Here is a 57671-nt window from a genome sequence, read left to right on the forward strand (position 1 = left end):
TGGCAGAGCTTGTTCGTTTGGGGGCATTTGGCCAAGTGACGAGCCATTCCTTGCTTGGCGCTTTCGGCAAGACGGTAGAGCGGGCTTCATGGAAGCTGTGTGAAGCGGGCCTCATTCATCTTGTGTCCTCTGATGCGCATCATGTGGAGCGCAGAGGATTTAGGTTGAAGGAAGCTTATGACCGGATACAGAAAGTTATGGGCACGGAGTGGTCGGACTATTTTCAGCAAAATGCTGCTTCGCTGTTAAGGGGCGATGCTCTTGCTGATGCACCAGAGTGGCAAGGCGGGGCAGTGGCAAACCGCTGGCAAGCTTTGAAAGCTTTTTTCAAGAAATAAGCGGAATTTCGTTTATCCATATCAAATGAGCCTTTTGAACTAATCATTCAATTTAATGAGTAAACCAATCAATTGTACGGTATTCGTACAGATGATTGGTTTTTTTTCACTCATATCACATTTAAATCAACATTTTTGGTTATAAAAGCTAACATTCTCCTAGGAAAACGGTTCAAATGTATGTTAATATACTTTACATACAAGAAAATTAAGGAAGGGCATAGGGGGAGTGCGTATGTTTGATTGGCTAGGTACAAGGACGGGGTTTCCACTGTGGGTATCATGGAAGCTCAATTCTGGCATTAAGGAAGATGTCGAGCACATTTTCGAAGGTGTTGCAGATACTCGCAAAGAGCTGCTGCTGCAATGGGCGGATGAGTATTGGGGGCATATGGAGCGCCTGTCGAATCAATTATCGGATGGCCTATCCGCATTGCAAGCTGCTGCGTTCTCTAAGGAACAGCAGAAGTGGATAGCTCCTTTGCTCGAACGATCCTATGCGAGGGGTATGGATTTTACGGAGCTGTTCCTCCTAGACAACCACAATCATGTAGCTCACTCCACCTATCCCACACATATAGGCACACATTATGGAGAGGGCAGCGCGCTGTCTCCGGGCATGCAGTTTTCCCAAAAAGGCGATTCAGCAGGCAAACGCTGTTTTTTTGGTCCTTACGAAGACGGAATTACACTCAAGCTAGGGGCCCGAACCTCCTCTTTTCACGACAAAATGACGATTATGTTTATGCAGCCGCTGCTTGTGAATGGCAGACGGGTCGGAACGTTATGCGGGAGAGTGCCTAATGATGTGCTGGGCGATTTGATCCAGCGCGAGTCAGGACATGTATATCCAGATTCGGGCGATAATTATTTGTTTATGGCCGAGCCTAGTTTGCAGCGTAATATCGTACCCGGTACAGCGTTGTCCCGCAGCCGCTTTGAGGACCGTACGTTCACCCATGGCGAAAATTTAAAGGATGGCGTAACGACAGACTGGGGTACCGTGTCGATTAAGGAGCATACCGAGTTGGAAATTGTTTTTACCGATCCAGCAACGGGAGAGCTGCATCCTGGCGTCGCAGGAACCATTCGCAATGGCAGCAATTTGTTCGTTCAGTTTCCTGGCTACTCGGACTATCGCCATATTGCCGTCATCGGCAAAGGCGTCACCTTCCGAATGCCGCATTGCCCTGATCTATGGGGGATGATGTGCGAGGGCGATCTGGAAGAGGTGTATCGGCTGCGCAGTATTGGCTGGCGGCAGCGCAAGCTGCAAATGTATGCAGCGCTGCTGCAAAGCGTTCTAACGTTTCTGCTTGCTTCTCTAGTCATCGGTTATATGCCGCTATGGGGAGCAGCAGCTGTGCTTGGCGGATTTAATTTGCTGTTCGGTGTTTTGTTTGCGATGTCGGTGCAGCGCAAGGAATCGCAGCGGGTAACTGGGCATCTAGAGCGGATCAACCGATTTATTCGCATTAATGCCGAGGGGAAAGGTGATTTGACCCAGCGGCTGTCGACGAAAGAGTTCGATTGCGACGAGACGCAGGAGCTGGCAAAATGGATTAACAATATGATCGATTCACTCGAAGGCATTATGCTGCAGGTGAAGCTCACCGCTGCCGAGGTGCTGAGCAGCCAGTCCGTCATGAATGAGTCGTCTGCCCATACCGCCTTGTCAACGGAGCGTGTAGGCAGCAAGGTGGGCCATATGATTGGCAGCATTCGTCACCAGTTGAAGGATATCGACAAGGCAAAAAATGCTGCGGGTGAAATGCGCGATACGCTATCTGTACTGGAGCGCCAAGCGGCAGAGCAAATTGCGGTGGCGCAAAGCGAGGTTGGCCGCATTGGGGAGAAGATGCAGCATATTTCCACCAAGGTAGAAGATACGAACGGTACGATTCGCAAGTTCATGAAGACGGTTGAAGAAATTCGCGATGTGCTTCAAGTGATTGAGGAGATATCGTCGCAAACCAATTTGCTGGCACTTAATGCTTCTATTGAAGCGGCGCGTGTTGGTGAGCAGGGCCGAGGCTTCGCGGTCGTTGCTTCCGAAATCCGCAAGCTGGCGGAGTTGACGAAGAAATCGACAGAGGAAGTGCACGGCATTACGCGGCAAATTTATTCAGAAGCCGAGCAGGCTTATCATTCAATGGACGAGGGTACGAAGGTTGTAGAAGAGGGTACTGATCTCGTTGCTGCAGCAGCCCGCACACTTCAATCGGCGCAGGCGGACGATCAGCGCAAAACGCAGGTTGTAGAGGAAGTGGTAAAACTGATGGAGCAAATTGCCGAAGTCAGCTTGCAAAACCGCTCGGTTTCCTCTGATGTGGAAGGACAAGTGCAGGAGTTGATTGTGGAGATGGACAACGTTCGCCATACCTCAACGAATGTCGAATCTATTACAATGCTGCTTCAACAGCTCGTGGGCCAATTCAAATTAACAGAGTCTAGAGTCAGATAGTGGCCCAGAGCGTCCCAATAACAGAATAGTAGAGTGGAAAAAGGCTTGCGAATCGCGGTTTCCAGCGGTTTGGCAGGCCTTTTTGCTAGGGGTGCACCTAAAACTCCATCATAGACGGTAGTGGGAGCATTTGTTATAATTGTAACTATTATTAGATTAGAAAAGCAGCAAAATTCAACCCTTTTTCATCGGATAGTTGAAGGTGACGCCAAAGGGACGATAACGCCAGGTTAAGCAGGCATGCATTGGCGAGGCAAATCCCTTTTTTTACAAGGACCGACGCTTATGATTAGCTCGGTCCTTTTGTGTTAAACTTAGGAGAGGGAGAGTGCGGTTCATTGTTTAATGGATGGTTTACGGCAGAAACAACCGCGTTCTTCCTTTATTCGGCCCTTGTTGTGACGGGCTCTATCATTATGATTCATGCCAGAATGCTGCCTAGGCTGGCTCTGGGCGTAGTGTTGACGATTATTGGAAATTCAGGGCTGCTCGTCCGGCTGGATGCCGGTCTGATTGCGCTTTTTCAGGCACTTCTATATGTGGGAACAATGGGAATTTTGCTAGGGTCAGAAATTAGGAGGCATTCGGAAATAGGCCGGCATAACCGGTCGATTGGAATCGCTTCCCGGGAAATGGCAGCTGCTGCAGGCATTCCGTTTTTGCTCGCTATTCTGATGTGTGTCATTGTTAAGATGCCCTATTCTGGCGAAGAAATGCCGCTGCTCCCTGCCCATTTGATGACGGCGGCGACGCTGATGGCTATTGGTGTGTACGGGGCAATTGTCAAAAGAAATTCATTGGTGGCCTTGTTGTGTGTAAGTATCATTTTATGCGGAGCCCAGTTGAACATTGCTGCTTTAAGCTTATATGTGCAAGGAATAGCAGAAGGGCTTCGAACGCTTCCTTTGGTAGTTTTTTTCGCGCAGGCTTCAATTGGAGCGGCCGTATTAATTGTATTATACAAACGAGACTCCACCACCTCTAATCATGAATAATAGTTAAACAGGAGGTGATCGTAGCAGATGCAAATGTATGCTGAGGCTGCTTTTCTTATTCCGCTGCTGCCGCTAGCTTCTTTTTTGATCCTGCTGGCGCTTGGCCGAGGGTCTCATTCTGCTGGCGCCTGGGTTGGAACAGGAGGCGCTGCTGCCTCGCTGCTGTTGTCGCTTCTGGTATGGATTGAGCGATTCCGCTATAGGGCAGTCGATTATAATGATAGCTTTAACTGGATTTCGATAGATCGCCTTACGCTGCGAATTGGATTTGAGGTTACCAGTATGAGCGCACTGCTGCTGGTAGGTGTCAGCTTGCTGAGCGTATTGGTTCATATTTATGCCGCTGGTTATATGAAGAAGGATGAACGCTTGACGGTGTTCTACAGTTATATGTCCTTATTCACCTTCTCGCTGCTGGCACTAACTCTCGCAGATAACGTACTGGCGTTTTATTTGTTCTGGGAGCTTGCCTCCGTTAGTCTATTTTTATTGTTTGGTTTCTGGTACGCGAAGAGCGCGGCGCGTGCGGCTGCCAAGAAAGCTTTTATAATGATGCGTTTAGCGAGTGCGGGATTGCTGCTTGCAACGCTGATGCTGTTCTGGTTTATGCCGGAGCATGCGCTTGATTTTGCTGCTATACATAACGTATTTGAAGGGCAATCTGGTGCGATTGCGAAAAATATAACGGCATTGATCGCAAGCTTGCTGCTGCTTGCGGCGGCAGGAATGGCTGCGCAGTTTCCGCTCTACGCTTGGCTGAGCAGTGCTGAGCAGGCTCCTGCTCCAGCGAGCGCGCTGCTGCAAGGAGCAGGCATGATGACAGGAGCGCTGCTTCTGTCCAAAACGACAGAAATCTTCCAATCGGCTCCAGCCGTAACGGACGCAGCGCTCTATATTGGCGCTGCGACAGCGCTCTATGCTGCTGCAAGGGCGCTAATGGAGCGGAATGTGAAGAAAATATTGATCTATTCGACGATCAGCCAGCTAGGTATCGTTCAGCTTTCGCTCGCCCTAGGGGCCGCCACAAGCAGCATGCTTTATGTGCTGGTCCATGCAATTTGCAAAACGCTGCTTGTACTGGCAGCAGGTCAACTATTGAAGGCAGTTGGAACAGCGGATATAGGGAGCATGGGTGGTTTGCGCAAGCAAATGCCGCTTGCAGCGTGGACGTTTTTCATTGGCGGCCTGGCTTTATGCGGCATTCCCCCGCTCACGGGCTTTTGGCTGCAGCAGTCGATTTGGGCGGAAGCATCAGAGCGGCATCTATTGTGGCTGGCTGCGATGATGCTTGTACTGCTTTTGACCGCGGCTTACATGTCCCGCATGTATTTTCTTATATTTGAAGGGAAGCCGCGTTCAACTGCAACGGCCGTGCTTGATCAAGGCCATAAGCGTTCGCGCCTTATGAGCTATTCGGTAATTGCGCTTGCCGCGATCGTTGTCCTTTCAAGCTTCTTTCAATTGGTCTGGGGCAGCTTGCCTGAACGATGGCTCGATGGGGAAGCGGTTGGCGCGCAAGGCAATATGTCCTTAGGATTAATGCTGGCCGCTACTGCAATCCTTATAGGCGGCGCTTGGCTCGGATGGCTGAAAAACAAACGTGAGGCGAGCGCGATGCGCTCTGACCCAAATCAGCTGAAGGATGCTTCTGCTGGATGGGCAGCAGGCAAAGCGAGTGCGATCAAGCAGCCGTTTGCCGCTGCTGGTGAGGCATTAGCGGCGATTGAACATGCGATGGGCATGCCGCTCCAGCTGGCGGCTCGACTGTTGTATGCGATGGGGAGGCTGGCTGTTAGCTGGAGCCTTCGCAGTACGATTCGAGGAATGGGACTAGCGATCATTTTTGGACTGGTCATCACGATCATCATCATGGCTGCAAAGGGGGAGTGGTAAAATGGCATTTTTGACAGAGCTGCCGCTTTTGTCTTTAATGTGGCTGGCCCCTGCTGCCGGCATGCTGCTTATCCTGCTCACGCCATCCGGTCAAGGAAGAGCGATGCAGACGCTTGCCGTGCTTGCGGCACTGCTTCCGCTGCTTTTCGCCGCTTTTTTATATGCGACATTTAATCAACAGCAAGGGGGCGGCGCTTATACGGAGCAGTATCCGTGGATTGAGGTCCCGCTCCCTTTTGCTTCAACTGTGGGACAAGTATATAGCGAAGCAAAATTATCCTTTTCCTACACGGTTGCGGTAGACGGGCTCTCGCTGCCGTTGCTGCTTGCCGCCGCGCTGGTGACGGGGCTCGCTGCTGTAACTGCTGTTCAGCTTAGGAAGCGGCGCAAAGCGTTTTATTTTTGGCTGCTGTGGCTGGAAGCTTCACTGCTGGGGCTTTTTATCGCCAGGGATGTTTTGCTGTTTATCGTATTTTTACAGGCCGCGCTGGTCGCGCTTTATTTTCTGCTGGGCATATGGGGCAATCCGGACGGTGAGCGGACGGCGAATCGGCTATTGGCTGGGGCAGGGCTAGGTTCTGTGCTGCTGCTTGTCATATTTCTCATTTTGACCTGTACGGCGGGCCTTCGTGTTGAAAAGGCTGGCGAGCAGCTCCAGGCGGTATACAGCGGAGGATACGGCGGAATCGCCCGTGGACTGCTTGCAGGAGAGACGGCAATGAGCCAAGAGGTGCCGGATGTGAGAGCGGCTGCCGCAGCGCCATTGTCCGAAGGTGGGAAGATTGCGCTGTTTATTTTGCAGCTCATCGGCTTCGGGTTGTTTATGCCGCTTCTGCCATTTCATACATGGCTGATGAAAGCGCAGGCCAGCGCACCAATACCGGTCGTGATGATTATTTCGGGTCTGCTTCCGGCTGCCGGGGCGTATGGACTGCTGCGCTATGGCGTATTTTTGTTTCCAGAGCAAGCGGAGAAAATGGCCCCGGCTCTCGCTGTTCTCGGTATTATTCAGCTTCTGTACGGAGCTTTGCTGGCTCTGCGCCAGACGGATATGAGGCAGCTGCTTGCTTATGCCTCGCTTAGCCAAATGGGATTCATTTGGCTTGGCATTGCCGCCTTTAACGAGACAGGGCTGCAGGGGACGATCTTTCAGCTCATGGCGGGCAGCTTATGCTTTGCCCTGATATGGCTCGTTGTCGGCAGCTTGCAGGAGCGAGCTAAAACAACGGCAATTTCCGAGCTTGGCGGCTTGGCCCGCTCGCTTCCGTTTATTTGCGGCATTTTCATGGCCGCGGGGTTGTCGCTTATCGGCATTCCCGGCTTGGCTGGCTTTCCCGGGATTTTACTGTCGCTGCTCGGCTTATTCGATTCGCTGCCATGGCTCGCTGCTGCCGCAATACCGGGAATCGTACTCACTGCCGCTTATATGCTGCGAGGCCTGCTGAGCGTAAGCTTCGGGCCGATTGATGAGCGGCATGCGGCTTTCAAGGATGCCCGCCTTATTGAGGCGGCACCGATGATTATATTGCTTGCTTTTATCGTGCTGCTCGGCTGCTTCCCGTCATTTTTGACCGATACGGTGCAGCAAAGCATTACGGGGCTTTATAGTCAATTGCTGGCAGGCAGGATGGAGGGATGAGCTCATGACAAATAGAGAAGCGCTGGGATCGCAGTTTTGGTTAGGTACGGTGCAGCTAATTCCTGAGCTGCTCCTCCTTTTGCTGCTGATTACACTTGCTGCTGGCCTCCGGTTTCGCTTGTGGCACCAAGCGGGATTGGCGTCAGGCTGGTTGACACTGCCATGGCTGGTCGTCGTATTTACAGCGGCCTTATGGCGGATGGCAGCGAACGGCACAGAAGCGGCGATAGCGATTGCCAAGGGCAGACAGTCAGGCGGAGTCGCGGGAATCCCCTATCTGGGCTTGAATGCGGAAAGCTTCATGTTTTTGCTGGCAATTGCGGGAGCTATCGTAGTGGTGCTGCTCAGTCTGGGAGAAGAGCGGGAGCAGCGTATTAACGATTATTTATATATTCCTGCTGCGCTGCTTGGCATACGTTTGCTGCTTGCGCCTTCCAATCTTATTACGCTCTATATGGGAATTGAGCTATTTAGTTTGGCGGCATTGAGCCTGGTTTTGACTACGTTGAACAAGCGGCATAAGCATTTGTCTCGGCCTGAGCGCCCGGCAGTGCGCTTCTCGGCCCGTTCTGGCGTTGGAACTGCCCTGCTGCTGTTCGGCATGTCTTATATTTATGGCTTGACTGGCGATATGGACTTAGCTGCTATTCGGGCATCCATTTCTGATATGCAGTCGTATGCTTCGCTTGTATACTTGGCCATTTTGCTAATGGCATGCGGTTTGGGCGTAAAAGTGGCGGCTCTGCCATTTAGCATTTGGATGTCCAACGAGAATGGTAAAAACACGGGCTTTCCTTATACGGCTGGCGCGATGTTTCTGGTGGTAGCAGGCCAAGGCGCAGCCGCGGCTGCATTGTATCATCTGCTCCATGAAACGGAGATAGTCCAGCTATTGGGTTTAAACAGCACCTATATCGGCTTGCAGGCGATTGCGGCCTGCCAAATTGCTTGGGGCACAGTCGCGATGCTGAGGCAAAAGCAGGCTGCTAACCTATTAGGCTGGGTGAGCGTCATCAACAGCGGCTATTTGCTTGTTCCGGTCGCACTTAGTCTTGCACCCGCTCATAGCAGTTTATTCGCACCGCTCGGCTATCAATTCGCTGTGTATATGCTGGCGATGTTTGGAGCTGCAGCTATTTTGGCAGCTGTTCGGGAAGCGACAGGGCATGGAAAGCTCAGCGGACTGGCTGGTTTGTATCATCGGTCGCCTTGGCTTGCGGCAGCGATGGCTGTTTTCGTGCTGTCGCTTGCAGGCCTGCTGCTAACGGGTGGTTTTTTTGCCAAAGTGTATATATGGCTGGGCAGCGCTGCGGCAGAGGCCTATTGGCTGCTGGGCGTCATGGCCGCATGCAGCCTCGTTGCCGCGTATGCTTATTTTGGCTTCATCCGGCAAATGTTCATGAGAACGGGCAGCGACGAGCGTGCGCTTTCGCTTCCGCTTGCTGCATCTTTAGGCATTGCTATTTGCGCCGTCGGACTTGTCGTGTTGGGCTTGTTCCCAGGCTTGCTGATGAAGTAAACACCACCCTGATTGGAAGGAACCCAATAGGGTAAGAAAACAATATGGAATCAGAAAGCTGGGCCTTTGGTCGCTATCTTATGCCGGAACAAGGACAAGCCTGCTCCAAGCGCGAAAGTTAATGGGAGAGTTAGCAGATACAACGGTATGCGAATGAGAGAGTTAGCAGATACAATGGCAAGCGACAGAATAAGGTACGAGGGAATATAAGCCAAGTGATGATGTAGGTAGGGATAAGTAAACGGAATTAAGTACGAATGTAAGTGCGGAAGTTAAGTGCGGATGTAAATGCGAGAATTACACGAATGGTAATTACGAATGCCAAGTGCGGATGATAAGGTACGAATGTTAAGTACGAATGCCAAGTGCAGATGATAAGGTACAAATGTTAAGTACGAATGCCAAGTGCAGATGATAAGGTACAAATGTTAAGTACGAATGTAAAGCAAGAATAAAAAGCGCTAGAAAAATACGAATGCAAAGGCAGAATAAATAACATGAAGTTTAATCATGGTAGGTTCCGCAGTTTGCGCCGCCAGCTTGCTGCGCTGCTGGCGGTTATGTTGCTCTGCGGCGTTGTATCCGCCGCAGAGCCTTGGGCGGCGGAGCGCATTGACGCCGCCTCAAGTGCAAAAGAGGAGCCGCCGCAAAGCTGGCTCCTCAAATGGAGCGACCCCGCGCAAGCAGCTGAGCTGCGCGGGACACTCGTGATCCGCCGCCAGGCTGAGGCGGCGGTCGACGTCGTACGTCCGGCCGAAGCATCGGCGGACGTCGAAGCATGGCTGCTCCGGCTGCGAAGCACGCCGGGCGTCGAATACGTGTACCCGAATGGACGGGTACACGCCTTAGAGCTGTCCGCCGCACAGCAGGCGGACGACAGCCCTCCAGCCGAGGCTGCCTACGGCGAGGCCTCAGCCCTCACAGCCGCCGCCGCGAAGGCAGCGGCGGCCAGCGATCCCGAGCTTGCGAAGCAAAGCTATCTCAAGCAGATCGGCGCGCTAGCCGCTTGGAAAACCGTGCGCGAGCAAACCGCGCTGACGATCGCGATTGTCGATACGGGCATCGATCTCGACCATCCCGATCTCAAAAAAAATCTAGTCCCCGGCATCAACTTAATCGACACGGATACGCCGCCTGAGGACAATAACGGCCACGGGACAAGCGTGGCCGGAGTAATTGCCGCTTCCGGCAACAATGGCATTGGCGTATCCGGCATTTTGTGGAAGGCGAAGCTGATGCCGATTAAAGCGCTTGATCATAATGGCGATGGGACAGAGCAGGATTTGGGCGAAGCGATTTTGTACGCGGTGCGCAAGCAGGCCAAGATCGTCGTGCTCTCTGTGGGATTATATCGTTATTCTCCTTATATGCAGGACATTGTAAATTATGCAGAGAGCAAAGGGGTGCTGCTGGTAGCAGCAGCGGGCAATGATGGACAGACGCTCGGAAGTATGGCAGCTGTAAAATACCCCGCCGCCTATTCGACGGTGCTGGCAGTTGGCGGCGTAAAAGCGGACAGTTCGCCAGATTTGCGTTCGAATCCCGGTACGGAGCTGGATTTGTCAGCAGCTTGGAACGTTTATACGACAGCGCTAGGCGGTAGCTACAAGAAGGAAGAGGGCACGTCGATGGCCGCACCTCAGGTAGCAGCAGCGGCGGCACTCATCTGGGCCCGTTATCCGAAGCTCAAAACGTATCAAGTCAGGGAGCTGCTGCGCCAAACGACGCGCAACATTGGCGAGTCGGGCTTCGATAATCGCACAGGCTATGGGCTGCTGCAAATCGATAAAGCGCTGAGCACACCTCTTATAGCAGATGGTTTTGAGCCGAATGATACGAGGGGCACAGCTGCCTTTCTCCCCTTGAATAAGCAAATATCTGCCGTACTCAATACGGGCAAGGATATCGACTGGTATACCGTGGAGGCGCCATATGACGGCAAGCTCACGATGAAGTACCAATCACTGACTGAATCAGGGGCTGCAATTCCCCCTATTCGGCTGCTGCATTATGTGAACGGTGTCCAGAAAAATACTTATACGACGAAGCTTGCCAGCGGCAATGCCGAGTTCACGGTAAAGAAAGGGACGCAAAAAATAGGCGTCCAGTTCATGAACAGCGATAACGGGACCCGTCAGCCCTATTTGCTGGACTCCTCTTTTATTATGAAACCTGATGCTTATGAATCGAATAACCAGACATACGAAGCGTTCGCTTTGTCGCCGCGCAGCCAGACGGTAGTGGGCAATTTCCATCAGAAGGCGGATCGCGACTGGTATGCGATTACCTTCAAGCAAAGCGGCACGCTGCGGCTTGCCTTGGAGGGGAATACGGCGCGAATCGACCCGGGCCTTGCCGTTCAGCGGGCCGGACAGTCGCTTCGAACCTATGATGAGGAGTCGGAGGGCCAGGCAGAAATATCGCCAACATTGACAGTAACACCCGGGAAATATTATATTCGTGTGCATAATGCTATTTCGTCTGAGGCCAGCCCCGTCATTGGGCAATATACGCTGAAAATCAATTATGTGCCGAAATACGATGATCCCAATGAGCCGAATAATCAATATTACGAAGGCTTGAGCATACGCAGCGGCACAGAATATGTAGGGGTCATTGACAGCAGCACCGATGTCGATTGGTTCCAGCTGCGCCTCACCCGAGCGAGCCAAATTGATTTGCAAGTGTTTAATGTTCCTTCAGGAAAGGTAATGCAAGTCATAGCATACGATAAAAAGCAGCAGCAGCTTTTTTCACAGAAAACAGGCAGCACAGGTAAGCTGGATGTGAAAAACAAGCGGCTTCCTGCGGGTGTTTATTATTTTAAACTGACAGCCAATGAGCCCTTCGACAAGCAATATTACCGTTTCAAGGTAACGGTCAAAACGGCCTTTGCCAGCGCTCCTGGGATTGCAGAGCAACAGCTTCCGGCCAGCGAAGCGGGAGGCAATGAAGCACGCCGCATGTTTAAAGTGGAGGACCCTGCCGTGGAAAGCAGTGGAGAGCCATTTGCAAAAGAGCGGCTGCTCGTGCAATAGCTGAGTAAATGAGTAATCAAGCGGCATACCGGAACTTAAGGCGAAAAAAAGGAGGCAGCTGGAGCACAGATGGGTTTGACTCAGGATATGTTGAACAACATGCAGACAGCCACAGGAGTAACGGGGCTGTTCTCCATCGTTGTAACGCTCGTAAGCATTGTACTTATATGGTTTATTATGCAGGAGATAAAATGGGAAGCGTTTTTTGCGTTTCCCCGCAGCCCCAAGGCTCGCATGTTTCAGGCGGTTATTGCGATCATATTGGGGCACGCTTTTGCCAGCTTCATTTTGGATTACTGGTCTTGGACGACAATGCTGAAGAGTTTTGTCGAATAACGAGAGCGGAATATGTTAACAATGGGTAGTACATGACGGACTTAAAATCCCGCCTGTTTCCGAACGCTATACAAGTGCGGGAATTTTGTTCCAGTATCAGGCAGGGCAACACCTAAAAGCATCGTTCAGCATAGGATGTTAGGGTCAGGATCGGGCTGCTTTAAATGCTGCGGTTACATGGAAATTTAAAGCTTGTCGATTAGTGTAGATAAGTGTTAATATGGAGTTTGGATTAAGACGGGAATTTTTCACTTTTAAACAATAATTTTAAAGCGAGAGACAGAAATTCAGTTCGCGGAGGGAACCATAAGATGACCAAAATTATCGTCCGCGGAGGCAAGCGTTTATCGGGAACGGTACGTGTCAGCGGTGCAAAAAATGCAGTACTCCCCATTCTAGCAGCCTCTTTACTTGCGACGGAAGGAGACAGCGTCATCTGTGACGTTCCCCTCCTCGACGATGTCATGACTATACAGAAGGTATTGGCATCATTAGGCGCAACGATATCGTATCAAGATACAACAATGAGAATTTCGGCGGGAACGATTGCTTCTTACGAGGCGCCTTATGAGCTGATTCGCAAAATGCGTGCTTCCTTCCTTGTTATGGGACCACTGCTTGCACGGATTGGCAAGGTGCGTATTTCGCTTCCGGGCGGCTGCGCGATTGGAACACGTCCGATTGATCAGCATTTGAAAGGCTTCGAAGCGATGGGAGCGGAAATTACGCTCGGACACGGCTTCATTGAAGCAAGCACAAGCACGCGTCTCAAGGGCGCAAAAATATATCTCGATGTAGCAAGCGTAGGCGCTACTGAGAACATTATGATGGCTGCTGCACTCGCAGAAGGCACAACACTGCTTGAAAATGCTGCAAAGGAACCGGAAATCGTCGACCTCGCTAATTATTTGAATGCGATGGGCGCGAAGGTTCGCGGCGCAGGCACAGGCCTCATTCGCATCGAAGGCGTTGAAAGCTTGCACGGTGTGACGCATCATGTTATTCCTGACCGTGTAGAAGCGGGCACTTATATGATTGCTGCAGCGATTACAGGCGGCGACGTGTTTGTAGAAGGAGCAATTGGCGATCATTTGACACCGGTCATTTCCAAGCTGCAAGAGATGGGCGTGGAGGTGCTGGAGTCGGATAACGGCATTCGGGTTAAAGCGGACCATCCGCTGAAATCGGTAGACGTGAAGACGTTGCCGCACCCGGGCTTCCCGACGGATATGCAATCGCAAATGATGGCGCTGCTGCTCGTATCCGAGGGTACGTCGGTCGTAACCGAAACGGTATTTGAGAATCGCTTCATGCATGTGGAAGAATTCCAGAAGATGAATGCACATATTAAGATCGAAGGCCGTTCCGCTATCGTTAGCGGAAATATGCCGCTAACTGGCGCGAAAGTATGTGCGACGGACCTGCGTGCAGGAGCAGCCTTGATCTGTGCAGCATTGCGTGCTGATGGCGAGACGGAAGTAACGGGTATCCACCACGTAGATCGCGGTTATGTAGATATTACAGGCAAACTGGCTTCGCTTGGAGCGCTTATTCACCGCGTTGAAGCGGAGGAGGAAGAGAAGCAGGCGGCTGTTGTGGAAAATGTACTTCAAGCTAAAGTGGTCGCTGCTGTAGAACAAGCGAAGGAAACGGCCGCTGTTATCGCAGCAGTTGAGCTGGATTCGGCTTCAAGCTTCAAGCGTGAGAAGGAAGCAACGGTTTTGAAGGTTCAGCCTACTTGGGCGTAACCATTTTAATAAGCATAAGAGCAGAGCTGTTTGCAGACGCGCCGGATGGGGCGATGTGAACGGCTCTTTTTTTGAAATTAAAGCCTTATAAGCTGCTCTTTTGTACCCGCGTTTCTATTTTCTCCGTTATACGAGCGTTGCCATCCATAACGGGCAGCGCCGTTTGCATTTTAAATATAAAGATTGTTTTCGTGTGGTATGATGAAAGCATAATTTGTAAGCGTATAACTTTCTGGATAATGAGAAGGAGATTTTATGGCTACTATTCATGATGTCGCGAAGAAGGCGAAAGTATCGGTTACGACGGTCTCCCGCGTATTAAACAACAGGGGGTATATTAGCGAGACGACTCGCAATAAGGTGTTCCAGACGATGAAGGAGCTGAATTATCAGCCGAACGAGCTGGCGCGTTCTTTGCTGCGCAAGCAGTCCAATGTGATCGGGCTCATTATTCCAAATGTGGCGCATCCTTTCTTCGCTGAGCTGGCCAGCTATGTTGAACGTTATGCCTACGAGAACGGCTATAAAATTATGCTCTGCAACTCGCATCTTGATCCTGTGAAGGAGAAGGAATACATCGATATGCTCAAGCGCAACCGGGTAGACGGCATTATTATGGGCAGCCATACGCTTGAGGTTAAGGAGTACAAGGAGCTGCATTCCCCGATTGTGACGATAGACCGGCAGATTAGCGAGGAAATCCCGTTTATTTCATCGGACAATTACGAGGGTGGCAGGCTCGCGGCACAGCTGCTTGTAGACAAAGGGTGCAGAAAAATTGCGCATATTTGCGGGAATTTAGAGCTTCAGCTGCTGGCGAACCAGCGAACGGCTGCCTTTCGTGACGTGATGGCGGAAAATGAGATTGAGCCAATTATCATCCAGACGGATATGAACGTATTCGACGAGCAGCAGTACGAGCAGATTATGAGCCGTCTGTTCGCGGAGCATCCTGATATCGATGGTTTGTTTGCGACAAGCGATATTATCGCTTCCTTCGCGGTGAAGGAATGCCGCAAGGCGGACAAGTCTATTCCGGAGCAGATCAAAATAGTAGGCTATGATGATGTGAGCGCGGCCAATTGGATAACGCCGGCGCTAACGACGATTCGCCAGCCGATTGCCGAAATCGGACGGATCGCGGTTGATTCAATCATCCGGCAAATGAACGATGAGCCGCTGGAGCACCGGTATGTTTTGGATGTCGAGCTGGTGGAGCGCCTGACGACTTAGGAACAGCTGAAATCCCTTATACAGCAAGGGATTTTTATTTTTATTATTGAATGTCAATCGTTTGACATGTCAAACGATTGACATATTTTTTGACACCGACTATAATACGTTATGAAAGCGGTTTATAAATCGGTTCCAGCATAGAATATTTATCATTTAGAATCGGGGGACGAACGAATGAAATCTTGGAAAAGCTTGCAGGCTCTGCTCGTATCTTTAGTGATGGTTATGGTCGTAACAGCGTGCGGAGGAAATGCCGGCTCAACACCTGCAGATTCATCCACAGCTGAAGGCAGCGCAAATAGTGGAAGTGCTTCAGGAGAGGTGAAAATTACGCTGCTGAATTCCAAAGGGGAAATTCAAACGCAGCTTGAAGATGCAGCGAAAGCGTTTAAAGAGGATTATCCGAATATTACGCTGGAAATCATTCCGGTTCCGGCAGGACAGTCGCCATTCGAGAAAGCATCCGCGCTGTATGCGGCGAACAGCCCGTCGACGATTACGATGCTGGATACAGGGGATGTCGAGAAGTTCAAAGATCGCCTCCTCGATCTGAGCGGGGAAAAATGGATGTCCGACAAGGTCGACGGCAGCACGGATCTGACAACCTTCGATGGCAAAAACTATGCGTTCCCGCTTTCAATTGAAGGCTACGGTTTTATTTACAACAAAGCGGTCGTAGACAAAGCGGTTGGTGGCAGCTTCGATCCGGCAACCATTACGACGACACAAGCACTGGAAGATTTGTTTAAAAAGATCGAAGCCTCCGGTACTGGCGCGCTCATCGTCTCGCCAATGGATTGGTCGCTTGCAGCCCACTACCTTCCGCTCGCTTATGCTGGACAATCAGCAGATAAAGCGGTGGTAAACCAGTTTATTACTGATCTGAAGGCTGGCAGCGTAGATCTTTCGTCCAACAGCGTATTTAACGGCCTCATGGATACGTTCGACATCATGAAGGAGCATAACATCGATAAAGCTTCGCCGCTCGCAGGCACCTATGAGAAGGGTCCTGAGGTGCTGGGCAAAGGCGAGGTTGGCATCTGGTTCCAGGGCAACTGGGCTTGGCCGCAAATCAGCAGCTTTGATACGGCGAGCGGCGCATATGGCTTCCTGCCAGTGCCGATCAGCAATAACCCGGATGATTTCGGCAATACGCAAATTTCCGCAGCTGTCTCGAAACGCCTTGTTCTAGACAAAGAGAAAAGCACGCCAGAGCAGCAGTCGGCAGCAAAAACGTTCCTGGAGTGGATGGTCTACAAAGAGAAAGGCCAAGACTTCCTGATCAATAAAGCGAACATCGTGCCTGCGTTCAAAAACATTACACTGGAGCCGCAAGACCCGCTCGCTAAGTCGATTGGGGCCTATATCACTGGAGGTAAAATCGAGGAATCGATGAGTGCGCTCCCAGCAGATCACTGGAGCAAGGTAGGCGCTTCGATGCAAAAATATTTGGCTGGAGCAGCTGACCGCGCCACGCTTGCCAAGGAAATTCAGGAATACTGGACAACTGTAAAGTAGCGTGAACTAGACGACAAACAACAGCTTAGAAGAGGATGCGATGGACAGGCCTGCATGACTTGTCCATCGCTTCGCTTCCATGAAACGTTAGTGAGGGATTACGATGATATCGGAAAAAGGACTTTGGAGCCGTCTTCGGCTGCGGCTATTGTTCACCGGGCCTACTCTGTTTGCTTTTGCCACCGTCATGATAGTACCGTTTTTGTACGGGATTTATTTAACCTTTACGAATTGGGATGGCATTTCCACGACGAGTACGATGGTCGGTTTCGAAAACTATGCCTACGTATGGAAAGACGCGGTATTTTGGAAGTCATTTTATTTGACGCTTAAATATGTGTTTATAAGTGTGGCGCTCGTCAATGTGGTGGCCTTTTTGCTAGCCTATTTTTTATCAAGCGGCTTGAAGGGCCAGAGCTTTTTTCGGGCCGGATTTTTCATTCCAAATTTGGTCGGCGGCATTGTGCTTGGATTTGTATGGCAATTTATTTTCTCGAACGTACTCGTATCGATTGGACAAAAAGCAGGCATCTCCGTATTCGGCACGTCCTGGCTCGCTGATCCGGATAAAGCATTTTTGGCGCTTATAATTGTAACGGTGTGGCAATATGCTGGTTATATGATGGTTATTTATGTGGCGGGTCTCATGAATGTGCCGAAGGATATTATGGAGGCGGCCAGCATTGATGGGGCAACGGCATTCCGCAAGCTGCGGACGATGATTTTGCCGCTGATGGTGCCATCTTTTATCGTATGTGTATTTTTATCGCTGCAGCGCACGTTTATGGTTTACGATTTGAACCTGACGCTGACGAAGGGCGGACCGTTCAAAAGCACGGAAATGGTCTCGATGCATGTGTATGAGAAAGCGTTCCTCTCAAGAGATTATGGGGTAGGGCAGGCGGAAGCGCTTGTACTGTTCCTGCTCGTAGCGGGCATTACGCTATTGCAAGTGTATTTCAGCAAGAAGCTGGAGGTGGAGGCCTGATGAAGCGCTGGAAAGCCTCTATGGAATGGAGCAAGTTTATTGTTTTGCTGGTTGGCCTTGTGGCCTTCGTCTTTCCATTTATTTTGCTAATCGTCAATTCCTTTAAGGAAAATAAAGCGATCACCGCTTCGCCGCTTTCTCTGCCTGACAGCTTCAATCTGGCGAATTACGAGTCGGCGTTTACGAAAATGAATTATGTATCCGCGTTTACGAACACGGTTATCATTACGGTGCTGAGCGTATTGCTTATCTCGGTGCTTGCGGCCATGACAGCCCATTTCTTTGTGCGAAACCAAAGCAAATTTAATCAATATACGTTTTTCCTGATGGTAGCAGCGATGATTATCCCGTTCCAGGCGATTATGATTCCGCTTGTGAAGGTGTATGGCAATCTGCATTTGCTGGATAACAAGTGGACGCTGATTTATATGTATCTCGGCTTTGGAAGCCCGCTTGCGGTGTTCATTTATCATGGTTTTGTGAAAAGCATTCCGGCGGAGCTGGAGGAGGCCGCAATGATTGATGGCTGCACGCGGACACAGACGTTTTTCCGCATTGTGTTCCCTGTACTCGCACCAACGTCGGTGACAATTGCGATTTTGAATGTATTATGGATCTGGAACGACTTCCTGCTTCCATCGCTTGTGCTGACCTCTTCGGAGCAGCGTACGCTGCCGCTCTCGACCTTTTATTTCTATGGCACTTATACCGTCGATTACGGGCCGCTGATGGCAGGACTGCTGCTAACTATTTTACCGATACTCGTCGTCTATTTGTTCGCACAGAAATTTATTATTCAAGGCGTCATGCAAGGCTCCATTAAATAAACGCGTAAGAATAGGATGATTGATCATGTTGTATACGCTCGACAATGCCGAGCAGTTTGTGGCGGAAAGAAAGCATCTGCTGCGGCCGCAGTACCGTCTTGGCTATCATTTAATGGCGGAGTTTGGCTGGATGAACGACCCGAACGGCTTTATTTTTCACAATGGGCATTATCATTTGTTTTATCAATATTATCCGTATCAGCCGGTATGGGGACCGATGCATTGGGGCCATGCCATCAGCCGTGATTTGGTTTCGTGGGAGTATGCTCCGGTTGCGCTCGCTCCAGACCAGCCGTATGACAGTGGGGGCTGCTTCTCTGGAAGCGCGATTGTCCATGAAGGCAAGCTTCATCTTATGTATACGGGGCATGTCGTGACAGGCCCGAATGGGGATACGGACTATTATCAGACGCAAAATATAGCGGTATCAGATGATGGCCGGGCATTCGCTAAGCTGGCGAGCAATCCGGTGCTGGGGCTGGAGCAAATTCCGGCTGGAGCGAGCCGCAAAGATTTTCGTGATCCGAAGGTGTTTGAGCGTGACGGCTCCTATTATACAGTCATCGGCTCGAATGATGGTGCAGGGCATGGCTTGATTTTGCTCTATCGTTCACAGAATCTCGTGAATTGGACCTTTGTTGGCGAGATGGCGCGCAGCGATGGACAGATGGGCGACAATTGGGAATGCCCGGATTTGTTCCCGCTAGGGGACTATGATGTACTGATGATGTCGCCGCAGCGGATGCCAGCACAAGGCGACAACTATCGTAATTTGCATTCCACCACTTATATGGTAGGAAAATTAAATACGGAGACAGGGTTATTCTCGTATGACGGCTATGAGCCGATTGATTACGGCTTTGATTTTTATGCGCCGCAGACAGCGCTGGACTCGCAAGGACGGCGCATTGTCATCGGCTGGATGGAAACGTGGGAGCAGGAAATTCCGACCCAGCTCGGACATTATTGGGCCGGGGCGATGACGCTGCCGCGTGAAGCTGTGCTGCGCAGCAGCGATAGAAAGCTGCTGTTTCAGCCGCTGGAAGAGCTGAAGGCGTACCGCCGTGACGGTTTTGAGCTGAGGGAGTTGGAGCTTGCGGGGGAGCAGCTGCTCGCTGTCCGGGGAGATTGCTATGAGCTTGAAGTGGTGCTCCGTATCGGCAGCGCCCGTGAGCTTGGCTTGAAGCTGCGGACGAATGGGGCGGGAGAAGAGACTGTACTTGCTTATCATGCGGAAGAAGGGCTGTTCCGCTTCAATCGGGATTGTTCCGGTATCGGGCAAGGCGGCGAAAGAAGGACGGCCATTGCACTTGCGGAAGGCGGCGAGCTTTCGCTGCGCATTTTCGTCGATCAGTCGTCGGTGGAGGTGTTTCTCCAAGGCGGGGAAAAAGTGATGACCGGACGTATTTACCCGGGCGAAGCCTCGACAGGCATTGCCGCCTTCGCCTCGGGCGGAACGGGTACACTCGTTTCATTTAAAAAATGGGATATTGAACGCCAGCTTTAATGCGGCTTCAATGCCGCTTCCTTATAAGCGAGGGTAACATCGCGGCTAGTTTAGAGCGGCGCTGGAAACGTGAGCGTGACTGGCGCATGCCAGGTTTGAGAACAGGACAGAGGTTGTGTCCTGTTCTCTTTTTTATTTTCAGCAGCAGAAACGATGAATGTTCTTGCAGCGCGGTACTAGCTAGGGCTGATCCTCGGTCAGGCTTGTTCATTCTCCGTTCATTTTTTCATGCTATATTCGTCACGAATATGTCAGTCGGAGGGTGGAATACAGTCGATGAAAAAGTGGAAGCTATGGCTTGGTATTATCCTTGTAGTAGGCGCGGCCGGTGGAGGCGGTGCCTATTATTATTTGAAGATGGGGCAGCCGGCGACGGTGCAGGCAGCAACCTCACAAACGGTGAAAGCGACGCGGGGCAATATTGAGCTGAAAATAAGCGCGACAGGCAGTGTAGAAGCCAACTCTCGCGAAACCGTAACGTCCGGCGTATCCGGTACGATTGCAAAGCTGAACTTCAAAGTCGGCGATAAGGTGAAGGCAGGCCAAGTGCTGGCAACGTTTGAATCCGAGAAGGACTACGATAGCCAGATTGAGCAGACGGAGCTTTCGATTAAGAAGCAGCAAGTGCAGATGGAGCAATATCAGACCAAATATAAGGAAGCTGCGGGCACGGAGGATGAACTGGCGACCCAGCAAAGCATCAAAACGGATATGGAAATGCTGGCGCTTGAAATCAAGCAAAACCAAGACAGCCTGACCACGATGAGGGAAGATCAACTGAAGGTGACTGAGGTTGTGGCGACGATTGATGGCGAGGTGACGGAAAGCGAGGTTTCCGTTGGTGACGAGGTTGTAGCGAATACGGTTATTGCGTCTATCGTCAATTACGATTTGCTTGATTTTGTTGTGCAGGTCGATGAGCTGGATATTCCATCGGTCAAAGTAGGCCAAGTGGTGCAAGTTTATTTGAGCGCCCTGACGGACAAGACAATCGAAGGCAAAGTAGCCAGCTTGGCTCGTGAGGGTACGGCATCGAATGGCGTATCCGCTTATGAGGTGACGATTTCGCTTGATACGATTGATGGCGTGATGACGGGCATGTCGGGGGAAGCGGACATTATTTTGGAGTCCAGAAATGATGTCGTCGTTGTACCGGTAGACGCTGTTATTGAACGTGGCGGCAAATCCTTCGTTCGCGTGCCAACGGGCACGCAAAGTGCGAGCGGGACACAAGGTACAAGCGGGGCAGCAGGGGCACAAGGAAATGCTGGAGCGTCAGGTGGACAAGGCACGGATGGAGCTGCAGGAGCTCAAGGCTCGAACGGTGCGCAAGGTGCTACGGGCACACAAGGTCAAGGCGCACCAGGAGCTCAAGGTGCCGGCGAGACACAAGGCGCTGCCGGTGCTCAAGGTACGAGTGGTGCACAGGGAGCGGCAGGCGCTCAAGGTACAAACGATGCTCAAGGCGGCACGAGTGCACAAGGAACACGCGGAGCACAAGGTGGAATCGGTGGCCAAGCTGCGGGCGGAGCTGTCCAAGGTACAGCTGGCACCCAGGGAACACGTGGAACACAAGGCGCAGCGGGTACTCAAGGTACTGGAGCAGCAGGTACGGGCGGAACGGCGCAAGGCACAACAAACATGCAGCGCGGCGGCGCTCAGATGGAAGGGCAGTTAGTCGAAGTAGAAGCGGGAATCAGCGATGAAACGTATGTGGAAATTATTTCGGGGCTGAATGAAGGCGACTCCGTGCTCATTCCAACGCCGCAGGGCACAGTGGGCATGACAACAACGACGACCCAGCAAAATCAAGCGACTATGGGAGGCGGCATGATGCAAGGTGGCTTCGGCGGTGGAGGTGGCGGATTCGGCGGCGGTGGAGGCGGATTCACTGGCGGCGGCGGAGCAGGCGGTGGTCGCCCATGAGGAACGAGGGCAGCGGCATTCTAATCGACATTAACCATCTCGTCAAAAATTACGTGATGGGCCGGGAAACTGTGACGATTCTTAAAGGCGTATCCTTTCAGGTGGAAAAAGGCGATTTTGTCGCCATTGTCGGGCCTTCCGGCTCGGGAAAATCAACGATGATGAATGTCATCGGCTGTCTGGATACGCCGACCGACGGCAGCTACAAGCTGGACGGCATTGAGGTGCGAGGAATGAGCGAGAATAAGCTGGCGGATATTCGCAACAAGAAGATCGGGTTTATTTTTCAGGGCTTTCACTTGCTGCCACGGCTTACCGCGCTTGAAAATTGCGAGCTGCCGCTCATTTATCGAGGGCTTCCTGCGAAGCAGCGCCGGGCTATGGCGATGAAGGCACTGGAGCAGGTCGGCCTTGGAGAGCGGGTGCATCACCGTCCGAGCGAGCTGTCGGGCGGACAGCAGCAGCGGGTTGCCATCGCTCGGGCGCTGGCGACAAACCCGCCGATTTTGCTGGCGGATGAGCCGACTGGAGCACTCGATATGAAGACGGGGCAGGAAGTGCTGCAGCTCATGGAAGACTTGAATCGGCAGGGCCACACGATTGTGCTGATTACGCATGATATGGAGGTCGCTCATCGGGCAAGCCGTACGGTTATTATGCGGGACGGCGTGCTGACCGAGGAAAGGAGGGAAAGGGATGAAGCTGACGCAAGGGTTCAGGATGGCGATCAAGAGCGTCTTGTCAAGCAAGCTTAGAACAGCCCTCTCCATGCTGGGCATATTGATCGGCGTAGCTACAGTTATCGCGCTAGTCGGTATGGGGCAAGGCTCGACGAAGCAAGTGGAGGAGCAGGTTGCCAGCCTTGGCACCAACTCCTTGTCGGTGACCATAACAGGCCGCGGAACGGCAACCTCCCTTTCACTCGACGATGCCATGGCTTTGGCTGATATTCCGAATGTAGAGGGCGTATCTCCGACGGTCAGTGGCAGTGCAACGGTGAAATATGCGAAAAATAGTACGAGCGTGACGGTAGAGGGCATTACGCCGGATTACGAGCAGGTGAGCGATTTCAGCGTGCAGTCCGGCAGATACATCGCTTCGATGGATGTGAAAAACACCCAAAAGGTTGCATTAATTGGGGTTGATACGGCCACGGAGCTATTTGAAGAAGAGGACCCGATTGGCAAAACGATTCAAGTGAACGGCAGCCACTTTACGATCGTCGGGCTTTTGGAGGCGAAAGGCAGCTCGCTCACCGGCTCCAACGATGAAAAAATTGCGATTCCAATTACGACGGCGCAAAAGCTTTTTGATAGTGTCGGCGTTCGTACAGTCGCTCTCAAGGTGACCGATCTTGATCTGATGGATATAACCGTTGCAGCGCTTGAGGCCAAGCTGCTGGAAAAATTCAGGGGCGATGACAGCAGCTACCGGGTGTTCAACCAGCAGGATGCGGTAGAGACGCTTAATTCGGTCAACGAGACGATGAATACGATGCTGCTTTATGTGGCAGCTATTACGCTGCTTGTCGGCGGCATTGGAGTCATGAATATTATGCTGGTGTCCGTTACGGAGCGGACGCGGGAAATCGGCATTCGCAAGTCGCTGGGTGCAAAGCGCAGAGATATTTTGTTCCAGTTTCTTGTGGAGGCCGTTGTCATTAGCGGCATGGGCGGCGCGCTTGGCATCGGGTTCGGTTATTTGGGCTCCTATGTCATTGGGGTGGTGAATGGGACGGATACTTCGGTTCCGTTTAATACGGTCATTTTGTCGTTTGCCTTCTCTGCTTTTGTCGGAATCGTGTTCGGCATTTTCCCGGCCAATAAAGCTTCGAGGCTGAAGCCAGTCGACGCGCTGCGCCACGATTAGCTCTCTTTTCTGTTCTACCCTATTAAATCCGCTCATAGAATGGACTATCCAGTTAAGCAGGATGGCATTGCTATAATAAGGTAGCGGAAGGAGCAGGGATGAGACGAAGGAGAATCGAACACAGAGTGTCAGAAGCGCTGCAGCGCTTGAAGAGCAGCCGCTGGGTGCCTATTTTTTCAATAGGTCTATTGCTTGGCATTACCGTAGCTTTAATGAAAGTTTCCCTCGGAGGTATACCGGCCCGCATGCCCGCGACTCTAGCGAATGCACAGCCAGGAGGGGCAGTGGAGACAGTCTTAGAGCAGCCCGGCACGGGCAGCGGCAGCGGGGCGAATAAAGTCGAAGCGGGCAGCGCTGTTATCGCGCAGCATATGGGCGGGCTGTTGCCCAAAACGACAGGCGCGCTTAACGGGCTCATCGTACGCACTTATATGATGAAGGAACAGCGTACGGAAAGCTTGCCGCTGGAGGAATATGTGCGCGGCGTTATCGCGGCGGAAATGCCAGCCGATTTTGAGCTGGAAGCGCTCAAGGCGCAGGCGATAGCTGCACGCACCTATATCGTACGCCGCCTCGCTTCCGGGGATGACAGCGGCGTGGAAAATATAGAGGCAGATGTAACGGATACGATTGCCCATCAAGCCTATTTGCCGCTCGCGCAGCTGAAGCAGCATTGGCAAGGAGCCAAGCAGACGGCTAATATGAAAAAGCTGAATGAAGCGGTGAAGCAGACGGAGGGACTAATCGTCACGTATAATGGCGAGCCGATCCAAGCCGCTTTCTTTTCCACAAGCAGCGGATATACGGAAAATTCCGAAGACTATTGGTCGGGTGAGATTCCTTATTTGCGCAGCGTCGCGAGTCCATGGGACATCGAGCTGTCGCCGCGATACAAAGAAAGCGTGGAGCTGACGCTGGCGCAATTTTATGAGAAGCTTGGCCTTCAGGGGGAGAGCAGGGTTCAGCCTTCCATTCGGGTATTAGCTGCAACAGCAGGAAAAAGCATCAGCAAAATCGAAATCGCCGGAACGGTATTTACTGGCCGCGAGGTGCGCGAACGATTGGGACTAGCCTCAGCCGCTTTTACATGGCAAATGAACGATAAGGCCATTTCCATTACAACTTATGGGTATGGACATGGCGTCGGCATGAGCCAATGGGGAGCGAACGGAATGGCAAAGCTAGGCTATTCGGCGAAAGATATATTAACCTATTACTATACGGGTGCAAAGGTAGAGCAGGCTTCCAAGTTCTCGGCAGCGCTGCTTGGGCACTCCTAGCGCAGGTAAACACAGGCTTTTTCGAAATCTTAAAGTCTCTATATTTTTATCCATCATTCCATCTACCCTCACGTATAAACCTAGCGAATCTGGCAACAATGGCTAGTGAGGTGATAGAAATGAACAATCAAAACAAACCAAAGCAAGGCTCAGAGGAAACTCCCAAAAATGGACTGGGAGCATCATCTGCCGCGGGTTCAGGCAATGGATTTAAAAGGCTGCTGGCACGCAAATGGGTATCGCCAGCAATATTTATGGCCGCGGCAGCAATTATCGTAACCTTAATGTGGGTCTACCAGGGAGCGGATGACAGCAAGCAAACGACAGCCTCAGAACATCCGGACCAAACGGAAGCCACAGTAGGCGAGGGTACGGTAACACAACCGGAGGGCGCAGTTGATGAAGTCATTCGCGAAGGCGAGCAATTGCAATGGCCGGTTGTGAACAAGGACGCGCTGCAAATCGAGACACCTTTCTATGATGCTAACGCCAGCAGCGATGAGCGGCAGGCAGCTATGGTGCAGATGGGAAATACTTTCTCGCCGCACATGGGTATCGATCTTGTAGACCCGAATGACCAGCCGTTTGATGTGGTAGCCGCTATGTCGGGCAAAGTGAGCCTCGTGCTCAATCATCCGACGAATGGCAGCATTATCGAAATCAACCATGGCGACGGTCTTGTGACCACTTACCAAAGCCTTAGCGACGTGAACGTGGCGGTAGGCGATGAAGTGAAGCAGGGAACGATTATTGCCAAAGCGGCTCGCAACGAGCAGGAAAAGGATTTGGGCGTCCATCTGCACTTTGAAGTGCGTGAAAACGGAAAAGCCGTCAATCCAAGCACCGTAGTCGGCGCGCAATAAACGCTGGCAAAATAGGTCTTCAGGCCTTGCAGGCAGGGGAATATCCCCTGCCTGTTTTGTATTTTTATGAAAATTTTATGACAAACTGGCTTGTCAGGCTTGGCCATAAAGAATATATACCCGCGCCCCTCATATAATGTACCAAACTATCTCGAGTAGGGAGGCGGGAACGTGCACGATTACATCAAAGAGCGAACCATTAAAATAGGCCGTTGCATCGTGGAGACGAAGCACACGGTACGAACGATCGCCAAGGAGTTCGGCGTATCTAAGAGTACGGTCCATAAGGATTTAACCGAACGGCTGCCGGAAATTAACCCCGACCTGGCGGATCAGGTGAAGCACATTTTGGAGTATCACAAGTCAATCCGCCATCTGCGCGGGGGAGAAGCAACGAAAATCAAATATAAGAAAACGAGCACGAAGAAGAGGGAAGTTCTGGCAGCCGGGAAAACATAATTTATTCGCAAATTATTACAAACGGGTAGAGGATTTTATAGTTTTTTGGCGAATAATGTACGTTAGGGGTTTCTACGTCGTGGGAACTAATTGACCGTAGCGTTTACACTATTCGTTGGAGGACTTACGCCTTATGCTAAGCAAGGACATTGGAATTGATTTGGGAACGGCTAACGTATCTATTCATGTAAAAGGGAGAGGCGTTGTGCTCGATGAGCCGTCTGTCGTCGCGATTGAGAGCGACACGAAGAAGGTGCTTGCCGTTGGTGAGGAAGCTCACCGGATGGTCGGCCGTACGCCAGGAAACATTATTGCAATCCGCCCGTTAAGGGATGGAGTTATTGCTGACTTCGAAATAACGGAAATTATGCTGAAAGCGTTTATTGATCGGGTAGAAGGGCGTAAATGGCTGAGCCGTCCGCGCATCTTGATTTGCGCGCCAACGAATATTACATCCGTTGAGCAGAAGGCGATTCGTGAAGCAGCGGAACGCAGCGGAGCCAAGGAAGTATTTTTGGAAGAGGAAGCTAAAGCTGCCGCTATTGGGGCTGGAATGGACATCTTCCAGCCTAGCGGCAACATGGTTGTAGATATTGGCGGAGGCACGACGGATGTAGCGGTCCTGTCCATGGGCGACGTCGTGACCGCCTCTTCTATTAAAATCGCAGGAGACAAATTCGATGCTGCGATCATGAAGTATATTAAAGATAAGTACAAGCTGCTGATCGGCGAGCGGACAAGCGAGGATATCAAGATCAAAATCGGTAAAGTTTACGAGGACGGACAACGCTCGGAAATGGATATCCGTGGACGCGATATGGTAACGGGCTTGCCGCTGACCATGACGATTCATTCGGAAGAGATTCAAGAAGCGCTTTGGGATTCGGTCATGTCAATCGTGGCTACGGCGAAGTCCGTACTGGAAAAAACGCCGCCTGAGCTGTCGGCAGATATTATTGACAGGGGCGTTATTTTGACCGGTGGCGGTGCATTGCTGAATGGCCTGGATACGCTGCTTGCGGAAGAACTCAAGGTTCCGGTGCTGATTGCGGAAGATCCGATGCATTGCGTCGTTAAAGGTACCGGCATTCTGCTTGATAACTTGGACAAGCTTGGCAAGAAGCCTCGCTTCTAAGAAGTTAGGCAGAAGCAGCGCTTGCATAACCGTTTGCGCGGGTAGGGCGTTTAAAAGGGGACGCGCCGAGGCGTTAAATTGAGTCAAAGGTCGCATAGGAAGCTATAACTGAAGTCATGCCTATAACCGATATATAAATAGTGGCATATACAGCGAGAGGGAACAGCCTTATACGATCTTCGAGGAGGCAATTGCAATGCTTAGAGGGCTTTACACAGCAGCTGCAGGCTTGACGGCCCAGCAGCGCAGACATGATACCGTAACGAATAATATTTCAAATATAAATACACCGGGCTATAAGCAGACGAATGCGGTCACGCGTTCGTTCCCGGATACGCTGCTTTCCATGACAGGGGTACAGGGCGAGTCAAGCAAGTCCATCGGTCGTCTCGGCATGGGGGTATTTGCAGAGGAGAGCTTGTCGCTGCATGTTCAAGGGGACTTGTCCCAGACGGACAAGCCTACTGACTTCGCACTCGTGTCCAACATTGCGGTGGAGGGTGCGGCGTTTGACGAGTCCGGCAAATACGTCGCTGATGACGGTACGGTGACGTTCCAGCCGCAAGCATTCTTTACGCTGCAGGATGCGCAAGGGGATCTTCGCTATACGCGGGGCGGCTCCTTTACGCTGACAGCGGACGGTTTTCTCGTTAACGGAGACGGCGCCAATGTGCTGGGAGCTGATGGGAATCCTATTCAATTCGCAGCAGGCATTGGGCTTGAGCAGCTGTCGCTGACGAAGGATTTGCGTTTTGTTAATACGCAAACCGGTGTGGATAGTGGCGTACAGCCGCTTCTGGTGACGCGAATAAACGAGCCGAACCAACTCGTACGCGCCGGAGACGGCCAGTTCCGTTTTAATGGAGACGCCGCGCAAGCCGTAGCGCTTCAGGAAACGGATCAGGTGGAGGTGCAACAAGGCTATGTGGAGCGTTCCAACGTAGATGCGGCACAATCCTCCGTTGATTTAATGGCGGCGCTTCGCGCTTATGAAGCCAACCAGAAGGTTGTACAATTTTATGATCAAAGTCTGGAGAAGGCTGTAACGGAAGTAGGCCGCGTTTAAGACGAAGTCAGCAACGGAACGTGAAGGAGGCAGACGATGAACGGCTCAATGATTAATGCGGTAGTCTCGATGGGTGGACTCCAGCAGAAGCTTGATATGATCGCTGATAATATCGCCAACGTGAATACAGTAGGCTATAAGCGGAAGGAAGCAACCTTTGAGGATTTGTTGACGAATGTCAGCAAGCAGCCAAATGATTTTAAACAGCCGGGCCGTATGACGCCGCTTGATTTTAACCAAGGCTGGGGCTCCCAGCTGACGATGATTAAGCCGAATCTGGAGCAAGGAACGATCGCAACGACAGGTAAGGACACGGACTTTGCTATTGAAGGAAATGCGTTGTTCGAGGTCATTGTGAACGCTAATGGCGACCGTGCATATACGCGTAACGGTGCGTTTCAGTTGACGGTTAATGCAAACGGTGATAACATTTTGGCAACGGCTGAAGGCTATCCTATTGTTTCGACAATGGTAACCCAGCCAGGAAATGTAGTAGTTGAGCAGCCAGTAACTGTTCCAGATGGCTATAAGCTGGTTATTGGCGCTGATGGCAGTGCGCAAGGTGTTGCTGCTGACGGTACAACCATTAATTTAGGCACAATTAAATTGATGCAAGCAACCCGACCTTCTGCTCTTACTCAGCTGGATGACAATTTGTTTGCCGTAGCTGAAGGGCTGAACGTGGGTGATGTAATCCAAGAGGTTACTCCTGACGCGGATAATGCGATCGCGCTGCGCCAAGGCTCTCTTGAGCAATCCAATGTGGATATGAGCAGCGAGATGACTGAGCTGATTAATGTACAACGTGCTTACCAACTGGTAGCTAGGGCATTAACATCAAGCGATTCGATGATGGGGTTGGCGAACGGCTTGCGCAGATAGATAGGGTGATGGTGGTTATGAGTACGACGAATGAACGAGCTGACTTTGCGGATGACAGGCTGGAAGATGAACAAGCAGAACAGACCCGCAGCAGCTCGCGCAGGAAGGGGCAAGGCTCCGCTCCAGAGAAGAAGAAGCGGCCCCTGGTACTGAGAATCATATTATGGATTTTGCGCCGCAGCATTGTGCCTTGCATCATGGTCATTATGCTGATTGCGGGCCTCTATATCGGTTATACGGTGCTGGGCAAGCAATCGGGAGATGATGTGTTTGAGTGGTCAACTTGGCAGCATGTCTATGATCTTGTATTTTCGGATTCGTAGTTCGCACCGTACGATTGGTTAAAGGCGGTATTCGCAGCTTATTGCGGATGCCGCTTTTTTTGCTTCGTCTGCGGGAGAGGTATAAGCAGATAAAAAAAGAACACCGATCCGTTTGTTTAAAATACAAGCGGAAGGTGTTCTTTTTCATAATAATCATAGGCTTATTTAACAGTTACACGCATCGATACCGTTTTGCCGTCAAAGGTAGCTTTAATGGTAGCGGAACCTTTGCTCAGAGCGATAATTTTGCCATTGGATACAGTAGCTACGCTCGCTTTGTTTGTTACCCAAGCTGCGCTCGTTGTTACGTCTACTGGATTGCCTGTCGTATAATTGGCTTGCAGCTTCAGCGAATAAGAAGCGCCTGGGCTAAGCTTAAGCGATTTATCCGAAAGGGTTAGCGATTTAAGCTTAGGTGAAACCGTAATCGGAATTTCCAGCGTTTTTCCTTGATAAGAGCCAGTCAGCTTGCCGCTGCCTACAGCCAGTGCTTTGACGGTGCTGCCATTAACCGTTGCTAAGGTGCTGGAAGAAACGGTCCAGTTCATTTTGGAGCTCAGAACCACTTTCTTGCCGCTCACATAGTAGCCTGTTACTTTAACCGACTTGCTTTTGCCTGGGTAGAGCTCAAGGCTGGATGGTTCTGCTACCAGCTTCTCGATCTCTTCTTCAACGTAAGCTTTGACGGTAGTTGTTTTATTTAAATAGGTTGCTGTTAATGTCACTTTGGAGGCTTCAAGCCCCTTTACTTTGCCATTAACGACAATTGCATTATCCGATGATGCTTTCCACGTTGCTTTGGAGGAAACATCCTCTTCCGATCCATCTTGATTTACAACCGTAATCGTAGGCAGCGCCAAATCCTTGCCGATTACTACGCTAAGTTCTTTGGTGCTTGGGACGAGCTTCACAGGTGTAAGGTGTACATTGAGCTCAAATGTCGCTTTCAGGCCATTAAGCTCGGCTGTTACGACCGTTTTGCCTACAGCATCTGCTGTCCATTTGCCATCTTTAATAGTAGCAATTTTTTCGTCGGCTACCGTCCATTTCACAATTTTGGAAACGTCAGCTGTATCTCCGCCGAAAGTATTGCCGCTCACTTTAGGCAGCGTCTCGCTTTTTTCCGGGAATGTATCGATAGACTCTTTATCGATTGTCAGCTCGGTGACGCTAGGGAAAACCGTAATGTCAATGCTCCGGCTGATGCCTTTGATAGAAGCTGTAATTTTAGTTGTTCCAACCGCTTTCGGCGTTACAAGTCCATTCGTTACTGTAGCGACCAATAGGTTGGAGGATGTCCATTCCGCTTGCGTAGTAACGTTCTCATCATTGCCGGAAAGCTCCTGAACTTCAGCCGTAATTTGCAAGCCAGGGCTGTTCAGCATCATTTGATATTCTTTGGCTGGCGACAGCTTGATCGATTGGTATGGCGTACGAACGACAACATCAATGGTCGAGCTTACTCCTAAATAAGTTGCGGTAATCTTAGTTTGGCCAGTCGCAACTGGAGTTACAACTCCATCCTCGACGGTTGCAACAGCAGCGCTGCTAGTTGTCCAAGTAGCCTTTGCCGTTACCGTTTCTGTCGAGCCGCTCGTCGTTGTAGCTATTGCTTGAATCGTCTGGTCATCGTCGCCCATATCGATTTCAAGCAGCGTCTTTGGCGACAAAGCCAATGATTTATAAGGGGAAGTGACGACGAGCTTTACAGTGTCGGACTTTCCTTTATATTTGGCTGTAATGGTTGTTGTTCCTACGCCTACCAGCGTGACTGTACCATCATCAACTGTCGCGACGGAAGAGCTGGAGGATGTCCAGGTTGCATTGGTAGTAATGTTTTCATTGGAGGCGCCGCTCTTAATCCCGCTTAGCGTAAATACTTGCTCTGCGCCAAGACTTACATCATAGCTTTCTGCGGCGTTGCTGCCATTTTTCAAAATTTGTACAGAATCATATACGTAATCGGATGTAACTTTAATATTTTGCGTGTATCCGCCGTAAGTAGCGCTAATCGTAGCCGTTCCTTTGCCTACAGCCGTCAGGACGCCCTTGTCCACTTTGACGTAGGAGGTGTTGGACGATTTCCAAGTAGCGGAGGCGCTAACGTCCTTCTTGGTGGAAGAGCTTGAAGTGGCAGCCAGCAAGGAGACGATAACGGCATCGTCATCAATAAATACTTCCAGTGATGATGTGCTGGTATTGTAATCCCAAGAATCATAGCTTAGTTCAATGCCTGTTACTGTTTCGTCTGCAGCACTCGCGATGCTGCTGAATGTGGTAGCGATGAGCATGACAGATAGAACGGCGGCGAGCCATCTCCTGATTTCCCTGAGCGACTTGTTCCCGTTTACACTTAAATTCACTACATCCTATCCCTTCGTCTATAGAATAAAAGAACTCTCTATTCTATATAACGGTTTACATATAGAGGAAATGAATAAAGATGTCGTATTTTGTTTGAAAAAAATCATTTGCCGCCGCAATTGTACCTGCAAGTCCCAAGTTTAGCCATACGAGGGCTATGGCAGTTTTATTTTTGATACGGTAGTTGTATAATGGTTTGGAGCCTTAATGCCGCGCCCGCCAAGGGGTAGAATGCTTGCCATTCTGCACTTGCGTGCCACCAGGGAGTCCATAGGGATTCGCGGTAAAATGAAAGAAGCTTGGCCGCAGACGCTTCGGGTCCGCACAGCCAAGCCCTCTATCTCAACCTTCACAAACTGCAGCTTCATGAAGGATATCTATAGTTTCAGTAAAAATTGCATTTTTTATACCCTCGACAACAAGGAAGGAGCTTAATTCATGCTCGATATTAATCAAATTCAGGAAATTATCCCTCATCGCCCGCCTTTTTTGCTCATTGACCGTATTTTGGAGGTAGAGCCGGGTGTCAGAGCGGTTGGCCTGAAAAATGTAACGATGAACGAACCTTATTTTGTAGGACATTTTCCGGCTTATCCTGTTATGCCTGGCGTGCTTATCGTTGAGGCACTGGCGCAGGTCGGCACTGTAGCGATGCTTATGCTGGAGGCCAACAAAGGCAAATTAGGCTTTTTTGCAGGCATTGATGGCGTTCGGTTCCGCGGTCAGGTGAAGCCTGGCGATACGCTTACGCTGGAAGTCGTCATTACCAGATTGAAAGGCAGCATCGGCAAAGGACAAGCTACTGCAAAAGTGGGAGATCAAGTTGTTGCTGAAGGCGAGCTTATGTTTGCCCTGTCCGATCCGTCTTAAATTTATTAAAATATAAGAATTTATAAGTTTGATCTTTATCAAACGGCTTATATTTCACACGCGAAACGGTAGCTTTGCCGCCATAGGGCGGTGACAGCCGTTTACGCTAGTTTCATTTATATATAAGGGAGAGATCCGTATGAGTCAAAATGAAGTGGCAATGCAGCGTTACAATGCTTGGTTAAATGATCCATTGATTGATGAAGCGACCAAAGAGGAGCTTCGCGGCATCACGGGCGATGAGAAGGAGATTACAGACCGTTTCTATCGCGATCTGGAATTCGGTACAGGCGGACTGCGCGGCGTTATGGGCGCGGGCACGAACCGTCTTAATACGTATACCGTCGGCAAAGCGACGCAAGGGCTGGCGAACTGGCTGCTGGGACAAGCTTCGGGCGATGCGCCTTCAATGGTTATTGCTCACGACTCCCGCAACTATTCACCGGAATTTGCGCTGGATTCAGCGCTTGTGCTGGCGGCAAACGGCGTGAAAACTTATTTGTTCCAATCGCTGCGCGCAACGCCACAGCTGTCGTATGCTGTACGCTCGCTTAAAGCTTCCAGCGGTATTGTGATTACGGCAAGCCATAATCCGCCTGAATATAATGGCTATAAGGCGTATGGGGCTGACGGCTGCCAGCTCATTCCTGAGGATGCGGAGCAGGTTATCGCTTCCATTCAGCAGGTGACGGGTTTTGATCAGGTGAAGCGTCTGAGCCGTGAAGAAGCAGAGGCGCAAGGCCTGCTCGTCTGGCTGGGCGAGGATGCCGATGAATCCTACATTAATACGGTGGTCGCGCAAAGCTTGAATGTGGAGCTTCTTCGCAGCGGTGTTGGCGAGCAGTTCAGCGTTGTATTCACCCCTCTTCATGGAACAGGCAATTTGCCGGTTCGCGAGGTGCTTGCGAAAGTCGGATTTAGCAATGTACATATTGTCGCGGAGCAGGAGCAGCCGGATGGCTACTTTAGCACGGTCAAATCTCCTAACCCGGAAGAACGCGAGGCGTTTACGCTTGCGATCAAGCTGGCGCAGCAGGTCAATGCCGATATTATTATCGGAACAGATCCGGATGCAGACCGGATGGGCGCTGTTGTGAAAAACAATAACGGCGAATATGTCGTGCTGACCGGCAACCAATCGGGCGCCTTGATGGTGAATTATGTGCTCAGCCAGCTCACGGAGCGCGGACAATTGCCGGATAACGGCGTTGTTATCAAAACGATTGTTACGAGCGAGATGGGTGCGGATATTGCCCGCTCTTACGGTGTAGCTGTTGAGAATACGCTCACTGGCTTTAAATATATCGGCGAGAAAATGACAGGCTATGAGAAAACGGGCGAGCGCTCGTTCCTTTTTGGCTATGAAGAAAGCTACGGGTATTTGACTGGAACTTACGCACGGGATAAGGACGCTATTGTAGCGGCTTTGCTGATTTGTGAAGCAGCAGCATATTATAGAAGCTTAGGTAAAACACTATATGATGTATTGCTGGAGCTGTATGAGAAGCATGGCGTTTATTTGGAAGGTTTGGAGTCTCGGACGCTGAAGGGTCTTGACGGCGTACAGAAAATTGCTGGCATTATGGATAGCTGGCGCAATCAGCCGCCCGTTGATATTAATGGCGTGAAGGTAGAGCAAGTGCTCGATTACAAGCTCGGATTGGACGGTCTCCGCCCGGAAAACGTGCTGAAATATATGCTTGCTGATGGCTCATGGTTCTGTCTTCGTCCATCGGGTACCGAGCCGAAGATTAAAGTTTATTTTGCGGTTCGCGGCGAATCGACTGCGCAAGCTGAAGAAGCGCTGAATGCTTTGCGTCAGACGGTTATGGCAAGAGTAGACGGATAAGGAATATTTGGCTTTAACCGTGGGCAACCGCTCGGCAATAGAGCAGTAGGAAGCGGAATGACAAGGATCGATGAACGGAGGATTTTCGTGCTTCAAAACTGGCTGCAATGGAATCGCAGAGCTAAGCAGTGGCTCTGGATCATTACGCTCATTGGCGTGATGGCGGCACTTCCTATTGGTTATAACCGTATGAATACGGAGTCGACGTCTAAGCAAGTGGAATATGTGTTTGATTATCGCGACTTGATCGAAATTGCGGAATATTCGGCAAAGCCGCAGGATTTTATATCGCAGCATCTTATTTTTATGAAAGAATCCGGCATTTCGACCATGGCTGTCTATGAAAGCTCGCTTCGCGAGCTGATGCAGGCAGGCAGATTGACCTACTACAACTCCAAGGAGGCGGCTTTGCTCCAAGGCAAGCTGGAGACGCCAGGTCAAAATTTCACTTATATTTTGTATTCCGGCAGTGCTGAGAAGGAGCAGATTGGACCGATTGTTCGCGCAGCATTTGACCGGGCGGGCATCGTCTATCGGGACTGGTCCTTCGATGGCCGCGATGGCCTTGTGGTAGAGCTGCCGCTGCAAAATTCGCTGCTTCAACCGCTTGGCTTTGATCCGATGTCACTCGAAAGGATCAAAGCAGCAGGCTTCCGTGTTTTGCCTCGTTTGACCGACCGGGTTCTTCCGTATTCACAGGAGGAAGCAGAGGCGACTCTTGCTCAGTTGAAGAATTATGGCGTTACACGGATTTTGTTCGACGGCGATAAAGTAAAAGGCTACACCGACAACGCCGAGGAGAAGAGCTTGCGCGCATTTGCCGAGCTGCTTAACAAATATCAAATCGGTGTAACGACCATCGAGAATTTGAAAAAAGAGCAATCAGGCATGACGACACTCGCCTACCTGACAGACTATAATATTGTACGTCTTTATTCGTTGTCCCCTACGGACGCGATGAGAATGAAGCCGGAAGATATTGCTGACCGCTTCCTGCTTGCAGCAAAGGATCGCAACATTCGGATGTTTTTCCTGAATGGTGCGCCTGCATCGAGCCAGGAGAAATCGGCGGTTATTAATCCGCTGGACAATCTCTACCTGTCCCTTAAAGGGGAGGATGGAAACAAAGGCACGATTCAGCGTTTGGCTGATGCCGGATTTGCTCCGGGTACAGCGGAGCCCTTTGATCGGGAATATCCTTCATGGGTTAAAATGCTGAAAGGAATCGTCGTCATTGGCGCTATCGCCTTGATTGCGCTGTTAATTAATGCTTTTCTGCCAGGTACGCTTATTGCGGTATTCCTGCTCGGTATTGCCGGAAGTGCCGGCTTGTATGTGCTGAGCAGCTCCGTGTTAGAGCAGGCTCTTGCGCTTGGGGCGGGCATTAGTGCGCCAACGCTTGCGCTAATCTGGGTTATGAACCGGATTTATAGCAGGACGGAAGGGAACCAGCGTTTTGTTGGTGGAGCGGATTGGACTTTCCGCAGCAAAGAAAAAGGACAAGGCGTCGTTATTCCGCTGAGCAGCTCTGGTGACGCGGGAAGCAAGTGGGTATTTGAAGGCTTGCCGGCACGCCGCCGTCTGGGACTTGCTATTAGCTGGTTTATTGTAGTAGCGCTTATGTCGCTTATTGCAGTGCCTTATGTGTTCGGTCTGCTGAACAATATAACGTATATGCTTGTGCTTCAACAATTCCGTGGAGTTAGCCTGCTGCATCTCGCGCCGATTGCGCTTGTTGCGATCTACGTTGTGTTTTACACAGGACATGCTCCAATTGCCCGCATTCGCAAAATGCTGTCAACACCGATTAACGTGCTCATGGTTGTCGTTGGTTTAATTGTGGTAGCTGCGGGTATGTATTATTTATCACGTACAGGTAATGAGGGGCAGACGCTGCCATTTGAGCGTCCTTTCCGCGAATGGCTGGAAGGCACGTTTGGCGTCCGTCCGAGAAATAAAGAGTTTTTGCTGGCGCATCCGCTGCTGCTAGTGGGATTGTTCGCCGCGCTGCGTTACCGCGCAGCTTGGCTGTTCGTAATTATTGGCTCCATTGGCCAGCTTTCGATGGTCGACACATTTGCGCACATTCATACGCCGCTGCATATTTCCATCATCCGCGTATTCCTTGGCCTTGGTCTTGGTGCGGCAGTCGGATTTATACTCATCGGAGTGTGGCAGCTGCTGGAAGGAGTCTGGTCTAAATGGTCGCCGGCCCTCAAACGCATATTCGCCGAATAGCGATTTCTGGCTACTACGGCTTTCAGAATAGCGGCGACGAGGCTGTGCTGCGTTCTATTTTGCTGGCGCTTGCCGAGCAGAGCAAGGCGCATGGGCTGGAGCTGCAGCCGGTCGTGCTGTCGGCCGACCCGGCTTGGACGAAGGCGATGTACGGCGTAGAGGCCGTACATCGGATGCGCCCCGCGGACGTGTGGGGCGCGCTGTGCAGCTGCGATGGGCTGATCAGCGGCGGCGGAAGCCTGCTGCAGGATGCCACAGGCACGAAGACGATTCCGTATTATACCGGAATCGTGAAGCTTGCCCAATTGCTGGGCAAGCCGACATTCATTTATTCGCAGGGCATCGGGCCGGTGAACCGCCGGTGGATGGACCCGATGATCCGCCACGTTATGCGGCGGAGCGCTTATGTTTCAGTGCGGGACGATCAATCCGCCGCTTTGCTGGGGCGGATGGGCGTGCCGCATGACCGGATCGAGGTTGTACCCGATCCGGTGATGGGCTTGCCGCTGCCGCTAGGCGCAGCGGCGGCCGGGGCGCCAGGCGGCGAAGCAACCGCGGCGGCCGCGCCTGGCGGTGCGGGGACCGCGCAGGCCGGCAGCGAAGCTATGCCGGTCGTCGGCGTGTCCCTGCGCCGCTGGCGCGAAGACGGCGCGGATCTTGCGCGCGCCGCCGATGCGCTAATCGCGCTGACGCGCCGCCGCCAGGTGCGGCTGCGCTTTCTCCCGTTCCATACCCCGGATGATGTGGAAACATCGAAGCAGGTCATGGAACGGCTGCAAGGGCAGCTCGCCAGCGGAAGCATCGCTGAGCTGGCGTCGCCGGGCGACGACCCGCAGCAAATGCTGCTTGAAGTGAGCCATTGCGATATTTTGTTCGGAATGCGGCTGCATGCGTTAATTTATGCAGCAAACCAGATGGTGCCCATGCTTGGCTTATCCTATGATCCGAAAATCGATCAATTTCTGAAACGGATCCATCTGCAGCCAATTGGCTCAACAGAGCTGCTTGATGCAGAAGCTTTTGCCGATGAGGCGGAGCGGATGCTGGAGAACGGCGATAGCTGGCGCAGATCGCATCAGGATGCTATATCAAAGTTGAAGCAACAAGCGCAGCAGCCTGCTGAGCAAATTATAAAACTGCTGCTCCATCCCATATCGAGGTGATATTCGTTTGTCGAACCATGTTCCAACCGTATCTATTTACGGCATACCCTTCTCTAAAATGACAATGGATGAGACGGTCAGCTACTTAGTGAAAGCAATTGAGGAGAAGCGTCAAACGCATGTCATTACAGCTAATCCGATTATGGTGATGTCTGCTCTGGAGAGTCCTGATTATTACCGGATGATGACGAAGGCAGAGCTTATTGTTCCTGACGGCGCAGGCGTTGTATGGGCCGCCAATTATGTGGGCACGCCTGTAGCCGAGCGAGTTGCCGGCTTTGACCTGATGCACCGTTTAATGCGCGAAGGCGAGCAGCGCAAATGGACGGCTTATCTGCTCGGAACATCCCAGGAGGTTATTGAAGCGGCTGCCGAAAAGCTGCAACTCCAATATCCACAGGTGCGAATTGTTGGATACCGCAACGGATTTTTTGGTCCCGATCAGGATCAGGAAGTTGTGGAGGCAATTCGCCAGGCAGCTCCGCATATTTTGCTCGTTGCCAGGGGAGCCGAAACGCAGGAGCCTTGGATTGCGAAGTATAAGCATCAGCTGGGCGTCCCTTATATTATGGGCATTGGCGGCAGCTTCGATATTATTGCGGGCAAGCTGAAGCGCGCGCCGATAATTTTTCAAAAGCTGCGCTTAGAGTGGTTTTATCGCTTGCTCCAGGAGCCAAAAAGACTGCCAAGAATGCTCGTTTTGCCGAAATTCGTTGTGAAAGTGATGCGCGACAAAGAAAACGTTACAAAACCTGGGCCATTATCGTAAAAACTCGTGAAAACCGTTGAAATTGAATGAAAACGGGATTGGAGTTTCTTTTTCGATCGGAGTATAATTCACTTCGGTAGAAACAAAAGGGGAGCTGCATTACATGCCAGAAGGCTTATTGTATTCGATTGGTTTTATTCTTGCTCTGACGTTAGCGCTTGTCATGACACCGCTTGTAAAGAAATTCGCTTTTTTCGTCGGTGCGATTGATAAGCCGAATCATCGGAAGGTTCATACCCGCATTATGCCACGCATGGGTGGTTTGGCAATTTATGCTGCATTTGTTGCAGGTTTTTTATTGCTTTTCCCGTTCATTCCTGATGGAATGCTGACAGCTGCAAATATGAATATGATTAAAGCGCTGCTTGTAGGCGGCACGATTATTATTTTAATAGGCGCCTTGGATGACCGTTTTGAGCTGTCCGCCAAAGTGAAGCTGCTGGGCCAGCTGGCTGCGGCAAGCGTCGTCGTATTTGGCTTTGGGATTAAGATCGATCTGGTTAACATTCCGTTCGGAGATGCTATGCAGCCGATTGCAGGCTGGATCGCTGTTCCGATTACGATTCTCTGGATTGTTGGCGTGACCAATGCAATTAATTTGATTGATGGCTTGGATGGGCTCGCGGCTGGTGTTTCTGGCATCGCGATCTCTACTATTTTGATCATGGCGATTATTATGGGCAATATCCCCATTATTCTGCTCTGCAGCTTGCTGCTCGGCGGCATCGTCGGATTTTTATTCTTCAACTTTCATCCTGCGAAAATTTTTATGGGCGACTCAGGCTCGCTGTTCCTTGGATTCAGCCTTGCCACATTGTCCATGATTGGCTTTAAGCAGGTTACGATTGTTTCGTTCGTTACACCGTTGCTGATTATTGGCGTTCCGCTTTCGGATACCTTTTTTGCGATCGTCCGCCGCTGGGTGAATAAGCGCCCGATTTTCGCGCCGGATAAAGGGCACTTGCATCATTGCTTGCAGGAGCTTGGCTTTAGCCATCGCCGTACCGTTCTGATTATCTGGGGTGTGGCGGCGATATTCGGAGGGTTTGCGATTTTGCAATCTACTGTCATACAGTCTACCGCAGCGAATTGGGTTACGTTCTCCGTCATTTGTTTGCTGATGTTCAGCCTGCAAATTGGCGCCGAACTTATTGGTATCGTTGACAAGACGCGCCGCCCGGTAATTAACTTCTTTAATCGCGTGCTGCTGCGGACAAAGGTAGATGCGCAATCGCGTTCGAAATAATTTCGGATTCCCGCTATTATTTATTAATAGGATTTTATGACGAAGCTCCACAGCCTTTGCAAAGGCTGTGGAGCTTTTTTTGCGTAACTTTCCCAAATAGACTAAAAATATAGGCCGGAATAACCGATAACAACAGTACGGAACTTTTCTTGGGTCTTTGCGTCTAATTGTAACAATCAATGGCAAACATTCACTCAAGAGGGAGAAGGAGGAAAGTTTATAGAATAGAGAATGATAAGCTCTTTTGTACGATATCAACGTTTGTCTATACAGCAAGATCATAAACCATTTTTATGACGAACAGGTATCGGCTATTGAGATATTTGTTCAAAAGCAATGCATATAAGGAGGAACCAGTGTGATGAGAAAGTGGAAACAAATGTTAAGCTTATTTTTATCAATTGCTTTGATTGTAACGTTGGCTCCGCTCCAACCGGCGAAAGCTGCGTCATTGTATTTCCAGTTCACTGACTTTAGTACAATTGAGTCAAGCCCGACTATTGTAAATACAAACACGGTTAACCTGCGCGGTTCATTTGCGGATGTATCGCCAAACTCCATTACGTTTAAAGTAGAGCGATTGGTGAATGGTTCGGTTGTAGCCTCTTCAAACGGCGCGCTTACCCCATCCATTATCGGCAATACCTTCTTATTCGCAGGGGTACAGCTTTATGATGGACTTAACAAAATTACAGTTATGGGTACGAGCACCGGCACTAGCGGCAGTGTAGTTGAAGGAACAAGCTATGTTACTTATGGCAACGTTCCTGTCATTACTAGCGTTCAGCTTGGCAATGGTACTGCTCTTTTAGAAGGACAGCCTGTTATCGTTACAAATGCTAATACTTCTTTTACTGTAAAAGCTAGTAATGCTACTGATGTATTGATCAATGGTGTTGCCATGTTTAATGGTGGCGCAGGTACATTTGTAATGTCTTCGCTTACCATGCAGGCAGGTTTGAATTATCTTACTATTGTCTCTAAAAATGGTGATAAAAGCTTTACGCTTGAACGCCAGGTTGTTTATTTTCCAGCCAACACAGCTACCCCCTTTAATGTAGTAGCTTCACCGTCTAATACTTTGCTTGATGGCAATCCTGTTATTGCACAAATCTCTGCCAATACAATTAGCGGTAAGATATTGTTCAAAACACCTACAACGACGATTGCTGATCCTACCGTTACGTTAGAGCTTTATAATGAAGCTGGTGTTTTGGAAAATACACTTACCACCACGGTTACAAAAGAATCAACAAGTACTGATTTTACGCAATTTTCTTTCCAGTCTACAGGAACATTTAGTACGGGAACGAATGGAAAGTATACACTTTACGTTAAAAGTACGCCATACAATGGTCTGACGGCGAATTTCCCAATGCCATTTACAGTGCGGAATGCTAGCACACCGTATATTACGGCAATTAAGCAATATTATGAGATCACACCTACTAGCCCGGCAATTGATTCTGCTGTTACTGCTGGGGCCCAAACTAATTTTGTTGATAATAGTTCCGTAAGCCAGCTTCCTTTATGGCTTGCGATTGATGCTGGCCAATTCGATTTAGGTGCTGGGGGTACAGCTACCCTTACAGCAAAGGTGAATGGAGCGGCAGTTAACAGTTCAACATTTGATTACTCGATTTATAGAACAGCGGATTCCAAACAGCGTGTCTTTAAAATCAATGCATTACCTCAAGGTGATATTGAACTGACTTTTAAAGTCAGCAACGCTTTCGGTAATGATACGGTAACCAGAAAGTTTACTTATAATCCGATATCATCGATTCAGGTTACGAACACATTTAATGGTGCCATCTATTATGACGATGCTCCGTTACTGGCTTTGAAGGGTAAACTTTTGAACTTCAAGCTGCCAGCAGATAAGCCTACCCTTACTTATACACTTAATGGTGTTACAACAACGTTTGCAGCTGGGTATGTCACCGATAGCACTGGTGAGTTCGAAATCCCACTCACTGCTAATAGTTTGGTTTATGGAAGCAACGTCATTGAATTGGCAGGGCGTGCAAATGGAGTTTCGGTTGCTACGACGTTCACAATCTATCGTTTTTCGGATAAACGTCCACAAGTAACGAAGATTATCCCGGTACCTTTTACAACTAGTCCTAAAACAAATCCTGCTGGTCAGCGCTATGATTCTGACACAGATAAAAGATTTGTTGCTGGCACAACAGCTAACGCTTATACAACAACCTTGAGACAAGCAGACTTACTATTCAATGTAACGAATCTCGCAAATCTTATTATTAATGTAGACGGACAATTGTATACAACGGCTTCAGTCGATAGCGCGACTGGTGTTATGACAATCGATGATAATAAACTATTTTTTGAACCTACAACAAATATTACAGGACGCTTTTACTCCCTTCGCTTATTTGGAGTAGAACTTCCCGTTACTGGTTCGAAGAGTATTACCGTAATTTCACAGGTTGGTACGGAGAGTGTAAGCCAGACTATTACAATTACACGTGAACTGCCTGCTTATGAGATACTGTCTCCAAAATTGCCTGAGGAAGCTGTTATTAATCAGAACTTCATTAATGTCAGTATCCTTGCAGAAGGCGCTGATCGAGTAGTAATTGGCAAAGTAGATATGAACAAAAGCGCTGTAGATGATATTTTCCGCTATGAGCAAAAGGGTCTCAAAGCGGGTACAAATAAAATTAAATTTACAGTTTATAGAGGCAGTGAGAAGCTTAATGGTGAATTCTCAGTCAATTATGCAGCAGATAACTCCATTGGTGCGCAATACAAAACCGTAATTACAAAAGCAGGTAAAGCTAGTGCGTTTAAAAATGAATTAGTACTGAATTTTCCTAAAAACACATTTTTACGCCCGGCTAATCAGACCCCCGGCAGTGATGTCAAAACAATTGATATGTTTGACTCCCAGCAAATCTTGTTTGGGATCGCAGATCGGACAGATGGTAGAACATTGAAGTTTTACAATCCAGTCGGGAAATATACTAGTTCAACTCCGATAGTCGCTCAAGATGGTACTATATTAGATATACCTACTAATGATAATGCTGTAGCAAGGTTGCGCCCTAATTCTCATTTTGGTTTTGCATCCAATCTGTTTTGGCTTGATGCAGGTTACGTTAGTGGATTTATAAATACAGAATATACGTTTACGCAAGGACAGCATCCTTATTTAGAAGGTCAAGAATTTTATCAAAGAACATTAGATAAATGGTTGGAAACAACTAACTATGGCAGTATTACAATTAAATATGATTCTCAAATAAGGAACACTGTAGCGAATACGTTAAGTATATGGCGCTACTATGATGGTAAATGGACCAATATTGGTGGAAAAGTGAATACAGGAAGCAAGACCATTACAGCTCCAATTAATGGTTTTGGTTATTATGTGGTCATGCAAATGCGTTATAGCTATAGTGATATGATTGGCCATGCGTATGCACGCAACTCACTTGAGCTTATGTTCTCCCGTGGGGTCATGAATCCTAAAAGCAATAACGAATTCGGCGTTTATGATAATATTAGCCGCGGTGAGTTTGCCCAACTTTTGGTGAAAATGTTTCAAATCCCGCTTGACTATAACCCTAATGACATGACCTTTGATGACGTTGTGCCTATACTAGGAATCAGCGAGCTGTGGGACTATCGCTATATTGAAACAGCTGTACGTAAAGGTATTATTAGAGGTAAAGGACCAAGACAATTCCTTCCAAATGAGGCTTTGACGCGTGAGGAAGCAGCTGTAATGATTGCTCGCGCAGCTAACCTAGTCAAGGATGGCAAAGAAGATCAGGTGAAGGATCGTGCAGCTCTCCAAAAGTCATTCACCGATGCAAGCTCGATGGATGGCTATGCATTAAGCTCCATCCTTGCTGTCGTGAAGGCTAAATTCCTGGAAGGCTTGCCAAATACAACTTCAGGAACAGGAAAAGCTACGTATCGTTTTGATCCGAAAGCTAATCTAAACCGTGCGGATGCTTCAATCATTGCAGAACGAGTAATGCGTAAGAACAAACTGCTATAAGACTGATTTAGAAAAGGTTAGGGGGTTGGCCATCGGCTAGCCCTTTCTATATCTTGAAAATGCGTAAGATTATCCATGGAAAATCTTTTGCATCGACGTAATGCAGGAAGCCAAGCTATACTAAACAAGTATTCAAACATAGAAGTGCATTTAGAACCAGAGCGACCGTTTTTTTGAAGATCGCATGCAGTTGTTTCGATGCTACATAACGAGGGTAAAACTTTTTTGAAATTATTTTTCGGTGGGCGCAACTTTTTTGAAGCCTGTGCGTCTAATTAAGTGGTGTTACATCAATCGCCAAAAAAATCACTCTTTAGACTTGCCTAATATCAGAGTTAGTTGGAATGAATTCTCAACTTTCTCTTTACGATAAGGGTATGCCATTGTATAATGTTATAGTGGTATAAAGGTCTAGCAATTTTCTGCGTGTTTACGAGTTTCTGCGACATGTTATTACATAGGGTTAAACATGGCGACAGACATTATTTATACTAAATACTGCTCAACTCTGGGAAGGGGGTGACACACACATGAGGGAAACGAGCAATTCATTTTTTAAAGAAAACTCTCAACAACCGAAGCAATTTAGAGGAGGAGAAAAAAAGGTTATGAAGAAAAGTTTATTGGCATCCGTGCTATCTCTCTCCCTTGCTATGGCCGTAACAGTTCCAGCATTTGCTGCAACTCCAACTGACGTAGCAGGCGTGAAAGAACAAAGTGCAATTGAGGAGCTTGTAGCTCTTGGAATTATCAATGGTTATACTGACGGTACTTTTAAGCCAGGTAACAACATTACTCGTGCTGAGCTTGCTAAAATTATCGTTATTGCAACAGGTAGTGAGCAAGCTGCTACTGCTCTGCAAAACGTTAAATCCCAGTTTAAAGACGTTAAAACAAACGAATGGTACACTGGTTACATCAACGTAGCTGCTGGCAAAGGCTTGCTGCTTGGTGACAAAGGTACTAAAAACTTCCGTCCGAACGCTAACATCAAGTTCGAAGAAGTTGCTGCAATCGTTATCCGTGCTCTGGGATACCAAGATTCTAACCTGACTGGTGCGTGGCCTTACAATGTTACTTTGAAAGCTGAAGAAGTAGGGATCTTCAAGAAAGTTGATCTTGCTCTTGGTACTTCAGCTACTCGTGGCGTTGTTGCTCAACAAGTTAGCAACGCTCTTGGTGAGAACATTGTAGAATGGAATGCTGATTCCAAACTGTACAGCAATGCTACAGACCGTGATGGCAATGCGCTTATCTTGATCTCTCGTCTGGGAACAACTTCTAATCAAGTGATTTCTTCTGCAGTTCTTGACACTAACGGTAAAGTAGTTTTGAATGGTGTTCCAAAAACACTGTCTTCTAACTTCATTATCACTGGTGGTAAAAAACTGTCTGATCTATTGGCTCATAACGTTACTGTTCTGGCTGATGCTGATGGTAAAGTTCGTGCTATCACTGATAACCAAAAAGAAGATAACGTTGTTACTGGTAAATTGAACGTAGATTTCAACAATGCTCTGCAAGTTGAAGTTAAAATCGGAACTGCTGTAACTAAGTATGATACTGTTGGTGGATCTGTATACTACCTAAACAGTGATTCTGCTGTTGCTTCCGATTTCCCATTGAAAAAGGATTCTGATGTTTCTGTATTCTTGTATGACAATACAAAAGAAAACAGAGAAGCAAATCCTAGCCGTGTTGGTAAAGTACGTGCAGTAGTTGTTTCGAAAGCTAATGCAGCTGATGCATTGTTCGACTCTTACGTAGCTGCTACAACAACTGCTAAAGCTCGTGTTCTGACTCAATCGAACGTTTCCGTAACGGTTGACGATGCAACTTCTATCACTATTAATGGTGAAGCTAAAGCTGCAACTGATCTTGTGAAAAACGATGTTCTTGACATTGTGTATAACAAAGATAGAGCAGCAGTTAAGATCACTGCAACTCGCAATGTTGTTGAAGGTAAAGTAACAGCTAAGAGCACTCAAGCTGATGGTACTGCTGTTTACACTGTAGACGGTAAAACTTACACAGTGGTTACTGGCGCTCTTACTGGTAGCAAAGCTCTGACAGTAGATGCTTCGTACAAACTGTTCTTGAACAAAGACGGTAAAGTTGCTGGCGCTGAATTGTTGACTGGTGGTACATCGGAACTGAAGTATGCTATCGTTCTGAACGCTGACAACAACGTTACTTCCAGCGGTGCGTTCTCTTCTACTAAAGACGTTTTGAAATATTACTCGATCAAAGAAAATAAAGCGCTTGAAGTATCTTTGAACAAGGACACTTTTGCTATTGCTGGTGATGTTCGTGGTAATGCAATTACTACTATCAAAACTGGTGACGATGTAGAAAATACATCTGCTACAGCTGCATTTAATATCGTAGCTGCACCTATCTTTGTTGAGTGGGTATTGAAAAATACTGACAACAGCATCAATGGTGTTAAAAATGATCAACTTGCTCCAACTCCGTTGACTACTCTTGCGGAAATCGATGCTAAAACAGACACATCGTTGAAAATCATCGAGAATGGACGCACTAAAACTTACGAAATTAACGCTAATACTGTAGTTCTTGATGCAACTAAAGCTGTTGCTAAGGCTCCTGGTGATCGTGAAATTTCTACAAGCACTTTGGCTAACTTGACTGTTGGTAATAAAGTAACTGTAATCACAGATGGTCCTTCTGCATTTGCTAAATACGTTGTTATTACTCAAAAATCTGCATCTTCTGCAAAAGAAGCTAAATACGGTTTGTTCGTAAGTGCTTCTCAGAATGGTGATGATTACTCTGTAACTATCAACGTTAAAGGCACTGATGAAACTCATGCACTTACTGGTTCCGAAGGTAAAAAAATCTTTGATCAAATCAAAGCGACTAATCCTTCTGTAGCTGGTTCAGTATACAATGCTGATTCCAGAACGCTTGTTGCTTTGACAGATACTTTCTTGAAATCTACTGATACTGGTTATGCTACTGCTCCTTCTGACTACAAAGAAGCAAGCACTGGTTATGACACATTGCAAGTATTTACTGCAACTCAACACATTGATTTGGTTGATCAAGCTGCTACTAGTCTTTCAGATTCCACATTGAAACTGGCTGGTTCTGCAACTAAGTACTATGTGAACAGCACAACTGCAGTTTATGTGTATGACAAAACTAACAACACTTTGACTACAAATGGTATCTTTGCTGATGTAACAGCTTATGCTGGTGAAACAGACCTTAGCAAATATGCTCTTGCAGTAGTAGGTGACGATAACTATGGTTCGTACACACTTGCTAAGGCAATCGTTCTTGTTAAACTGAAGTAATTTCAGGTTAACACAAGGAAACCGATGAGATCTTCTCATCGGTTTCTTTTTTTTGTGTTCACACTTGATTCATAAAAGTTTGTTATAATTAGAGTAGAAAAAAATGTTTTGAAGGGGTGAATTGCTCGGCATTACAGCGAAACTTTTTGTTGGGTATGAACGTCTATATAAAAAAAGATGTGGAGTGATATTTTAATGCAGACGGTTGTTTCAGGAAGCTCGAAATTGAAATGGCGTATTTATGTAGCCATGTTGTTAGTTGTAGCTCTGCTATTTCCTACGTTGCCAGCTACGAGTGAGGCGGCCTCTACGGCGAGCAGTATTAAACCTGTGTACATAAACAGTAACTCTTATGTGAAGCTGGATAGTGCAGATATCCTTGCTACAAGCAAAGGTAAAACAGCCAGCTTTACGATCACACTTTATAACGGAGGAAGCAAGGCAATTAACCTTCAAGACTATTGGTTCCGTTTAGCCTCTACTAGTGGAACTAAATATACTTTGTATATGCTGGACAGTGATAAAACGAAGAAAACCGTTCAAGCTAATTCGAATGTAACATTAACTTTTTATAGCGAGTTGCCATCAAGCATAACTTTGCCTAAGCTCATTTTTAAAGTCGTAAAGTTTGATTTCAGTGTCGCTGGTTATGAGAAGACAATAGGGCAGTTTAAGTTTCCAGCAGATTATTCTACGGATGTTAAAGCAGGTGGCTATACCTCTGTGAAGTTGAATAGCACTCCTGTAAATATTAGAATCACCAAATCTACCATGTCGACAAGCACAGATAATAATACGGTTAATATTGAATTGGCTATGCGCAATACGAGCAGTTCTGAGCTGTCACTTGCTAACTTGCAATTTCTAGCTCAGTCGGCAGCTGGAGGCATGTACAAGATGAAAGTCACTTCGACTACCTCTGGTACAGCAGAAGCGATTGTATTGCGTCCTAAAATTCTTGAAACAATTAAATTAAGCATCACCCTTCCTAAATCTGTTTCTACTAAAGGACAAAAGCTAGTTATTACACAAGGTATTAGCTCTGGCTCAGGAGAAGGGGCGTCGACCTTATCTTTGCCTGTTTCTAAAATAGGGTATAATCTGAAAACAGCAAATACAACAACAGCAACAACTTATGAATATATTAAAGACGATTATACTTACAAAATGAATGTTGCTTCTATTCAAAGAAATACATGGGGCGGTGAAGACAGTCTGATCGGAAAGCTTGTTATTACAAACACAAGTTCCAAAACAGCTCCTATCCCAGCAATTGAGGGTTCATTTTATCTTGGAGATAATGCAGCTGTGAAAACAACGATCATTCCCTTCACAAACCCTGTAGCTATTCCAGCTAAGAGCTCTGTTACGATTTATTATACGGGCGCAGTTCCTACAACTACATCGTTAGCTGATTTGAAACTCAAGCTATTTGAGAAGTCCGGTGAATCGCAGACAGAATTGGCTGCTTTAAAAACACCAGCGGCTATCATACCTAAAGCTATCGCTCTGGGCAGTGAAAACAATGTCAACGATATCGGTGAGAATTTCACAGTAAATGTAATGAAGACACAACTACTAGAAGGAACTTCTAACAATCTTTATGCAATTTATATGGATGTTACAAATAAACAGGCTCGCGCACTTGCTACTACTAAGCTAGTTGGTTATTTGAAGACAGCTGATGGAGATAAATACGATATAAAATTACTGAAAACAAGCAATTTGATTAATCCAGGTAAGAAAGAGCAAATTATCGTAACTGCTGAGGTCCCAAAACAGCTGGAATTAGCTGGGGTAACGGTAGTAATGGGTACTGCTTTTAATGCACAAGGTATTGTAAAAAAAGATGATGCTGAGATTATAGGTTTTGTAAATCCTGTGAGTTATGCTTTGCCAGAGTATAACCAAACGGTAACTTCTGATTTTAGCAAAGTTCAAGTAGGCCCTTATACCATTAATATGGATAATATTATTACTTATTTGAATGATGACAAAATTGATGTTGATTTCTCTGGTCAAGTTTCGAAAGACCTTAGTTATGAAGGCTTTAGTGCTAAGAAATTTACTTTCGCCATCGAGGATCAATCAACAAATCTATCTATGATTAATTCTCCATTTGAGTTGGAAGGTACAGCAGGTACAGCAGGACAATACGTTTGGAAAGTTGGTAGTAATTACACCAACATTGTTCAAAGTGTAACCGATAAACTAGTTGCAAGAACGATTCAGTTAAATATCTATGAGGAGATTAATGGATATAAAACGAAGCTAGTATCGAAAAATATTAAATGGTCGGCATACTTGAACTGGGCTGATCCAATTAATAAGGAATAGTTGGTTCGTATAGTGTTTTTAAAATTTTGTAGTTAATTTTTTAAAAATCAGGTATCTTAATAGGATACCTGATTTTTTTTCTGAGAGGAGTAATAGAGTTGAAGAAAACGACAATGAAAGTGGCTATTGGTGCAGCACTCCTATTGGTAGGTTTCGGTATTGGCATTCTCAATCCGAAAGCAATCGAAGCAGATGGCGTATCAACAACTCCAGGCTCTATTGACGATCCTGTTATTACAAAAAGTTATTTAGATGAGCAGCTTGCTAAAGTATCTGGTGGCAGCAGCGGAGCGGGTACTGGCTCAACTGGCACGTCCAACGCTCAGGCTTCACTGCAAGTCGTTAGTGTGCCTAGTGGCAAAGTGCTGCTTGGTGATGAAGGAACAGAAATCATTCTTCGTGTAGGCAAAGCAGTAGCCTACAGCTCAGATAGCAGTGGTATTGTGGATATAACAGATGGCAAGGATCTGGTTAAAGGTAATTCCGTAGCCAGCAACCATCTTTTACTAATGCCTCGCTCGGGCAGGGGAGTTACGGCTGCGGCAGGTTACACTAAATCATTAACGGTATTAGTTCGTGGTGGATACAAGCTGCAATCCGTTAACTGAGTTAGTATAATTTGTGTAAGTTGACAATAGATTATACGCTTGAACAAATGTCCGGAGGTTAAAATAAGAGCATGCTCCCATCATCCAACAGTGAGGTGTTCTTATTATGAGTCGTTCTAATAAAGTAGCCGTTCCACTTAGTAAAGCAGCTCTTCAGCAAATGAAATATGAAATCGCTGAAGAATTTGGACTATACTCCTATCATTCCCAGTCAAACGGTGATGATACGGAGTTTGCGGGTGAACTGGGATCAGTACCACAAACTACTGGTTCAGTCCATTGGTCACAGCTTTCGACAAGACAAGCCGGTTCCGTTGGCGGGGAAATGACGAAACGCCTTGTAGCGCAAGCAGAGTCCGTTTTAAACGGTTATATTTAAAATATAGGAAAGGATATGATTTAGCCATCCATTCTCTATATTTCTCGGACTGAAACGCGCCACGCCGCCAGAGGAGGGAGACAGCCGTTTCACCTTAACCTTTACTGAAAATTAATTCTTATCGGGATAGTATCCATTGACAGGAAGCGACATTTTCGGTAACATACTTTATTAGAGAGTTGTAAAACAGCCTTTTCCATAAGGAAAAGGTTCGTTTTTTGTTTATAAGTTCTGAACTTATTTATATTAAAGCTGTAGGAGGTTGATACGGGTGTCAATTAAAGGTCGTCATTTGTTTACATCAGAATCAGTAACGGAAGGTCATCCCGATAAGATTTGTGACCAAATTTCCGATGCAGTATTGGATGCATTCCTGGAGTCAGATCCTTATGCGCGTGTAGCGTGTGAAGTATCTGTAGCGACAGGACTTGTTCTCGTTATTGGTGAAATTAGCAGCCGTGCGGACTATGTCGATATTTCGGCTATCGCACGTCGTACAATTAAAGAAATTGGGTACACTAGAGCTAAGTTTGGTTTCGATTCCAGCACTTGTGCGGTTCTGACTTCGCTTAATGAGCAGTCTGCTGATATTGCTCAAGGTGTTAATGCTGCCCTTGAAACACGTGATGGCAAAGATATTCAACAAGAGAACGAAGATATTGGTGCTGGTGACCAAGGCTTGATGTTTGGTTTTGCAACCAACGAGACACCAGAGCTTATGCCTCTTCCGATCGCGCTATCGCACCGTATTGCACGTCGCTTGTCTGAAGTGCGTAAAAACGGTACGCTTGAATATCTTCGTCCTGATGGCAAAACTCAAGTTACAATCGAGTATGTCGATGGTAAGCCGGTACGTGTTGATGCAATTGTTGTATCTACACAGCATGCTGAGGAAATTAGCCTAGAGCAAATTCAAAGCGATATTCTTGAGCACGTTATTAAACCAGTTGTGCCAGTTGAGTGGCTGGACGCTGAAACAAAATACTACATTAACCCGACAGGCCGTTTCGTTATTGGTGGTCCTCAAGGTGATGCGGGTCTTACTGGCCGCAAAATTATCGTTGATACGTACGGTGGTTACGCACGTCACGGCGGCGGCGCATTCTCCGGTAAGGATCCTACAAAAGTTGACCGTTCTGCGGCGTATGCAGCCCGTTATGTAGCTAAAAACATTGTTGCAGCTGGACTAGCTGATAAATGTGAAATTCAGCTTGCTTACGCTATTGGCGTGGCAAATCCGGTTTCTATCAGTGTAGACACATACGGAACAGGTAAAGTGGATGAAGAGAAGCTGGTTGAAGTTATCAGCAACAACTTTGACCTTCGTCCTGCAGGCATTATTAAAATGCTTGATCTGCGTCGCCCAATCTACCGTCAAACAGCTGCTTATGGTCACTTCGGCCGTACAGATGTGGATCTTCCTTGGGAACGCGTTGACAAAGCGGATAAGCTGAAAGCAGATGCTTTGGCTTAATAGCCAATTTTGATGCGATTATGATACTGTAATGATATAGTTTAAGAAATGAACACCCCTTGAATAATAATTGGGAAGCCTACGAGCGGCTCAATTTATTCAAGGGGTGTTTTTATATGGAAATAGTGCTTTTCGATTCAAATGATAAGTAATTCATGAAACATTATTCCTTTTTGATTCCAAAAAGCCCTTGATAAGGTGATATAATATGGTTTAAACTTCTTGGCTAATTAATATAAAATCGTATATGGCAAGTTGTATAAGCTTTCGATTTTAAATAACAAAATAATTGAGATAAGGAACCTTCAAAATTTAGTAATCGCCTCTTACAGTATTCCTAATCCTGTAGTTGGCGATCTCAATTCATATTTTGCTTTGGATTACATGCAATTTATTTATTGGGATGGCAACGATTTAATTGTGACTGCTTTTGTTCGTCAATTATCAACGCAGGATGGCAGCTTTGTTACAGCAAGATTTAACAATCTGACTGCTCTAAATCCATAAGAGAAACATGCTTTTGGAAGGATGAAAATTAAATCCATAATGTAGGGGACGTTACGGGAGATCGTAGCGTCTTTTTATTTTATAGCCAAAAAGATAGTAGATAATATTTTATTCATTGGAAATTATCCGGAAAACCTACATTTTTGGCACTCAGAAGCCGACAAATAAGGTACGAGTGTAAATTTTTGGGGAGTGAATGAAATGAGTCGTTACAAAATTAGTATTCTTCTAGTATTCGTACTCTTGCTACAAATTGCATTGCCGCCAAGTAGCAGCCTTTTGACCAACGAAGTGTATGCGGCAGTCAACGGTCCTATTATTACAAGCAAATCACCAGCTAATACTTTTGGAAATGTCGGACTCGGTGCGCCTCTTTCCTTTACTTTTGATGAAAGTGTAGTAAAAGGAACAGGACCTGCTTCAATTACGATCTACAATTATTCGAATAATACTCAATTTGAGACGTTTAATGTTGCGACAAGTAATCGAGTTGCCATTGATGCTACCGGTAGAACGGTTACGATACAGCCAAGTACTTCTTTTGCTGTAGGCACCGAATATTATGTATTCATTGACCAGGGCGCATTTGTAAATGCATCCAATGGTGCGAATTTTAGCGGCATTTCCAATGCTGCGGATTGGAATTTCAGAACAGTAAGTCAGGTTGACAGTACACCTCCAGACTTACGGTCTGCGGTGTCGCCCGCTCCTGAATCGGGCGGGGCGCTCATTACAACTACAATAACGATCCCATTTAATGAAAATGTATATACGACATATGGGGCGATTACGCTGGTATCTGCTCCAAGCGCAACAGCTTATGACTCTAGAGAAATAGCGGTCAATTCCGCTCAGGTAGTGGGCAGTGGCACTTCCACTCTGACGATTAAACCTTCTGAAGCGCTCTATCCGAATACGACCTATACAATTACGATTCCTAGTCATGTTATTCAAGACAGCTCGGGCAATCGCTATGCCGGAACGACATGGCGTTTTACAACTGCGCCAGCGCCAGTTAATGCAACCGGCTTAACCCCTGGAAATTCCGCCACTTCTGTCGGAGTAAGCAGTTCTTTCAGCATGAGCTTTGATAAAAATGTGAAAGCGAATGCTGGGAAATACATAAGTCTCGTGCGCGTAAATGATAATTATGCGGATCGCTATCAGGCTACAGATACGTCCCGTGTCAGCGTTAGCGGAAATACCGTTACCTTTACGCCTCCGAAGCTGCTCGCAAATACCCGCTATTATATATTAATCGATGCAGGAGCCTTCGCAGACAGTACGACTGGGGACTGGTTCCAAGGTATATCCAATGCTGCTACGTGGAGCTTTACGACGAGTCCTGGTGACGAGACTGATCCACCACGGATTCAGAGTACTTATCCTGCCCACACGGCAGCAATCGGAACGCTTAACTCCAGCATTGAAATAAACTTTACGGAGCCGGTTTATCCGAGCGCAGGCAATATAGAAATTCGCAACTCGAACAATACCATTTTTGCCACTATTCCCGTGACCTCAAGCTATGTAACGGGTGGCGGAACGAGCAAAATTACGATTAACCCGAATAAGACCTTTATTAACAATTCGCAGTATTATGTGGTTATTGGGAGCAGTGCTTTCCGTGATGCCGCGGGGAACTATTTCGCCGGACTTTTAGCGAACAACTGGACGTTCCGGGTAACTCAAGATACCGTAAGGCCAACGATTGAGTCACAAAATGCCGTTAATAATACGCAAAATGTACTGACAGATGCGTATTTCTCCGCTATTTTCAGCGAGACTATTGTAAAAGGCACGGGTACGATTACGATTAGACCGGTCACTCCGGCGACTGGCGTAGTCGACATTCCGGCTAATTTCTACATTGATCCAAACAACAGCCGTCAACTAGTCATCACGCTTCCAACAGGTACAACGATGGCTCCGAACACAAATTATTATATCGAGATTAGCCCAACGGCAATCTATGATTTGTCGGATAATGCATTCCTAGGTATTCAGAATGCTTATCAATGGGCTTTTAAAACAATAGGTATTGATACGACGCCTCCTGCTGTTAGCAAGATGGAAGTCAAAGGCTCAACTATCGTCATGACCTTTAACGAGGATCTTAAAGCAAGCTCTGTCCCGGCCTTAAGCAGCTTCTATATTACGGTTAATGGCGAGCGGCGTGAATTGCTGTCGGCTGCTGTATCGGGAAGTACCGTTACGCTGACGTTAGCAGGGACGCTCGTTAATATTCAGACGGTCAAGCTTTCCTATTCCAAGCCTACGACGACAACTGGGGGTATACAGGATCTCGTTGGCAATCAAGCGCTAAGCATTGCGAATCAGGACGTGGCATTTGCAGTTGATGCTACAGCGCCAACGCTTTCCAGCGGAACGGCAACAGGCAGCGTTGTAACGCTCACATTCAATAAAGCGTTGGCTTCCGTCAATAATTTGGCGTATCAGCAATTCCGCGTCAATATTGGTGGTGCCTCCTATACACCGACGGCTATTAGTATCAATGGCTCGGTTGTCACGATGAGTGTAAATGCGACGATCGCCAATCAGTCCGTTTACGTCTCTTACACACCAGGCAGCTATCCGCTTAAAAGTACGGATGGAGCCAATGTGGCCGCTTTTAGCAGCTACTACATTACGAATACGGTTGATGTAACAGCTCCAACGCTGCAAGGTGTATATGCAAATGGCAGCATCATTACGCTTAGTTATAACGAGACGCTGAGCACGAGCGCTATTCCGCCTGTAAGCAGCTATACAGTCAGCGTGAATGGAAGCCTTCGTTCGATTGTGCAAATATCGGTGTCCGGCAGCCAAGTACTGCTTACACTAAGCTCGGCCATTAGCTCAAGCGATACGATTTATGTATCGTATAATATGTCTTCACCAAGAGTGGTGGATCTGGCCGGAAATGCGGCAGCAAGCTTTTCGACTCAAAAAGCATCTATGGGATCTGCAAATAGCTCGCTTTACTCAGCAGTCATTAAAGGAAATTCGCTTGTGCTTACATTTGGAGAAACGATGAATAGCTCCTACGTGCCCTATACAACGCAATTTTCCGTTATGGCGGGCAGCTCGACGGCTTCGGTTACAGGCGTATCGATTAGCGGTTCTACAGTTACGCTTACGCTCGCAACGGCGATTGCTTCGACGAGTTCGGTGACCTTTAGCTATTATGCTTCAGGAACGACGCTTCGTACTTCATCGGGCAAAATCATTGAGAACATTTTGAGCCAGTCTGTCACGAACAGCTCGTCAATCATTGATTTGATTCCAGGAGAGTTCACCCAATCGTCCGATGGCGGTGTTCTCATGACAAGCGGTGCTTTTACAAAGACGTCGTATCAGACCGCTTCAGGCAGATCGTCAGTGAAATATTCCATTTCAGCGGAAAAACTAGCTCCTGCCTATCAGGCGGCAAGAACGGCCGGCCTTACGAAGTCGCGAATTATTGTAGAAATTCCGAATTCTGAAAATGCGGCTGTCGTAGCTGTACCACTGTCTACGCTGCTCAATGCGAGTTCTATCAATACGAATCCGTTTTTTGTTGTAAAATACAATGGCGCATCGTATGAAATTCCGCTCGGTGCCTTGAATTATTCCAAGCTTACAAGCTCTGTCGGAACAACGGGCGAGCTACTAATTGAGCTTGAGCTTGGCACCACATCGCTTACATCGGCATTGACGAATAGGCTGAATCTATCAACGATCTCACTCTTATCGGGAATTGTTCATTTTCAGCTCTATGCAGTTAGTGGTACAATAAAAAGCGAGATTACAGAGCTTAACAGCTATGCGACTTTAAGTGTAGATACATCGTTGGCTGTGACGAGAAAAAATACAGCAATCGTGCGGGTTGACCCTGTTGCGGGTGCATTGACCTACGTACCGACGATATTTTCCACGTTGAATAACAAGACGGTTGCTACTTTTAGAAGTAAAAGCATCGGCGCTTTTGCATTAGTTAGCAATTCTGTCAGCCTTATTGATATTAGTAGTCATTGGGCTGGCCCAACGGCGCAGTCGCTTGCCAACAAAAATATTGTTGCAGCGCGCACAGGCAACCAGTTCGTTCCAGACAAGCCTATTACCCGCGGTGAGTTCGCAACTTATATTGCGAAGGGACTAGGGCTTTCAGGCAATAAGGCAGCAGCGGCCAAATATTCGGACGTTAATATAGGCACTGAGCTTGCCGCCTACATTGGAGCAGCATCGGAAGCAGGCATCGTGCTTGGCTATACGGACGGAACATTCAAAGCAGATAAATATATTCAACGCCAGGAGATGTCGGCAATGATGACGCGCGCAGCAAGTGCAGCTGGCGCCACCATTCAACTGCCATCTTCAGCCTCTACGTATTTGCAGCCATTTACTGATCGCAACAGCATCAGCTCATGGGCGCGTACGGATGCGGCAAAAGCGATTTATACCGGCGTAATTGGCGGTAAAACGACTAAAACCTTTAGTCCTTTGACGAATGCAACCCGGGCAGAAGCAGTCGTCATGATCAAGCGCTTGTTAGAGCATATTCAATTTCTAAACACGTAGTAAATTGGTACCAGCCCCGGGACACCTTGCATAAAGGTTGTACGGGGCTTTTTTTAATAACCTCTTACAAATTTGGAATTTCATTCGCTTGAGAGAGGACTGATG

At 48.2% G+C, this 57671-nt stretch carries 38 protein-coding genes (1 of these 38 only partly in view); 37 read left to right on the forward strand and 1 reads right to left on the reverse strand.

Annotated elements, in window-relative coordinates:
- The 24 genes from ASF12_RS16770 to ASF12_RS33780 form a co-directional block, all read left to right on the forward strand.
- Positions 1–338: the 3' end of a tyrosine-protein phosphatase gene (locus ASF12_RS16770; RefSeq protein WP_056036787.1), read on the forward strand. Its footprint begins 448 nt before the window's first position; only the last 338 of its 786 coding nucleotides appear in the window; its start codon lies off the left edge, out of view; it ends in the stop codon at positions 336–338.
- Positions 339–573: 235 nt separating this feature from the next.
- Positions 574–2802 (forward strand): methyl-accepting chemotaxis protein, encoded by a 2229-nt coding sequence (locus tag ASF12_RS16775; protein ID WP_056036790.1) that lies wholly within the window; start codon positions 574–576, stop codon positions 2800–2802.
- 338 nt (positions 2803–3140) lie between these two features.
- Positions 3141–3797, forward strand: a complete 657-nt coding sequence (locus ASF12_RS33775; protein WP_056036794.1) for an NADH-quinone oxidoreductase subunit K — start codon at positions 3141–3143, stop codon at positions 3795–3797.
- Positions 3798–3824: 27 nt separating this feature from the next.
- Positions 3825–5690: an NADH-quinone oxidoreductase subunit 5 family protein gene (locus tag ASF12_RS16785; RefSeq protein ID WP_056036797.1), complete on the forward strand. Its 1866-nt coding sequence runs from the start codon at positions 3825–3827 to the stop codon at positions 5688–5690.
- 1 nt (position 5691) lies between these two features.
- Positions 5692–7329 carry a complex I subunit 4 family protein gene (locus tag ASF12_RS16790; protein WP_056036800.1) on the forward strand — a complete coding sequence of 546 codons (1638 nt, stop codon included), beginning with the start codon at positions 5692–5694 and terminating at the stop codon, positions 7327–7329.
- Positions 7330–7333: 4 nt separating this feature from the next.
- Positions 7334–8848: an NADH-quinone oxidoreductase subunit N gene (locus ASF12_RS16795; protein ID WP_056036802.1), complete on the forward strand. Its 1515-nt coding sequence runs from the start codon at positions 7334–7336 to the stop codon at positions 8846–8848.
- Between the two features lie 497 nt (positions 8849–9345).
- A complete protein-coding gene (locus ASF12_RS16800; RefSeq protein WP_056036804.1) occupies positions 9346–11886 on the forward strand; it encodes a S8 family peptidase in 2541 nt (846 codons plus the stop codon).
- A gap of 69 nt (positions 11887–11955) precedes the next feature.
- Positions 11956–12222 (forward strand): DUF1146 domain-containing protein, encoded by a 267-nt coding sequence (locus tag ASF12_RS16805; protein WP_056036807.1) that lies wholly within the window; start codon positions 11956–11958, stop codon positions 12220–12222.
- Between the two features lie 311 nt (positions 12223–12533).
- Positions 12534–13970 (forward strand): UDP-N-acetylglucosamine 1-carboxyvinyltransferase, encoded by a 1437-nt coding sequence (gene murA, locus ASF12_RS16810; RefSeq protein WP_056036811.1) that lies wholly within the window; start codon positions 12534–12536, stop codon positions 13968–13970.
- Between the two features lie 255 nt (positions 13971–14225).
- Complete coding sequence (locus tag ASF12_RS16815; RefSeq protein ID WP_056036814.1) at positions 14226–15203, forward strand: LacI family DNA-binding transcriptional regulator; 978 nt, start codon at positions 14226–14228, stop codon at positions 15201–15203.
- A gap of 177 nt (positions 15204–15380) precedes the next feature.
- Positions 15381–16724, forward strand: coding sequence for an ABC transporter substrate-binding protein (locus ASF12_RS16820; RefSeq protein WP_056036816.1), 1344 nt, complete (start codon positions 15381–15383; stop codon positions 16722–16724).
- 103 nt (positions 16725–16827) lie between these two features.
- Positions 16828–17712 (forward strand): carbohydrate ABC transporter permease, encoded by an 885-nt coding sequence (locus ASF12_RS16825; protein ID WP_056036819.1) that lies wholly within the window; start codon positions 16828–16830, stop codon positions 17710–17712.
- Positions 17712–18539 (forward strand): carbohydrate ABC transporter permease, encoded by an 828-nt coding sequence (locus tag ASF12_RS16830; protein WP_056036821.1) that lies wholly within the window; start codon positions 17712–17714, stop codon positions 18537–18539. The genes ASF12_RS16825 and ASF12_RS16830 overlap by 1 nt, the downstream gene beginning before the upstream one ends.
- Before the next feature lie 25 nt (positions 18540–18564).
- Positions 18565–20046: a glycoside hydrolase family 32 protein gene (locus ASF12_RS16835; protein WP_081418856.1), complete on the forward strand. Its 1482-nt coding sequence runs from the start codon at positions 18565–18567 to the stop codon at positions 20044–20046.
- A gap of 276 nt (positions 20047–20322) precedes the next feature.
- Positions 20323–21972, forward strand: a complete 1650-nt coding sequence (locus ASF12_RS35220; protein ID WP_056036824.1) for an efflux RND transporter periplasmic adaptor subunit — start codon at positions 20323–20325, stop codon at positions 21970–21972.
- On the forward strand, positions 21969–22727 hold the full coding sequence (locus ASF12_RS16845) for an ABC transporter ATP-binding protein (protein WP_056036827.1): 759 nt from the start codon (positions 21969–21971) through the stop codon (positions 22725–22727). The genes ASF12_RS35220 and ASF12_RS16845 overlap by 4 nt, the downstream gene beginning before the upstream one ends.
- Positions 22669–23841: an ABC transporter permease gene (locus ASF12_RS16850; RefSeq protein WP_056036831.1), complete on the forward strand. Its 1173-nt coding sequence runs from the start codon at positions 22669–22671 to the stop codon at positions 23839–23841. The genes ASF12_RS16845 and ASF12_RS16850 overlap by 59 nt, the downstream gene beginning before the upstream one ends.
- Before the next feature lie 98 nt (positions 23842–23939).
- A complete protein-coding gene (gene spoIID, locus ASF12_RS16855; RefSeq protein ID WP_063892571.1) occupies positions 23940–25121 on the forward strand; it encodes a stage II sporulation protein D in 1182 nt (393 codons plus the stop codon).
- 119 nt (positions 25122–25240) lie between these two features.
- The gene (locus ASF12_RS16860; RefSeq protein ID WP_056036834.1) at positions 25241–25984 is read left to right on the forward strand and encodes a M23 family metallopeptidase; all 744 of its coding nucleotides are present in this window, start codon (positions 25241–25243) and stop codon (positions 25982–25984) included.
- 171 nt (positions 25985–26155) lie between these two features.
- Positions 26156–26443 (forward strand): sporulation transcriptional regulator SpoIIID, encoded by a 288-nt coding sequence (spoIIID, locus tag ASF12_RS16865; RefSeq protein ID WP_046231346.1) that lies wholly within the window; start codon positions 26156–26158, stop codon positions 26441–26443.
- Between the two features lie 133 nt (positions 26444–26576).
- Positions 26577–27578: a rod shape-determining protein gene (locus ASF12_RS16870; protein ID WP_056036837.1), complete on the forward strand. Its 1002-nt coding sequence runs from the start codon at positions 26577–26579 to the stop codon at positions 27576–27578.
- 196 nt (positions 27579–27774) lie between these two features.
- On the forward strand, positions 27775–28644 hold the full coding sequence (locus ASF12_RS16875) for a flagellar hook-basal body protein (protein ID WP_056036841.1): 870 nt from the start codon (positions 27775–27777) through the stop codon (positions 28642–28644).
- Positions 28645–28680: 36 nt separating this feature from the next.
- Positions 28681–29526, forward strand: coding sequence for a flagellar hook-basal body protein (locus ASF12_RS16880; protein ID WP_056036844.1), 846 nt, complete (start codon positions 28681–28683; stop codon positions 29524–29526).
- Between the two features lie 17 nt (positions 29527–29543).
- Positions 29544–29849: a DNA-directed RNA polymerase subunit beta gene (locus tag ASF12_RS33780; protein WP_056036847.1), complete on the forward strand. Its 306-nt coding sequence runs from the start codon at positions 29544–29546 to the stop codon at positions 29847–29849.
- A 161-nt stretch (positions 29850–30010) separates the two neighbouring features.
- On the opposite strand, the gene ASF12_RS16890 is transcribed toward ASF12_RS33780, so the two are convergent.
- Complete coding sequence (locus ASF12_RS16890; RefSeq protein ID WP_155973211.1) at positions 30011–32212, reverse strand: Ig-like domain-containing protein; 2202 nt, start codon at positions 32210–32212, stop codon at positions 30011–30013.
- A 439-nt stretch (positions 32213–32651) separates the two neighbouring features.
- Here ASF12_RS16890 and fabZ point away from each other — a divergent pair, with 439 nt between their 5' ends.
- From fabZ to ASF12_RS16960, 13 genes are all read left to right on the forward strand, one after another.
- Positions 32652–33083 (forward strand): 3-hydroxyacyl-ACP dehydratase FabZ, encoded by a 432-nt coding sequence (gene fabZ, locus ASF12_RS16900; protein ID WP_056036855.1) that lies wholly within the window; start codon positions 32652–32654, stop codon positions 33081–33083.
- 139 nt (positions 33084–33222) lie between these two features.
- Positions 33223–34932 (forward strand): phospho-sugar mutase, encoded by a 1710-nt coding sequence (locus ASF12_RS16905; protein ID WP_056036858.1) that lies wholly within the window; start codon positions 33223–33225, stop codon positions 34930–34932.
- Between the two features lie 87 nt (positions 34933–35019).
- Positions 35020–37170, forward strand: coding sequence for a DUF5693 family protein (locus ASF12_RS16910; RefSeq protein WP_056036861.1), 2151 nt, complete (start codon positions 35020–35022; stop codon positions 37168–37170).
- A complete protein-coding gene (csaB, locus tag ASF12_RS16915) occupies positions 37134–38333 on the forward strand; it encodes a polysaccharide pyruvyl transferase CsaB (RefSeq protein ID WP_056036864.1) in 1200 nt (399 codons plus the stop codon). Before ASF12_RS16910 ends, csaB begins: the two co-directional genes overlap by 37 nt.
- A gap of 58 nt (positions 38334–38391) precedes the next feature.
- The gene (locus ASF12_RS16920) at positions 38392–39102 is read left to right on the forward strand and encodes a WecB/TagA/CpsF family glycosyltransferase (RefSeq protein WP_081418876.1); all 711 of its coding nucleotides are present in this window, start codon (positions 38392–38394) and stop codon (positions 39100–39102) included.
- Between the two features lie 103 nt (positions 39103–39205).
- Positions 39206–40348: a glycosyltransferase family 4 protein gene (locus ASF12_RS16925; RefSeq protein WP_056036868.1), complete on the forward strand. Its 1143-nt coding sequence runs from the start codon at positions 39206–39208 to the stop codon at positions 40346–40348.
- Between the two features lie 361 nt (positions 40349–40709).
- Positions 40710–44381, forward strand: a complete 3672-nt coding sequence (locus ASF12_RS16930; RefSeq protein WP_056036871.1) for an S-layer homology domain-containing protein — start codon at positions 40710–40712, stop codon at positions 44379–44381.
- Positions 44382–44911: 530 nt separating this feature from the next.
- Positions 44912–47701, forward strand: coding sequence for an S-layer homology domain-containing protein (locus tag ASF12_RS16935; protein WP_056036874.1), 2790 nt, complete (start codon positions 44912–44914; stop codon positions 47699–47701).
- 195 nt (positions 47702–47896) lie between these two features.
- Positions 47897–50038 carry a hypothetical protein gene (locus ASF12_RS16940; protein WP_056036877.1) on the forward strand — a complete coding sequence of 714 codons (2142 nt, stop codon included), beginning with the start codon at positions 47897–47899 and terminating at the stop codon, positions 50036–50038.
- Positions 50039–50136: 98 nt separating this feature from the next.
- A complete protein-coding gene (locus ASF12_RS16945; RefSeq protein ID WP_056036879.1) occupies positions 50137–50646 on the forward strand; it encodes a hypothetical protein in 510 nt (169 codons plus the stop codon).
- A gap of 106 nt (positions 50647–50752) precedes the next feature.
- Positions 50753–51025 (forward strand): alpha/beta-type small acid-soluble spore protein, encoded by a 273-nt coding sequence (locus ASF12_RS16950; protein ID WP_056036882.1) that lies wholly within the window; start codon positions 50753–50755, stop codon positions 51023–51025.
- Positions 51026–51296: 271 nt separating this feature from the next.
- Entirely contained in the window at positions 51297–52499 is a 1203-nt protein-coding gene (gene metK / locus ASF12_RS16955) for a methionine adenosyltransferase (protein WP_056036883.1), read from the forward strand.
- Positions 52500–53207: 708 nt separating this feature from the next.
- Positions 53208–57566, forward strand: coding sequence for an Ig-like domain-containing protein (locus tag ASF12_RS16960; protein WP_056036886.1), 4359 nt, complete (start codon positions 53208–53210; stop codon positions 57564–57566).
- Positions 57567–57671 lie beyond the last annotated feature (105 nt).

Source organism: Paenibacillus sp. Leaf72 (genome assembly GCF_001422685.1).
In the GTDB taxonomy this organism is placed as follows: Bacteria; Bacillota; Bacilli; order Paenibacillales; family Paenibacillaceae; genus Pristimantibacillus.

Coding starts and splice junctions, on each gene's coding strand:
- ASF12_RS35220 (WP_056036824.1), top strand. CDS start 20,323: ATGAAAAAGTGGAAGCTATGGCTTGGTATTATCCTTGTAGTAGGCGCG.
- ASF12_RS33780 (WP_056036847.1), top strand. CDS start 29,544: ATGAGTACGACGAATGAACGAGCTGACTTTGCGGATGACAGGCTGGAA.
- fabZ (WP_056036855.1), top strand. CDS start 32,652: ATGCTCGATATTAATCAAATTCAGGAAATTATCCCTCATCGCCCGCCT.
- csaB (WP_056036864.1), top strand. CDS start 37,134: ATGGTCGCCGGCCCTCAAACGCATATTCGCCGAATAGCGATTTCTGGC.
- ASF12_RS16930 (WP_056036871.1), top strand. CDS start 40,710: ATGAGAAAGTGGAAACAAATGTTAAGCTTATTTTTATCAATTGCTTTG.
- ASF12_RS16815 (WP_056036814.1), top strand. CDS start 14,226: ATGGCTACTATTCATGATGTCGCGAAGAAGGCGAAAGTATCGGTTACG.
- ASF12_RS16850 (WP_056036831.1), top strand. CDS start 22,669: ATGAAGCTGACGCAAGGGTTCAGGATGGCGATCAAGAGCGTCTTGTCA.
- ASF12_RS16925 (WP_056036868.1), top strand. CDS start 39,206: ATGCCAGAAGGCTTATTGTATTCGATTGGTTTTATTCTTGCTCTGACG.
- ASF12_RS16825 (WP_056036819.1), top strand. CDS start 16,828: ATGATATCGGAAAAAGGACTTTGGAGCCGTCTTCGGCTGCGGCTATTG.
- ASF12_RS16775 (WP_056036790.1), top strand. CDS start 574: ATGTTTGATTGGCTAGGTACAAGGACGGGGTTTCCACTGTGGGTATCA.
- ASF12_RS16860 (WP_056036834.1), top strand. CDS start 25,241: ATGAACAATCAAAACAAACCAAAGCAAGGCTCAGAGGAAACTCCCAAA.
- ASF12_RS16960 (WP_056036886.1), top strand. CDS start 53,208: ATGAGTCGTTACAAAATTAGTATTCTTCTAGTATTCGTACTCTTGCTA.
- ASF12_RS16800 (WP_056036804.1), top strand. CDS start 9,346: ATGAAGTTTAATCATGGTAGGTTCCGCAGTTTGCGCCGCCAGCTTGCT.
- ASF12_RS16920 (WP_081418876.1), top strand. CDS start 38,392: ATGACAATGGATGAGACGGTCAGCTACTTAGTGAAAGCAATTGAGGAG.
- ASF12_RS16790 (WP_056036800.1), top strand. CDS start 5,692: ATGGCATTTTTGACAGAGCTGCCGCTTTTGTCTTTAATGTGGCTGGCC.
- ASF12_RS16830 (WP_056036821.1), top strand. CDS start 17,712: ATGAAGCGCTGGAAAGCCTCTATGGAATGGAGCAAGTTTATTGTTTTG.
- ASF12_RS16795 (WP_056036802.1), top strand. CDS start 7,334: ATGACAAATAGAGAAGCGCTGGGATCGCAGTTTTGGTTAGGTACGGTG.
- ASF12_RS16785 (WP_056036797.1), top strand. CDS start 3,825: ATGCAAATGTATGCTGAGGCTGCTTTTCTTATTCCGCTGCTGCCGCTA.
- ASF12_RS16940 (WP_056036877.1), top strand. CDS start 47,897: ATGCAGACGGTTGTTTCAGGAAGCTCGAAATTGAAATGGCGTATTTAT.
- ASF12_RS16935 (WP_056036874.1), top strand. CDS start 44,912: ATGAGGGAAACGAGCAATTCATTTTTTAAAGAAAACTCTCAACAACCG.
- ASF12_RS16880 (WP_056036844.1), top strand. CDS start 28,681: ATGAACGGCTCAATGATTAATGCGGTAGTCTCGATGGGTGGACTCCAG.
- ASF12_RS16845 (WP_056036827.1), top strand. CDS start 21,969: ATGAGGAACGAGGGCAGCGGCATTCTAATCGACATTAACCATCTCGTC.
- ASF12_RS16875 (WP_056036841.1), top strand. CDS start 27,775: ATGCTTAGAGGGCTTTACACAGCAGCTGCAGGCTTGACGGCCCAGCAG.
- ASF12_RS16820 (WP_056036816.1), top strand. CDS start 15,381: ATGAAATCTTGGAAAAGCTTGCAGGCTCTGCTCGTATCTTTAGTGATG.
- ASF12_RS16950 (WP_056036882.1), top strand. CDS start 50,753: ATGAGTCGTTCTAATAAAGTAGCCGTTCCACTTAGTAAAGCAGCTCTT.
- ASF12_RS16835 (WP_081418856.1), top strand. CDS start 18,565: ATGTTGTATACGCTCGACAATGCCGAGCAGTTTGTGGCGGAAAGAAAG.
- ASF12_RS16905 (WP_056036858.1), top strand. CDS start 33,223: ATGAGTCAAAATGAAGTGGCAATGCAGCGTTACAATGCTTGGTTAAAT.
- murA (WP_056036811.1), top strand. CDS start 12,534: ATGACCAAAATTATCGTCCGCGGAGGCAAGCGTTTATCGGGAACGGTA.
- ASF12_RS16805 (WP_056036807.1), top strand. CDS start 11,956: ATGGGTTTGACTCAGGATATGTTGAACAACATGCAGACAGCCACAGGA.
- ASF12_RS16870 (WP_056036837.1), top strand. CDS start 26,577: ATGCTAAGCAAGGACATTGGAATTGATTTGGGAACGGCTAACGTATCT.
- spoIID (WP_063892571.1), top strand. CDS start 23,940: ATGAGACGAAGGAGAATCGAACACAGAGTGTCAGAAGCGCTGCAGCGC.